Genomic DNA, 57,671 nt, shown 5'->3' with positions numbered 1-57,671 from the left:
CGCTTGCCGTCAAGAAGCTGTTCGGCGAGCATGCCTACGGCATTCCCGTGACAGCGAATAAGTCGATGACGGGACATATGCTGGGGGCGTCCGGCGGAGCTGAAGCGATCGCGCTTGTCAAAAGCTTGCAGGAAGGCATCATACCACCAACGATCAACCTGGAGGAAGCGGATTCGGATTGCGATCTGGACTATGTGCCGAATAAAGCCCGGTATTCCGATGTGCAGATCGGCATATCCAATTCATTTGGTTTTGGCGGGCATAATGCAGTTATCGTCTTGAAAAAATATAACGAATGAGACTCGGTACGGAACGAATGGATGAAAACAGGCTTCTCGCTGATGTAAAGCGAGAAGCCTGTTTTGTTATAAGGGAAGTTTGGCGCTAGGAAGGCCGCCGCGGATAGGCTTTGCTATTTCAGAATGATTCTTGATTTATAATGATTCTAATATTATACTTAATCTAAATATTAAAATGGAGGTGCGACATCATGACGAGAAAAGGACAGCTTACCGTCCAACGTAAAGCAATCTTTGACGTTGTAATGGATAGCCCGGATCATCCAAGCGCCGCCGACATTATCGACCGTTTGAAAGAACGGGGCTACAGCTTTGCTTACGGAACGATCTATAACTCCTTGCGTTACTTGACCGATGCCGGCCTCATTCGCGAATTGAAGCTGGAAGGCGACGCCAGCCGTTACGATGCGCGGGTTGAGGATCATCAGCATATCGTGTGCCGCGTCTGCGGCAAAGTCGAAGAAGTGTTCACGACGCTCTCGCCGGAATGGCTGCGGGCGGTGGCGGAAGAAACCGGTTTTACCGTTGAGGAAGAACATATATTGTTCAAAGGAGTGTGCCCGGCATGCAAAGAACGGAACAAGTAAGTGTTGATTCTGTATCGAGCGACACGCTGCCTTACGGCGAGTTTTGCGAGACGACAAACCGCATCGTCATTGTAAGCCCGTACCCGTCGGCATTGACGGAGTTGATTCAGGAGCTGACCTTGGGCTGCTATGATGTTCTTGTGTTCCGCCATCTTAATTCGCTGTCCTTATCGAAGCTTTCGCCCGATCTGGTCATCTTCGATTTGACAAAAGACCATGGGGCGGCTCTGGACGCGATAGCCGTCCCGCAAGGAGCCCCGTCTTTGTTTCTTGTAGACGGGAACGGCGCCGGAGCGAACCGGGAGCAAACGATGCAGTGGCCGTCACGGCGCGCGCAATTTTTACCGCGTATTCAGTCGATGCTGAGAGCGCAGGCGGGACAACGGACACCGGAGAAGGAAGCCGGCGAATGGAGCTTCAAAGATCTGCGGCTCGATTTGAAGCGATTGACATGCTTCATCGGCTTGAACCGCGTTGACTTGACCAAAACGGAGTTCGATCTGCTGCTCGCGATCATCGAAGCGGAAGGAGCCGTCCTTTCCCGGCAATCTTTGATGGACCGCATTTGGGGAGAAAATTACTTTGGCGGCAGCAACACGATCGACGTTCATATGAAGAGCTTGCGCCATAAATTGAATGACAATCCGAAACAACCGAAATATATCGCGACCGTGCGCGGGATAGGCTACCGCTTAGCCGACGCGTAATCTAGTGCATTTAGATAAACAAACGATATAGCATAGCTTCATGAAATCTTCATTATTCCTTCACTCGGTCTTCATGAACCACTCGGAAGGCCGTGTTATTCTATATTCAGAGTTTAGAACTAGTCTAAATATAAAATAGAAGGAAGGAGCGATGCAGTCTATGTACGATGTAATCATTATCGGGGGTGGTCCTGCAGGCGCTTCAGCCGCGGTGTATACCGCAAGAGGGCAGCTGACCACCTTGGTTCTGGATAAAGCCCCGAACGCCGGCGCGCTTGCTTTGACGCATAAAATCGCGAATTATCCCGGCGTTCGCGAAGAGCTGACCGGAACGCAGCTGCTCGAACGTATCCGTGACCAGGGGCGCAGCTATGGCGCCGAGTTCAAACATACGACCATTACGGCAGTCGACCTTGAAGGGGAGACGAAATACGTCTTTACGGCGGACGGCATGTTCGAAGCCAGAGCGGTTATCGTCGCGACCGGCTCGAAAGGCCGCAACCGGATGCTTCCGGGGGAAGAGCGGCTGCTTGGCAAAGGTGTCAGCACGTGCACGACATGCGACGGCGCGTTTTATGCGGGCAAAGCAGTGGCCGTCATCGGCGACTCGGAGGAGGCGCTGGATGAAGTGCTCGCCTTAAGCCGTATTGTTTCAAAAATTAATTTCATTATTCCGCGTTCCGAACTGCAGGGAGTGCGGACCATTCCGGAGCTGGCGAACTCGGAAGTCCGATTCCGGACGCGGCCTCTGGAAATTATCGGCGAAGACCGGGTGCAAGGATTGCGCATCAAAACGGCTTCAGGCGAAGAAGAAATTGTCGATGTCGACGGCGTATTCATCTTCTTGTCGGGAAGCAAACCGGGAACCGATCTCCTGGAAGGGCAAGTACCGCTGGATTCCGAAGGGTATATGGTACTGGACGAATTGATGCAGTCCGTGGTTCCAGGTGTATTCGGAGCCGGCGAAGTACGCCGCACGCCGGTAAAGCAAGCCGTCGTTGCCGCAGCGGATGGCGCCATAGCCGCGATGGCGGCAGATAAATTCATTCATCGCCGGGAGCATGCGATCCCGCAATATAAATAACGAAGGAGAGCATCCATATGTCTAACGTAAAAACGCAAGCCATCGTTTACTCCAGCACCACGTGCACGTATTGCGCGCAGCTGAAAAAATATTTGACCGAGCAAAATGTAACGTTCGAAGAAAGAAACATCGATACGAACGAAGCGCATGCCGACGAACTGCGCGCTCTCGGAATGAGTTCGGTTCCGGTTACCGTCATCGGCGAAATGACCATTTTGGGCTTGAATCCGACACGCATTAAGAAAGCGTTGGCCGTTTAACTCATATTACATGAATCCAAGGAGGAACATATTATGACAACTACAGCAGCAGCGGAAATCGTAAAGATAGGGCTTCAAGCGCCAAGCTTCAGCTTGCCGTCGACCAAAAACTTGCAGACGTTTGAAGAAAACGTGTCGCTGGAGGATTACCGCGGCCGATGGCTGATTTTATTTTTCTGGCCGTATGACTTTACTTATGTTTGCCCGACAGAGATCATTGCATTCAGCGATCATTACGACGCGTTCCAGGACCTGGACTGCGACATTATAGGCGCGTCTGTGGACAGCGTGTATACGCACCGCGCATGGATCCAAACGCCAAGAGACCAGCAAGGCATCGGTGCCATCCGCTATCCGATCGTTTCCGACTTTAAGAAAGAAACCGCCGCGAAATACGGCATACTGGACGAAGCGACCGGAGCGGCGCACCGCGGACTGTTCATCATCGATCCGGATGGGATCGTACGCTACCAAGTAGTGACCGATATGAACGTCGGCCGCAGTGTGGACGAAACGCTTCGCATTCTTCAAGCGCTGCAAGCGGGCGGATTATGCCCGGCCAACTGGAAACCCGGCGAGAAAACATTAGGCTAATAGGTTTGGAACGGAGAGTCCCTGTATGCTGTATGCAGCGGGGGCTCCTTTTTTTCGCGCGAAGAAGGAAAAAAGCCATGGGTATGGAATATAATTGCGGTAGTTGCTTGATTCTAAATGCAATTGTCAAACCAGAGACTTCACAGGAAAGGACTACAAATATGAATGCGTTTGAAACCAATTTGAGCAAATATGCGGAGCTGCTCATTCGGGTGGGCGTCAATATTCAGCCCGGTCAGGTGCTGTTTATCGAATCGCCGATTGAAACGGTTGCACTTACCCGACTGCTCGTTCAAAAAGCGTATGAAGCCGGAGCCAAATATGTGCAAGTGCAGTGGGACGATGAAGGGGTCACCCGCGCCAGGTATGAATATGCTCCGGGCGATTCTTTTACATATTATCCCGAATGGACGGCTCGAATGATGGAGCAGTTGGCGGAAGAGGGCGGAGCGCTTCTCAATATAAAAGTACCGAATCCGGATTTGTTCCAGGGAATCGATTCGGCCAAAGTGGCGACGGCAACGAAAGCGATGGCTTTGGCAAGGCAAAAGTACCAGGCTTATGTAAGAAACAATAACTTTAGCTGGTGTCTGGTCAAGGCGCCGACTGAAGCGTGGGCGGCGAAAGTATTTCCCGAACTGCCGAAAGAAGAACGCATCGCCACCATGTGGGATACGATTTTTCAGATGAACCGGGTGTATGCAAATGATCCCGTGGCCGCGTGGCGAGACCATATTCGCAAGCTGAAAGACGTTCAGAACGTGTTAAACGGCAAAAAGTATAAACGGCTTCATTATAAAGCGCCGGGTACCGATTTAAGCGTCGAGCTTCCGGAAGGGCATCTATGGCTCGGAGGCGGCGATACGAATGAGCGCGGCGTATACTTTGTGGCGAATATGCCGACCGAAGAAGTGTATACAATGCCGCATCGCGAGGGAGTCAATGGAACGGTGACAAGTACGATGCCGCTCAACCTGAACGGGAGACTCGTCGATAAGTTCTCGCTGACGTTCAGCCAAGGAAGAGTGGTGGATTATACAGCTGAGATTGGAAAAGAGCACTTGAAGTCGTTGCTGGACACCGACGAGGGAGCCAAATATTTGGGAGAGATTGCCCTGGTGCCGCACAATTCGCCGATCTCCAATATGAAGCGCATTTTTTACAATACGGGCGTTGATGAGAATGCTTCCTGCCATTTCGCTGTAGGCAGCGCTTATCCGGTGAATTTGACAAATGGGACAAAGATGAGCAAAGAGCAGCTCGTAGCGCGCGGCGCCAATGTAAGCTTGACACATGCCGACTTCATGGTCGGATCGGCCGAACTGGATATTGACGGAGAGCTGGCGGACGGCACGCTTGAACCGGTATTTCGCAAAGGAAACTGGGCTTTATAGCGGCGAGTTTGTAATGATAACCTGCACTATGCTGAAATAGTTCCCGGTCGGCCGTGGCATACTATAACCGTTCCTCATTCAAACCTTCATACCCTATACACCAGGAGGTCCTTCAAATGGCGAAAGGCAAAAGTATGAAGCAAAAAATGCAGTCGATGGCTGCAGAAGCGAATAACGCGGCCGAAAGCAAGGCATTTACGAGACCGACCTATCATAAAGACAAGCACGAACCGAATCGTCCGTCTATTTAAATCGTTAGTAAGTTCGAATCTAGTTTTTAAACATGGAGCTGTCTCTTATCTCATTACGAGAAGAAGAGGCGGCTTCTAGTTTTGTTATGCTATACTTTTCATAGGTTTGCCTGCGTCGGGAGGGAGTCAATATCGCCCGTAGCGTGATGCATGTAAAAAGATGAAAAGAGGGAGTGTTGCGATTTGAAGCTGTTGTTCATCTATTTGCTTGGAATGAATATGGCGGTATTTTTCCTGATGGGTCACGATAAATCCAAAGCGAGACAGGGAAGACGTAGAGTCCCGGAAAGAAGACTGTTTGGGTTGTCCGCTGCCGGCGGTGCGCTCGGAGCCTGGATCGGTATGCGCGTGTGGCGGCATAAAACGAAACATACATCGTTTCAGCTAGGCATACCGGCGCTTCTGCTATTCAATGCTGCCGCGGTTTATGCGCTCATTAGATACGTGCTGCCGCTTACATAATAGATTTGTAGACAAGGACGCCTTCAATCCACCGATCTAAGGGGAAGAAGGCGTCTTTTTCGTATGGGTTCATGTCTTTTCTTTGTGTCTTCAGCCTATAATCCACATGACGATCAACAGTAAGAAACCGGCGGCGACGGTCAGGTTGTCCCGAAGTTCAAACGAAATCGGCTTTACCGCATACGCAGAGGTTGTTTTAGTCTTATAGCCTCTAGCTTCAAGCGCGAATGCCAAGTCTTCCGCATGCTTCATCATTGAGAGCAGCAGAGGAATGAAGAACAATCGCACATCCCGCAGCCGAATCGTCCCGGGCTTGATATACGCTTTTCCCCGCGCCGTTACAATAAGGGACAGCCGCTCGATTTCCATGTTCAGCATCGTCACAAAACGCATCATAAGCGTGGCGGCGAACGTAACGAGCCTCGCCGGAAACTTAAATCGCTCTAGCGGATGCAAAGCTTGCTCCAAGGCGGTTTGCATCTGCTGCTCGCCTGTCGTCGCCATCAGCAGCAGTCCGAGCGCCATAATGAGCAGGTAACGCAGCAGCAGCTTGACCGTAACGAGTGCGGGACCGGCTTCAAACCCGAGTTGAAGCGGGCTCAGCTCGATACGCAAACCGGATAGCAGGCTGGAGATGACGATAAAAATGACAAAGAATCGTACGGCTTTGCCGCCGATAATCCGGTAGGAGTTGCCGGAAGCCGCCGCGATGATGGCGCATAGCGCTGCGGCCGCAGCGATGCCAGTCCAATGATGCTGCATCAGTACCCCCGCGGACAAGGATATGTAGCAAATCCATTTGGCAATCGGATGCAGCCGGTCGATGAACGATTCGGCACGTTTGTCATCCGTACCCCCCTTGTGGGTGGGTAGTCTTTCCGCTTCGGCGGCCCCGGTCTCGGGCCACGCCGTCGATGCCATGTCCGCGTCGAGTAGTTGGTAAGCCGAAGCCGCCGCGGTTTCCGCTCTTTCCGCAGCACTCGCCGCCGCGGCGGACAAGACAGCATTCGCTGCAGCATGGGGCGATGTGGAGGCAGCGAACGGCACCGCTTCCGCTGAGCGCAGCCGCTCTATGATGGCGGCAGCCGCTTCTTCCGGCGTCAGCGCACAGCTGCCGACGGGAAAGCCATGCGCTCGCAGCGCCGCAGTCAGCCGTACTTGCTCCGGCCAGCCCACCTCGGCGCGGGCCAGCAGCTCCGGCGCATCGCAGCACTGCTGCGGCGTAAGATCCGCGGCCATCGCGCCGGCCTTCAACAAGATGACGCGATCGGCGATCGGCAAGAACGTCTCCAGGTCGTGGCTGGCGACGATAACGCCGCCTCCCGCGGCGCTATGGGCTTGCAGCAGCCGGAGAAGCGGCTGAATGCCCTTCGAGTCCATTCCCGAAGTCGGTTCATCCAGCAGCAGCCATTGCGGCTTGCCGATGACGGTCGCGGCGAAGGCGACTTTTCGCTTGGTGCCCTCCGAAAGCGATAAAACCGGCTCATCCAGAATGGACAGAGGAAGATTCACCGACTGCAGCGCTTCCGCTGTCGCCCGTTCCTTGTCCTGCTTGGACCACCGCAAAGGGCGCAGGGAATAGGCCAGCTCCTTGCGGACATTTTCCGCGAACAGCTGGCGTTCCGGATACTGAAAGGCGATGCCGACGGATGCACAGGCTTGCGGATGAATCCGCTGCTTCTCCGTCCACAGCGGGATATCCCCGTACCGTATGCCGCCTTGTGCCATCGGAATGAGTCCGGCTAAAGTATGAAGTAACGTGCTTTTGCCCGAGCCGCTTCGTCCAGCCAGCAAGGTAATGGTGCCGGCCTCAAAAGACGTGTCGATGCTATGCAGCAGCGGACGATCCGGCGCATGGTGCTGTGGCGGGTACACGGTCACGCCGTCCATACGGATCATCATAATGCGCCCACCGCCTTGCTTAGCTCATCGGGTGAAACCGGGAGCGGCCGGAGGGCATACCCCGATGCCAGCAGCACACGGGCCGTTTGCACCGTGAACGGCGGGACGAAGCCTAATCGATCGCAAGGATTTGGCGCCGATCTATCCCACGAAGCCTCATCGCCATAAAAGAACGACTGCTTGCTCCCGTCGAACACGATGGTCCCTTCTTCCATGCCGATGACTCGGTCGCACCAGGCGAGCTCGTCGAGCAGCTGCGTAATCCAGACGATCGTCCGTCCTTGCCGATGAAGCTCTCGCACAACGTGGAGTACGCTTTGGCGCGATAGCGGGTCAAGCATCGATGTGGATTCGTCGAATACGTACACCGAAGGGTTTAACGCCAAACACCCGGCAATATTCAGCAGCTGCTTTTGTCCACCGGACAGCGTAGCCGTGCGATCGTACTTGCGCCCGTCCAGTCCGACGCGCCGGAGCGCGTCCATAGCGCGCAGCTCGATCCTTTCCTGCGGTATGCCGAAATTTTCCAGACCGAAGCATATATCCTCGTACACCGTTTCGCGTACGATTTGCGTTTCCGGATTTTGAAACACAAGCTGGACAGCCGGGCTGCTTTCCGCATGGCAGATCATATGACCGCTGCTAGGTCGTATCAATCCGGCGATCACCTTTGCAAGCGTGCTCTTGCCGCAACCGTTAGATCCGACGATGGCAATCCATTCCCCTGATTCAATGGATAAACGAATGGAGAGAAGCGCCGATTTCGTTTGATCTTCCGCCCCGTACGTAACCGCAATGTCGTTTAAATCGATCATGGGATCACAAAATGAGTTCATTTGAAATATACTCTTTTCTAAATCAGGTTCGTTGTGATAAAATGTCAACTGCCGATGACGATATTAGGTTAACAAATAAAAGGAGTAATTGCAATGAAAACAAAAATCACGGTTAAGGGCATTGTTTTTAGTGCCTTGTTTGCCGCACTGCTTATCGTTTCCAGCTATTTAAACATTCATTTGGGTTTTTCGCCGATTCCGATTTCGCTGCAAAACTTTGTCATTATGATTACCGGCGTACTTTTGGGGCCGCTTTACGGATTCATCGCCATCGCGCTCGTCATCGTACTGACCGCTCTCGGACTACCGCTGCTGCACGGAAGCGGGGGATTGCCGCTCGTACTCGGACCGACCGGCGGGTTCATTTGGATGTATCCGTTCGCCGCTTTGCTCATCGGTCTCGTCTCGAAGCGGATTAAGGGCAGCGGTCCGGTCGCTGTCGTGCTGTTGTTTTTAACACTGGAGCTGTTCGGATCGCTGCTGCTGTACGTCACCGGGGTGCCTTGGTTCGCACATACTTCCGGGATGCCGCTGCAGAAAGCTTTTGCCCTTAGCTGCACTCCGTTTTTGCCGGGAGACGCGGTGAAAGCCGCCGTAGCCGCGCTCGTAACCATTCCGATTCGCCGCGTATTTCCGCTCTCCCGCATTACCGGTTAGAGATGGCGCACGCCAGAAGCAAAGCGGCAGCATAACCGGAGGTATGGAGCGTTGCCGCTCCTATCCTGCAAACAAACCAGCTCCGTCCGAATGATTCTCGCCAATCGGGAAACGATAAGGCATAAACGGAGGAGGGATGAATATGCCAAATCAACAGCAGAGCAAAGAACCGAACGGCAACGAGGATACGCAGGCACATGAACGCCATGGATTGCGGGTAAACGATGACGATCATACGCACGTCGATTTGACGGAGGACGGCGCCATCCAGGAAACCGAAGGACAAAATATGTGGGGATAAGCGGTACTAGACGCGCATAACACGAGCATGACAAGCGCACGAAACCGATGATTACGGGAAATTATAGAAACGATGGGATGAACTCGAATGGAACCGAGAGAAGTCGAAGAAAAACTGGCCGAATTGTTGTCCGAAGGCGAGATGGAGACGGTGCCCAAAGAGCAGGCGGTGAAAAAAAAGCTGCCGTTCAAAACCGAAATCCGTATCCGGACAGCGTTTGATCCAATCGCGGTAGAGACGAAGGCGTACCGCCGCATGGCGAAAGAAATCGACGGCCGATACGACCGTTACGAAGATTAGCAATTGTATAGGAGTCGGTTTGTAGCTGGGCGTCTTGCTCAGCCCGGAACTGGAAACAAGGCGTGTTTTTCCGGTGTTCGCTGAAAAAGGAAACGAGGGATGCTTGCCCTCGTTTTTTTCGTCTCCGCAGCGCTTTCTTTACTTCACAATGTATGATACCCTGTTCCATAGCAGTGGACAAGGAGTGCAGCGCATGGAAAGAGTGCTTGTCACGGGATACAAAGCGAGTGAGCTTGGCATTTTCTCGTTGAAGCATCCGGGAATCGGCATTATCAAAAAAGCGATCAAGAAGAAGCTTGTCGCCATGCTGGACGACGGCTTGGAATGGGTCATTGTGAGCGGACAATGGGGCGTCGAGCTGTGGGCGGCGGAAGCGGCGTTGGAGCTGAAGGAAACGTACGGACAGCTCCGTCTGGCGGTCATTACGCCTTTTCTTGAGCAGGACGAGCAGTGGAGCGAAGAGAAGCAGACGTACTATCGGCAAATCATACAGCGCGCGGACTATGTAAACAGCGTAACGAAGAGCAAATATGTAGGCCCGTGGCAGTTTAAAGAAAAAAATAAATTTTTACTGCGCAATTCGGATGCGCTGCTGCTGTTGTACGACGATGAAAAGGAAGGCTCGCCGAAATTTATAAGGGAACTCGCGCTGCAGCAGGCAGGTTCGCAATCGTATCCCATCGTCAGTATTACCGCCTTCGACCTTCAGGAGCTTGCGGACGATGAAAGGCAGGCGGAGGATAGCGGCTTCGATGAACACGGGTATAGTTAACCCGATGGGTCGGCGCTGAGAGGCGGTCAAACATATGTCCTGGGGCGGCATTTTCTTGCCAGCTGGATTGGGAGCCCCGTCGTGGGAAACGCACAGCGCCTTGCACCTTCGTTCAGGTGGGGCGCTTTTTGTTTTTGAATAAATAAGCGAGGGCATTAATTTCCCCGCACAATATAATGGTAAACGCCGACAAATAGCACCAGGTAAGCAGGACAATGACGCCGCCGATACTTCCGTAGGTAGCGTTGTAATTGCCCCAGTGGTTAACATAGTAGGAAAAGCCCAGTGAAGTCAACTGCCAGCCGAGGGCGGCCAGAAGCGCTCCGGGGAGTACTTCCTTGCATGTCAGGCAAGTGTTGGGCGCGATAAAATAAAGTCCGAGAAACACGATGAACAAGATGACAAAATTAATGATCCAGCTCACCACGTTCCACAGCACTATTTTATCTAGAGGAATCAAGGAATGTGCGGCAAGCCAGTCGCCGATAAAGTGGCCGAATACGCTTAACAGAAAAGCGGAAAATACGACGACGAGCATGCCCAGAGTCAGCAAGATGGCGAGAAGCCGGGAGTGAATGATGCTTTTCCGTTCGGGTAGTCCGTATGCTTTATTGACCGACACCACAATCGCGTTCATGGCCGCGCTTGCACTGATAAGAGATAGGATCAGACCGAATGACAATGTGCCGCTCCGCTTAATATCGAGAATTTCCCGGAATTCGTGCTCCAGTCCCGAGGTTACGCCCTGCGGCAGATATTGCTTGATGTAGAGCAGCATGTCCTCCGTGGAGATCGGCAAAAATCCGAACAGGCTGACGACGAAAATAAGAAATGGAAACAATGCCAACAAAAAGTAATAAGCGCACTGCGCTGCCAGACCGAAGGCATCGTCCGCGATCGTTTGCTTATACAGCTCTTTAAGGAATGATTTCTTCATGAGGACATGGCTCCCTTCGCTGTTACTACCACATTATTACCACGATCTGGCTGAAGTAAGCAGCTTGTACGGAAAAAGGGTTTATTCGCTATCCTATGACCGTTCGTTTATTATAGAAGTATTGTTTTATATAACGGCTGCGAAAGGCGGTACATATCATGGCAACGAATGCGCAATGGACAACGATCGGTTTCATCGGCATAGGCGTTATGGGGAAAAGCATGGCATCTCATCTGCAGCGGGCGGGCTATGTGCTGCACGTATACAGCCGTACCCGGTCGAAAGCGGAGGAATTAATCGAGAGCGGGGCCGTATGGCATGATGCCCCCGGAACACTGGCGGAAGCTTGTGATGCCGTCATTACGATGGTAGGCTATCCGCAGGATGTGGAGGAGATCTACCTGGGCCCGGATGGCCTTGTCAATCGTGCCCGTCCGGGCAGCTGCTTGATCGATATGACGACGTCAAGTCCGGTGCTTGCCAAACGGATCGCGGAGGCGGCTGCGGCCCGCGACCTGCATGCGCTGGACGCGCCGGTGTCCGGCGGCGATGTCGGCGCGCGGGAGGCGAGGCTCTCGATCATGGTCGGCGGGCAGCGTGAGGCGTTCGACGCGGCGCTCCCTCTGCTCGAGAAGATGGGGACGAACATCGTGCACCAGGGAGCCGCAGGAGCGGGGCAGTACACGAAGATGTGCAACCAGATCGCCATCGCCTCCAATATGATGGGCGTTTGCGAGGCGCTTGTATATGCGGAACATGCCGGATTGGATCCGTCCACCGTGCTCAAGAGCATCGAATCCGGCGCGGCCGGAAGCTGGTCGCTCAGCAATTTGGCCCCGAGGATCATAGGCGGCAACTTTGCACCGGGCTTCTACGTCAAGCATTTCATCAAAGATATGCGCATCGCTCTGGACTCGGCTCAAGAAATGCAGCTGGCGCTTCCCGGCCTTGCGCTGGCCTGCTCGCTGTACGAGAAGCTTGCCGGGATGGGTGAAGCGGACAGCGGCACGCAGGCGCTGTATAAGGTGATCGGCGGGCAGCGGTAAAGACGAATTGCTGCAAACTCCAAAACGTTTGAAACGGCTGGCTTGTAGGTCTTTGCTACAGGCCGGCTTTTTGTGCTTCTTTTCGACGGTGCTGCAACGGCCACGGCAATTCTCGTCGACGTCGCTTATCAATAATGATACGATCGGCCCCTAAAAATAATGCAAACGGCATATTATTCGACATATATCTACTTTTAAATCAATTGCATTCTTGTATAATGGAAAAAGTTATGCATTTGTAAGAATAAGTGTAAATTTCTTCCTTGCTGTGAAATTTACTTTAGGTCCGGCACATACATAACAGTATCCATAGCGAGAAAGGAAGTAGACCCATTGAAATTTAATCCGTTGAAAACGGTAACGGCTCTATGCGTCTTTACGCTGCTTGGCGGGATGGGCGGTGTAACGGCACAGAGCCGCAATGAGGGACAGACAACCAGAACTGTCCATTGGCAGATCGAGGAGTTGAACGGCGAGGCGTACGTCAAGGCATCGGACGTGGTTCGCACGCTCGGAGGCAGCGGCACGTATCGATCGGAAGCGGGCGAGTACATTTACAGTGCGTCTTCCCCGATTTCGGAAGTGGTCAAGAGCGTCTCCCCCTCCATCGTCGGAATCATCGGCAAACAGGGGGATACGGACGGGAAGGCGTCGGATAACCGCTTCAACCTGGCGCACGGTACCGGCATTATCGTCGATTCCGAAGGATTGATCGTTACGAATGCGCACGTGGTGAAGGATCTGAAGCAAATGATCGTCGTAACATCCGACGGCAAGCAGTATGCCGGTAAATTGTCGCACACCGACGAAGAGAGCGATCTGGCGCTCGTGACGATCGACGCGACCGGCTTGCAGGCGGCAACGTTTGCCGAAACCGCACAGGTGGAAGTCGGCGAGACGGTAGTCGCGATCGGCACCCCGATCTCCTTTGCGCTCCGCAACTCCGTCACTGTCGGCGTCGTCAGCGGGATGGATCGCTCATTGCATTCCACCTACCGGTTGATTCAGACGGACGCGGCGATCAATCCCGGAAACAGCGGCGGTGCGCTTGTCAATTTGAAGGGCGAAGTGATCGGCATCAATTCGCTCAAGCTGGCCGCCGCCGGGATCGACGGGCTGGGGTTCGCTATTCCGGCAGATACCGTGCAATACGTTCTGCATCACTTTGAAGCGTACGGCAAAGTAAAGCATCCTTCTTTGGGGGTCGATTTGGAGGAAAGCTGGGCCGCCATCGTCGGACTGCCGACGGAGGAGCCGCTCAAGGTCGCTCGCTTACATAACGGATCGCCTGCAGCCGATGCCGGCATTCGTGAAGGAGACGTGCTGTTCTCGATCGATAATTACAATATGAAATCGTTAATCGATTTGAACGAGCGGTTGAAGCGGTATTTGCCCGGAGACAAGGTTACGCTGACGATCCAATCGAACGGTGACATCGTACAAAAAGAAATTACATTAATCGAAGCGAAACAATAATAATGGAGCGTGTCCTATGCCGAACCTGCGAAAAGTTTGCATCCCCGCTATCATCCTGTGCGCCGCTTTGCTGCCGTTATCCGCTTTTGCGGATGAGGCGCCTGCAGGTAAAACCGTCAACGTTCAGTTGAAGCTGGGGGAAGACAAAATCATCATCAACGAGCAAGCTGTCGTTGTGGAAAAGCCTTATATTACGAACGGCGCTACGCTTGTGCCGCTTCGCGTCATTACCTCTGCGTTCGGTGCCGCGCTCAGCTGGGATTCGGAAACGCAGACGGTTGGACTCAAGAGCGGAACGACGACTATTTCTCTCCAAATCGGCAGTACGACGGCAACCGTGAACGGAAAGACCGAACAACTGGAAGCGGCAGCCGAGCTGGCCAACGGCACGACTATGGTGCCGCTGCGGTTTATTGCCGAAAAATTCGGTGCGAAAGTGACATTCGACGAGAAAACGTCGAGTGTGAACATATCCGGTACGCAGTCCGCTTCTTCATCCGATAACGCCGGTATCGACTCCGATGTCGGGAAAACGCAAATCGGCAACAGCTTTCACGGCTGGTCGATGAAATACCCTTCCGGTCTCATTAAAGATTATCAAAGTTTTACCGAAGACTATGTTTCGTTCGAGGATGCCAACGGCGAATTCACTTTGGACATTTCCGTCGATTCGGATATGGCCGAGAACTTGTCTCAGGATGCATTGATTAATTTGCTGGCCGATCAGGTGGAAGAGACGATACTCGAGAAAACGTATGTGACGGAAGGTGGCCGTTCTTACGCTCGCATACTGACCAAAGGCGGCGGCGAAATGTACGAATACCGCGCTTACCAGAACGGGGACAAAGTATATTACCTTTACTTCACGATAACCAAAGCGGAGAACTATAAAAATCCTGTTAAGTACAGCGCTTATAAAGACCTGATGGACAGCTTCAAAACGTCCTTCCCGGCCAGTGACAAATCGTTAAAGGACTTATCTATGGTTAAGGATGGCCAGCGCACCTATACCGACGAAACGTACGGGTTTACGCTAAAGCTGCCTGCGGATTGGAAGAAAGGGTCGACAAAGGGAGAGACGATCACGTTTACCGATGCGAAAGGCGTAAACAGTGTCGGCTTCCGCATTACTTCCAAGAAGGACGGAGATTCTGTCCAGACGTGGGCGGAAAGAAACAATAAAATATTTACAGACCTCTGGGTTCCCGAATACCGAAAAGTAGAACCGGAGCGTACGTTAACAATAGACGGCACGCAGGCTCTTGCTAGACGTACCCATAATACATTTGACCTCAAGTCATGGGATGCGACGGAAAATGTATATATCATTAAGGGCGATTATAAGTACTTTATGTATTTTCAATTCGAGAAGCAGGATACGTTGTCCGAAAGCTTCATTCAATCGACCTTGGAATCCGTCAAAATCGGCAAGTCGTCCGCTTCGATTGGGACAATCAAAGATTTAGGAGAAAGCTACGACCGGACCTTGAAAAGCGTGGTCAAAAACAAAACATATAATTATTCGATCAACATACCGACCTATTGGAAAGCGGAGTCGTCCAAAGCATCGTCCGACCTTCTTAAATACACTTACGAGTTCGGCGCCTTTTTGGTAGGGGTCAAAGAGAGCGACACGCTGTCTCCATCGGATTTGGTGGCCACAATGAAACAGGGAATGCAGGCCGACAGCAAGTCCATTCAAATCAAAGAGGTCGAAAATCGAACGGAGACGATTGCCGGCGCCAAGGCGCAATGGGTCGTTTGGGATGTTCAGGAATACGTTTCAACCGTATGTGCGTTTCAAAAGAACGGAATGACATTTTTTGTATATGCAAGCCATCCGAAGGCAGTTAACACGGAGTTTATGAAAAACTTGATCGGCGACACGATCAAATCGATTCAGGTCACGAACTAAAAGGGTAAGATATTGGATATCGCTCCGTTTCGTAAAGGGTCGCAAGTTAACCGGCTACAGAGTGGGGCGATTTTCAATTTTACTTTATAGGAGGCTTGCATGATGCTGCACGTATACGAAGATCAATTAAGCGGGTTTGAGCTTAAGGGAAACTTGAAAGAGGACGTGTACCGGTTTCTCGTTCATGGCAAATGTCCCAAAACGGCGGAGCATTGCATGAAGGTCGGGGAGGAAGCGGGAAGACTCGCGCGCATAGTTGGAACCGATCCGGCCGCAGCGGAGGCGGCAGGTTACCTGCATGACGTTAGCGCTGTATATCCGAACGACCGGCGCATTCCGATCGCCATTCAATTAGGAATCGATGTGCTGCCGGAAGAGGAAGTTTTTCCGCTCATTGTTCACCAGAAGATATCCAAAGCGATGGCTGAGCATATATTTGGAATCAAAGACGTTTCCATTCTGAACGCTGTCGGCTGCCACACCACTTTGAAAGCGCATTCCTCGCTGCTGGACAAAGTGCTGTTCGTCGCGGATAAGATCGAATGGGATCAGCAGGGGACACCGCCGTATATTACGGAGCTGCTGGCGCAGCTGGACATATCGCTGGATCATGCGGCGTTCGCTTATATCGATTATTTGTGTCAGCGGAAAGAGACGTTAAAGGTGGTGCATCCTTGGCTGCGCGATGCGCATGAGGAGCTCAAGCGGCAGCTTTTTTAAGGAGCAATAGCTTGTGTTACCGCGGTACCTCTCACCACGTTTTGAATTCATGGAGAAGACTCAACAATAATTTTGCTGAAAAAATTTTTGCAATGCGACAGGAATTTTAAAAATGCCGTAGAATTGATTCTTATAACTTAATTTTTCTAATGGAAAAAGTAACTTTATAAATGGGGAATCCGACCTTGGCAAGAAAGAAAGATGTGATACGCACCGGAAATCATCAACTCATTAAAGAAATCAATCAAGTGCTTATTTTCAATGCGATCCGGGAAAGGGGTCCGATCTCGCGTTCGCAGCTGGCGAAAGAGCTTTCTTTAAGCCCGACCACCGTTACCGTGATCGTAGACTATTTTAAGGAGAACGGGTTCTTGGTCGAAATCGGCAAAGGCGATTCCAGCGGGGGGAGAAAGCCGATTCTCGTCAAACTGGCGCCGAACGCGGGAATCGTCATCGCTGTCGACTTGGAGCAAAACCGGGCGGCCGTGCTGAACATGGAAGCGGAAATATTATTTTTGAAGCATTTACAGTCGCCGGAGAAAACCGGGTGGGTTCCTTCATTAATTCAGGCGATCGACGAGCTGATTCGGGAATACCGGGATGTTCATAATTTGCGGCTGCTCGGCATCGGTATTGCCGTACCGGGCATTATCGATTTGGAAAAAGGCAAAGTGATCACGGCGGCCAATATGAATATCAACCATTTGTCGTTGAAAGAGGAGCTGCAAAAGCATTTTCAAGTGCCGATCTTGCTGGAGAACGATGCGAACGCGGCGGCGTACGGCGAATATTTGTACGGTCGCGGTCTGATGGTGCAGGATTTCCTGTACATTCATGCCGGCCGAGGCGTCGGCAGCGGGCTGTTCCTTTCCGGGAACTTGTTTACGGGAGGCGCCGGCGGCGCCGGGGAGTTCGGTCATGTTACGGTCGACGAGAATGGACCGATGTGCCACTGCGGCAATATCGGCTGTGTCGGCCATATGATCAGCGAAGCGGCGCTGCTTGCAAAGTGGAAGGAATGGACGGATGAACAGACGCAGGAACCGACGCTAAGGGAGTTAGTGGAGCTCAGCAACAGTGGGAACGAAACCGCTTTGAGACTGATGGACTTTGCCGGCGAATTGCTTGGCCGGGGCGTCATTACCTTGGTGCATTTATTTAATCCGACGTTGATCATATTGGGAGGTGAGCTGGCACTAGACAATACGAGACTGATACAGCAGGTTAAGCGGCAGATCGAACGCCGTACGATGAAGATGTTTTCCCAGCATGTCCGTATCGAGGAAAGCTTCAAAAGGCTGGATGCCGGGATCGTCGGAGCGGGATCGCTCGCGCTGCATCATTTTTTTGAAAATTTAAATATGGAACTCATTACAAGCAAGCCTATGCTTACGAAGTAGGCATTGCAAGCGCAGTGCCAAGCGTATGCTTACGAAGTCAGCATTGCTAACACAATGCTCAGTCGATGCTTACGAAGTAGGCATTGCAAGTGCAATGCCAAGCGTATGCTTACGAAGTCAGCATTGCTAACACAATGCTCTAAGGAGGATATTTCATGTTCAGAATAGGATTGGTCGGAGCCGGCACGATGGGGAATACGCACAGCCGGGCATACCGCCAAATCGAAGATGCCGCCATCGTCGCCGTGTGCGATATCGATGAAGGCAAGGCGAATAAGCTTGCAGCATCCTGGAATGCGGCGGTGTACAGCTCGCTCGAAGAGATGCTCAAGAACGGCGATTTCGACGCGGTCGATATTTGCTTGCCGACGGATTTGCACCGCGAAGCGGCCGAGCTTGCGGCTGCATACGGCAAACACGTGTTTTGCGAGAAGCCGATCGCGCTCACGGAAGAAGACGCCTCGGCCATTATCGCCGCATGCAAGAAGGCGGGCGTGAAGCTAATGGTCGGACATGTGGTCCGGTTCTTCCCCGAATACCGTTCGGCCAGAGACCAAGTCCGGTCGGGACGGCTCGGCAACTTGGGCGTCGTCCGTACGGTCCGCTCCGGAGCGTTCCCGCTCTGGTCGGAATGGTTCAAGGACGACAGCCGCAGCGGCGGCCCGCTGCTCGATCTGGCGATTCACGACTTCGACTACTTGCAATGGACCTTCGGTCCGGTGAAGCGCGTATTCAGCCGGGTATTGCCGGTGCAGCCGGACGGGCCGGCGCATACGCTGACCGTGCTCCGCTTCGAAAGCGGCGTCATGGCTCACGTGGAAGCGAGCTGGGGGTACCCGCAAGGTTCGCCGTTCTTGACGTCCATCGAGATTACCGGCTCGAAAGGGATGGTGCAGTTCGACAAAGACAAATCGAACTCGATCGTTCAATACGGCGGCTCGCAGAAGCCTTCCGGCGTGCCGGACAGCCCGCTGGCGAAAAGCCCGTATGCGCTGGAGCTGGAGCATTTTATCGACTGCGTGAAGAACAACAAGGAACCTCTGACGTCCGGCGAGGAAGCGCTGGCGTCGCTTCGCATCGGCCTAGCGGCCCGCCGTTCCGCCGAAACGAAGCAGCCTGTTGAATTGGAGGGTGTGCACCAATGAAAACGATCCGCATTGGAATGATCAGTCTTGCCCATAAAGGACACGCATACGGTTATGCGGGCGGGCTTCTTAAAGTGCCGGGCGTGGAAATCGTCGGCATTTACGATGAAGAAGCCGAACGCGGGCAAGCGGGAGCGAATCAGTTTAAAACGAAGTTTTATGAGGATTATAACGAGCTGCTGAAAGAAGTGGACGGCGTCATCATTTCTTCGGACAACAGCAGGCATCATCAATACGCGATAGCCGCAGCGAACGCGGGCGTACATATATTGGTGGAAAAACCGATCACGACGGTCGGAGAAGACGCGCGCGAGCTCATAGACCTGTGCAACGAGAAAGGTCTCGTGCTGCAAACGGCATTCCCGGTCCGGCTGAACACATCGGTGCATAAGGTGAAGCAGCAAATCGACAAAGGCGAACTCGGCGACATTGTGGCGATTGCCGCAACCAACCATGGCAAAATGCCGGGCGGCTGGTTCGTCGATCCTGCATTGTCCGGCGGCGGCGCCGTTCTTGATCACACGGTACATGTTGTGGATATTATGAGATGGCTGCTAAGCAGCGAAGTGAAGGAAGTATACGCCGAGATGGACACGCGGCTTCACGATATCCCGGTCGACGACTGCGGTCTGCTATCGATGGAATTCGATAACGGAGTCGTCGCGACGTTGGACACAAGCTGGTCGAGACCGACATCGTTCTCGTTCTGGGGCGACGTGACGATGCGCATCGTCGGAACGAAAGGCGTCATTCATCTGGACTGTTACGCCCAGACGGGAGAACTGTGGGAGAACGGAGCGGCGCTCACGCACCGGTACTTGTCGTGGGGCGACAATACGAATCAAGCGCTCGTCGCCGAATTCGTCGCCGCCGTCCGTGAAGGACGCCCGTCGTTCATCACCGGTCTGGACGGACTGCGCGCCGCCGAGACGGCTTGGGCCGCCTATGAATCCGCGAAGGCGGGCAAGCCAGTTGCCGTAACGCACTACTAAGAAGCAAGTTTAATCCGCAGCAGCAAACATACCTCGTCAGTCAAACGCAGCACTTCCATACAACAAGATCGGAAAGGCGAACCGGCGGTTCTCCTCTCCGATCTTCCATAAAGCTACCTTTGCAAAGTTACGAATGCCTATTTCATTGTAAAGCTTTGATCGCAATTTTTTTGTCACCTTGAACACCATGAATGGAGGTGAACGCCATTGGATCAAGTTTCTTTGAACGAACGGAAGGTTCAGGCACGTCCGCAGCAAAAGCATAAGAGGAATGTGTTCATGCCGTTTCTTCGTAACTGGGAGCTCTATGTCATTATTTCTCCCGTTCTTGCTTACTACCTCATCTTTGAATATTTTCCGATGTATGGCGTACAGATCGCATTCAAAAATTTCGTCGCAACCAAAGGCATCTGGGGAAGTCCCTGGGTCGGCTTTCGGCATTTCGAACGGTTTTTCGACAGCTATTATTTTTGGCGGCTGATCAAAAATACGCTCGGCATCAGCTTGTTCCAGCTGGCCGTCGGTTTTCCTGTACCCATATTACTCGCGCTGATGATTAACGAAGCGAAGTCCAAATGGTTCAAAAAAACGGTGCAGACCGTTACGTACGCTCCGCATTTTTTGTCGACCGTCGTTCTTGTCGGCATGGTCGTCATCTTTCTGTCGCCGCAAAGCGGCATCTTTAACCAGATCATCGTCCTGTTCGGAGGCGAGCCGATTTCGTTTATGACCGAGCCGTCGTGGTTCAAGACGATCTATGTCACTTCCGGCGTATGGCAGCAGATGGGCTGGGGCTCGATCATTTACCTTGCGGCGCTGGCCGGCATCGATCCGCAGCTGCACGAAGCGGCCAAAGTCGACGGGGCCACGAGGCTGCAGCGTATTTGGCACGTCAATCTACCCGGCATTATGCCGACGATCGTCATTTTGTTAATTTTGAATATGGGTTCGATCATGGGGGTCGGCTTCGAAAAAATTTATTTGATGCAAAACGATCTTACGCTCGAAAGCTCCGAAGTCATCTCGACCTATGTATACAAAAGCGGCATCATTCAATCGCAGTACAGCTTCTCCGCCGCTGTAGGACTGTTTAATTCCGTCATTAATATGATTTTGCTTGTAACGGTGAATTATATTGCCAGACGTATGAACGAAACGAGCCTGTGGTAGGAGGGGACCAGCGAATGGACCGAAGCCGGGAAGACCGAATGTTCGACAGGATCAACGTATTGCTGCTCGTCTTGATTACGATTATCGTCTTGTATCCGCTGCTGTTTGTGCTCAGCGCTTCCGTCAGCGACCCTTCCGTCGTTGTCAAAGGGCAGCTGTGGCTTTGGCCCAAAGGGTTCAATCTGGCCGGATATGAACGCGTGTTTCAGAACAACGACATCGTCACAGGTTACGGAAATACGATCCTGTATACGGTGGTCGGCACCGCCATCAATGTCGTCTTGACGATCTGCGCCGCATATCCGCTGTCCCGCAAAGATTTTCGCGGCCGCCATGTCATCACCGCTTTAATTACCTTCACGCTATTTTTCAGCGGAGGATTGATTCCGACGTACCTGCTTGTCAAAAAGCTGGGCATGCTCGGCACGATCTGGGCGCTGGTCATCCCCAATGCGGTTGCCGTATGGAATATCATTATCATGCGGACCTTCTTTCAAACGAGTATCCCTTACGAAGTACAGGAATCCGCTGCCATCGACGGATGCAGCAACTTTCGGATATTGCTGAGTATCGTCCTTCCGCTATCGATGCCGATCATCGCCGTGATGGTGCTCTTTTATGCGGTCGGCCACTGGAACGCGTTCTTTAACGCGCTGATTTACCTTAACGATCGGAGTCAATACCCGCTGCAGCTCATCCTTCGGGAGATACTGCTACAGGGTCAAATGCAAGCCATGATTGATATGGCGGATGACTCGCTAGCCAAAAAATTAATGGAGGTGGAAGGAATCAAGTACGCGGTCGTCGTGATCGCCAATTTGCCCGTATTGGTGCTGTATCCGTTTTTGCAGAAGTACTTTGTAAAAGGCATGATGATTGGGGCGCTCAAGGGGTAAGGAGAGAAAATGACTTTCAGGGAGGATCAGCGTATGAACAAATCGATCAAATGGACGTCTCTCGTATTGACCGCTGCCGTGACGGCAGGCATGGTGTCCGGTTGCAGCGGGGATAAAGGAACGCCGTCCGGGGGCAAGGATGCTCCGAAAGCGGGCGAAGCGGCTATCAACGGGACCGGTTTTCCGATTGTAAAAGATCCGCTTAAAATGACCTTTTTGACGGCAAAGGCGCCGACGACGGCGAACAACTGGAACGAAACGATGCTGTGGCAGGAATACGCCAAAATGACAAACATGAACATCGATTTTCAATTGGTGCCGTTCGACGCATTTACCGAGAAGCGCAACCTCGCGCTCGCGAGCGGCGATTACCCGGATGTGATCTACCTGGCCCGCATGTCGACGGACGATTTGATGAAGTACGGAAGCCAGGGCGTGCTCATCAAGCTGAACGATCTGATCGACAAGTACGCGCCGAATTTCAAAAAGCTGATGGATCAGTACCCGGAGGTCAAGAAAGCAATCACGATGCCGGACGGCAACATCTACAGCTTCCCGAACATGCTCGCTCCCGAATTTACGTCCGTGCGGATGGGAGCAAAGCTGTGGATCAAGAAAGAATGGCTCGACGCGCTGAACATGAAGGAACCGACGACGACCGAGGAGTTTTACAACTATTTGAAGGCAGTCAAAAATACCGACTTGAACAAAAACGGCAAGCCCGATGAAGTTCCGCTCGGCGGCACGAAGCTCAAGGACATTATAGGCCACTTTAAAGGCTTCTTCGGGCTGATGAACCGCGGAACGAGCCACCCGAACGTCGACGTCGACGCGAGCGGCAAGCTTCGTTTCATTCCGATCGACGACCGGTACAAGGAATTGCTCCAATACATGAATAAGCTGTATGCGGAAGGCTTGATCGACAAAGACATTTTGCCTAATGAGAAGGACGCGAACAAGTTTTACGCCAAAGGGGCGGAAGGCGTGTACGGCGCGGTCAAAATCACAAGCCCGTTCACCTTGATGAAGCAATCCGGGTATGTCGGACTCGGCGCGCTGCAAGGACCGAAAGGCGACAAGCTGTATTCCGAATTCCGCCCGGCGGTCAACGGGGCAGGCGCATTCGTCATTACAGACAAGAACAAAAATGCGGCGGCGACCGTGCGCTGGATGGATTACTTCTACGGCGAGGAAGGCAACAAAATGTTCTTCATGGGCTTCAAGGATAAGAGCTATATCGAGAAGCCGGACGGCACCCTGGCGTATACGGACGAAATTACGAAAAACCCGCAGGGCCTCACACTGGAGCAAGCGCTTGTCAAATATGTCACTTGGCCGGGCGGCGGTTATCCGGGAATCGTCAGGCAAAAGTATTTCAGCGGAGCCGAAAGCTTGCCGGAATCGATCGATGCGGCGAAGAAGGCCGAGCCGAATTTGCCGAAGGAAGTGTGGCCGGCTTTCAGCTATACGGATAAAGAAAGCGAACAGATGATTGCGATGAATACGGACCTCACCAACTACATCGACGAAATGACCACCAAATTCGTTACCGGTACAACGCCGTTCTCCGAATGGGATAAATATGTAGCCGCCATCAAAAAGATGAAGCTGGACGACTACATGAAAATGTATCAAGCGGCTTACGACCGCTACAAAAAATAATAAAACGGTTCTAAAATGGACTGCTTCTAACAATGTATGAAGTGAGGGATGGCTTTGAATGAGGGTAAGCGCTTAATCTATTTTCGCTGCTTTCTGATCAACGTAATCGTGCTTCTGCTGCTGACCCCTATGTACAGTGCTGTCGCCTCCTCAGCCCCCGGCTCGTCCGGGGGAGGGGGAGATGCGGTTCAGCCCCCGCTTAAGCTGAAGGCGATGTCTTATCAGATCAACAGCGGCAAAGGGACGGATAACGTGGTCGATCTGGACCGGATCGCAGATGTCATTCGCAGCTCGGGCGCAGACGTGATCGGTTTGCAGGCGGTCGATAAACATTATTCCAGCCGGAGCAATTATGAGGACCAAGCCAAACGAATCGCAGACGCGCTTGGCATGCATTATGTCTACGGGCCTACGGTGGATCTTGCGCCGGAGCAAGGCAGAACCGAGAGGCGGCAGTTCGGCATGGCGATCTTGAGCAAATACCCGATCGAGAATGCGGTGTTGAATCCGATTTCCAACTCGGGAACCGAAAAGCGCGCGCTGTTCGAGGCCCGGATCAATGTGAACGGTACGGCAATCCATTTTTATACAACCCATATGGATACGACCGCTGCCGTGAGGGTCAAGCAAGCGGATGAAATCATCTCGATCGTAGGCCGGCAAACCGGACCGAAGATCGTCGCCGTGTATGCCAATGCCGTTGACACGAGCGCCGAAGTGAAGCGGCTGCTGACCTCGTTCAGCGACGCCTTTTTTGACCAAACGAATGCGTACACGAATCCGGCTTATTTGCCTACCAAACGGATTAGCTACCTATTGCCTTCTTATGATTGGGAGCTGGGGGAAGCGCGGGCCATACCTTCCTTGGCGTCGATTCACCTTCCGATTGTTAGCGAGCTGATATTAAACCCGGATGCGCATGCGAACCCGGCGCTCAAAGCGCTGGCGTTCACGGACAAAGCTTTATCGGAAATGGCGGGAAATGTAATGAAAGTGAAATTGAACGCTTATTACACCAACGGAACCGTACGCGATGCGACTTATAGCGCAGGTTACGTGAGCAGCCACCCCGAAGTTGCGGATGTTCCTTCGCCGGGGCTAATCCGGGCCAAGTCCGCAGGGAAGACGGTCGTTACCGCCACCTATGGGCCGCTGTCCGCGGATTTGCCGGTTTCCGTATATTTGACAAAGAATGCAGATTTGGCTTCGATCCGGATCGACGGCGTTCCAGTGGAATCGTTTGCGCCTGACCGATTGTTCTACCGGATTACCGTACCGCGCGATTCGACGAAGGTGCCAGCCATCTCCGCGCAGTCTGCCGATGCGAATGCGAGCGTCACGGTCTTTGCCCCAACAACGCTTCCAGGCATTGCGTATCTTGTCGTGACGGCCGATGACGGTGCGACGACCAAAGAATACCGGGTACAGTTCACCGGGGAGAAGACGGATCTGGATATGCCGCTCAAGGTGATGTCCTTCAACATTCATCACGGCGCAGACTCCGATGAGAATTACGATCTGGAGAAAACGGCGGACGTGATCCGGCAGTCAGGCGCGGAAGTGATCGGGCTTCAGGAGGTGGACCGGTACTATTCGAGCCGCAGTAACCTGGAGGACACGATCGGCCGTTTGGCGGAGATGCTCGGCATGCATTACGCATACGGTGCCAATCTGGATCGGGCTCCGCAGCAACCGGGACTGCCGAACAGCCAATACGGGACGGCGGTTTTGAGCAAATATCCGATTTTGGAGCAGCGTAATTACGCTTTGACGAGCTACGGACAAGAGCAAAGAGGCCTGCTTGAGACGCGGATTGATATGAACGCAATCCCGTTGTATTTTTATTCGACTCATTTGGGGCTGGATGCCGTGCAGCAGCAAACGCAGACGGATGAAATTTTGGCGATTGCCGGGGAAAAAGACGGCCCCAAGATCATCGTCGGCGATTTCAATGCCAGGCCGTATTCGCCGGATATGAGACGGATCGCAGCGGCATTTCAAGAGCCTTTTGCCAGCCAACCGAATGCTTATACGATCGACTCCAAAAGGCCATACGCCAAAATCGATTACATCTGGGCAAGCGACAAGCTGCTGCTTGGCGATGCAGAACGTGCGCAAGTCATTCAGACCCAGGTGTCGGACCATCTCCCGATCGTCGGCGACTTGTATGTGAAGCGCGAGCTGAACGAACTGAATTTTAGCGTGAACGAATGGAAGACAGCGGTTGGCAGCAGCATGGAGCTTAAGGCGACCGGCCTGTACAGCGGAGGATATTCGAAGGATGTGACGGCGGAAGCGCAGTATGCAAGCTCGAACGAAGCGGCTGTCCGCGTAGAGAAAAGCGGCGCCATTACGGCGATTGCACCAGGCACTGCGCAAATTACGGCTCGTTTGGGCGAGCAGGTTGCGACGATGTCCGTGTACGTGATGGGCAACCGGTCCGACCTCGCTTCCATCTCGGTAAACGGGCTGCCGCTGCAGCCGTTTCTTGCGGATCGGCTGGATTATACCGTCTACTTGCCCGAAGGCGCGACGATGCCGCAGACCGTAACGGCACAAGCATATGACGCCAAAGCGATTGTGACGGTAGAACAAGCGCAAGGCGTGCCCGGCGAAGCCGTGATCACGGTCACAGCCGAAGACGGCATTCAGCAGACAGTGTACCGCGTCCATTTCGAACAAAATACGCCGGTTTCCCTAGTTCTGAATCCGGCGGAATGGCATGCGGCTCCCGGGGAAGAAATGACGCTGAAAGCGAGCCTGCGCTACAAGGACGGCTCGTTGCGGGATATGGACGATAAAGTCCGCTTCTCGCACAGCAACGGCTCCGTCGCTTCCGTCAATGCCCATGGCAGAGTCAAAGCGCATCGCAGCGGATCGGCCGTCATTAACGCATCGGTCGACGGATTTCAGGCGGAGATGACGGTTCAGGTCGAAGACGAGGGAAATGAACCGCCAGGTAAGCCGTAACATTAGACCTTGTGCAGGTACAGGGAGGCGGCTTCCGCCTCCCATTGTACCGGGGGAAGATGTTCATAACAAAGCCAGGGAGCCTTGTGTCATTACGAAAAAAAAGTGGCGGGTTGTCTTTCGCTGCGTATGGAAACGTTATCAAGGCGAGGGTGCGAAGGATGCAATGAATTCCGGTCGGCGAAAGGCTCTAAGTGCAGCACATGGATTCACGCTTTTCGTTCGTATGTACCTTAGGGAGCGGGGAGAAGAAATGAGAAGAATCATTGGATCAGGCGCTGCTGCGCTGCTGATTGCTCTGGTTGCGCCGGGTTGTTCGCCGTCGCAAGGGACCGCCGTGCAGGAAAAACCGGCCGGTACGGCAATCGTGGATCAAAAGCCCGTGACGGTCACGGTCGGAATCAATACCGGAGGATATTTGAATGAGGAGGAATTCAAACGGTATATAACCGATCCAGTACATAAAAAATATCCGTGGATTACGATCGAGCGGGTATTGTATGATAAAGGTAGAAGCACGCGCGAGCTTGTCGCCATCGGGGAGACGCCCGATATTACGATCACGAACAATATTAACGGTATGCAAGGTCTCGTCGATCTGAAAATATTCGCTCCGATGGACGATTTGATCAAAAAACATAATATCGATCTGAACCGGATCGAGCCCGAGGCGCTTGAAGCGATCAAATCGGCGATGCAAACGACGGATCTGGTTGCGCTTCCTTACACAAGGCATTTTGCGGCGCTGTACTATAACAAAGACATCTTTGACAAGTTCGGCGTGCCGTATCCGAAAGACGGCATGACTTGGGACGACGTGTATGAGCTCGCCAGGAAGGTGACGCGAAACGAGGACAACGTGCAGTATCGCGGGCTTGAGCCAAACTACATCGAACGGCCGGCTTCCCAGCTGTCATTGCCTTATGTCGATCCGAAAACCAATAAATCGCTGCTCAATACCGAACCTTGGAAGCGCGTGCTCAGCTTCATGGAGAAAGTTCACCGGATTCCCGGCAACAGCCAAATCATTTACGGCGGCGACGCGAATAACCTGTTTGCCAAAAACAAGACGTTAGCGATGCTGGCGTCAAACAACATTATATTCGACGGCAATTTGTACAAAACGCCCGATTTGAATTGGGATATGGTGTCTTATCCGACATGGCCCGAGGCGCCGGGATTGTCGCTGCGCATTGACGAGCACGTCCTTGCGATTACAAGCACCAGCAAAAACCGAGATGCTGCGATGCTGGCGATCAATGCCGTTCTTTCCGACGAAGTGCAGATGGATATGTCGAGACAGGGACGATTCAGCATCTTGAAGGACGCCAAGATCAAGGCGTCTTACGGGGCCGATATGCCCTTTATGAACGGGAAAAATATCGGTGCCGTCAGCAAGACGACGCCGGCAAAGTCGTTTGTCACCTCGAAGTACGATAATATCGCCGCAACCGCCATGAACAACGCGCTGAAGGATATCATCAACAACGGCAAAGACGTAAATACGGCGCTGCGGACAGCGGATGAAACCGTCAATCAGCAAATTAAAACGGCGGAAGCGGGTCAGTAATGAAAGCGTATGCGCGCCGGGAGTCCGGTAATCAACGAATCAACGAATCGAGACGAAAAGAGGAATTTCATCGTGACCATTCAAGCAATGACGTTAAACCTGCGCTACAATGAACCGAAGGACGGCGAGAATGCATGGCCGAACCGGATCGACAAGGTGGTGAGCATCATTCAAGCGAATGGGCCGGACGTGATGGGAACCCAGGAAGGACAATATCCGATGCTGGTCGAACTGCAGGAACGCCTGGCCGGCTACCGTTGGATCGGGAAGCCGAGAGACGACGGGGCGCGAAGCGAGCATTGCGCGGTATTTTATCGCGAGGAGCGGCTTGAGCCGTTGGAAGAAGGGCACTTCTGGCTGTCGGAGGCGCCGGAAGTGCCGGCATCGAAGAGCTGGGATACGAGCATTACGCGGATTTGTACGTGGGTTCGATTTCGCGACAAGCAGACGGGGGAATCATTCGCCATATTTAATACCCATCTGGACCACAGGGGAGAAGAAGCAAGAAGAAACGGGGCGGCGCTCATCTATGAACGGATGTCCGCATACCGGGCGAAGCACGGAATTCCGCTGCTTCTGATGGGCGATATGAACTGCACGCCTGACTCGGATGCAATCCGGTTTTTCCGTGGCGAGCTGGAGATCGGAGCGGTAACGTCGGATTTGCAGGATGTGTTCGATCATGTGGAGAAGCCCCTCGGCAAAACGTTCAACGGGTTCAAGGGCCAGGTAGAAGGGGAGCCGATCGATTATATTTTTACGACAAAGGACTGGGCGGTGACTCACGCCAAAATCGACCGTTCGCAATACGACGGCAGTTATCCGTCGGATCATTATCCGGTGACAGCTACGCTTGAAACGAAGTAAAAATGTATCTCTGCCATTAGATTAACATGTACATAACACATAGCAGTCACAGCCCGGGCCAGCGTTCCGGGCTGTTTGCCGTTCCTTCGATTATAATCGAAACACGATGATTTTTAATAACATACGATACATAAATATTTGAAAAGTATAAAAAGTATTGACAAATCGATCCTGTGGAAATTATATTTTAACAATAACAGGAAAGCTTATAGCAATAAGTACGAAATGCAATAACATGAATGCCTTTAGGAGGATTGTATGCCGCACAAAACAACGAACCGCAAGATGGTTACGCTTGGACTGCTGGCCGCTTTATTTGTCGGCGCGCTGGACGTAACCGTCGTAAGTACCGCTATGCCGCATATCATTAACGATCTCAGCGGCCTCAGCCTCGTTAGCTGGGTATTCTCGATTTATACGCTGACCACATGCGTAGCGACGCCGATCTTCGGCAAATTGACCGATCTGTTCGGAAGGCGATCGGTGTTCACGATCGGTCTCATCCTGTTTGTTCTCGGCTCGATTCTGTGCGGCGCCGCGCAGTCGATGACCGCTCTGATCTGGTACCGCGCGCTGCAGGGCATTGGGGCGGGGGCGCTGAATCCGGTGACGTTCACGATTATCGGCGATTTGTATCCCGGCGAGCAGCGCGGGAAAATGCAGGGAGTGTTCGCGTCGGTCTGGTCGGTAGCCGGTCTGCTGGGGCCGCTTGTCGGAGGCTATTTTGTCGACTACGTGAACTGGCGCTGGATCTTTTATATGAACGTGCCGATCGGCATCGTTTCGTTTTTCCTCGTATTCGGCTTTTTGCATGAGCAGTTTGAGAAGAAGGCGAAAAGCATCGACTATTTGGGCGCGTTGACCTTTACCGTTGGGATATCGGCATTGCTGTACGCGCTGCTGAGCGGTGGGGAGAGCTATCCGTGGAATTCGCCCGTTATCATGGCGCTGTTCGCGGTTGCCGTCGCAGCGCTCGTGCTTTTCGTCTTTATCGAGAAAAGGGCGGCGGAGCCGATGATCCCTCTGTCGATCTTCCAGAACCGCGTCATGAACGTATCCAATATTAGCGGATTTTTGGCATTCAGCGTATCCACCGGAACTTCGATCTACGCGCCGATGTGGATTCAGACTCTTCTCGGATACAGTGCCACCACCTCCGGGTTGATGGTCATGCCGATGTCGATCGCCTGGCCGATCGCCGCGAATTTGGCGGGGCGGTATATGTACCGGGTAGGCGCGAAGAAGATCGTTATCTTCGGGGCGCTTGTCGTGCTGCTCGGCGGACTATGGCTGACGGCGCTGACGCTGCAGTCGCCATACTGGTATCTTGTCGGCATATTAACCGTCGTCGGATTCGGTATGGGCTGCGTATCCACACCCGCTACCGTACTCGTTCAATCGGTCGTCGGCTGGCAGCAGCGGGGCGTCGCCACCGCCGCCAATTCGCTTATGCGCTCGCTGGGCCAGACCGTCGGCGTCGCCGTATTCGGCACGTTGTTCAACAGCTATCTCGTACAGCACACGAATGCGGAAATTGCAGGCGGCATTCACGCCGTGTTCGTGGCGATCTTTATCATTACGGTGCTGAACGCCATTTCGGTGTTTTTCCTGCCGCCGCAGCGGAAAATTGCCGAAATGCAAAAAGCGAATTGATTCGGAGGCGATAAAAAGCACACCGATTCATTGATATGCTCCCCTTAAAGCAGACAGACAGGTGAAATCAATGAAAGCCTGCTGCTGTGAGGGGAGCTTTTCGTTGCAACCGACCAGGTCGGTCTTGTGGCTGCTGTAACAAGGTAATCAACATTGGCGTGTTGGCGGCATCGCTATGAGGTAACCGGATCCCGACATCCGGCTTCCACCGAAACGAGGCTGGTTCGCCGGATGGATCCTGCCTTGCCAACGTATTGAATAAATCATTTTGATCCGGGCATGAAAAGAAAAAAATAAGATGGAGGGTATGAAAAGAGGTTGAAGAAACGGACGGGATGCATTATATTTTAATTAATCAAATTGATTTATAAACTAAATCCGGAGGTGAGATTTATAACAGATACTTGTACTTATTTATTTTATTGAAAGCGATTACAGCTGCGTTTTTTACATGGATCATTCGTTGAGAGAGGTGAACTGATAATGATCGTGTCACGAATCGCCAAATGGCGTCGAAGCTTTGCAATGATTGTAAGTATATCTTCGCTGATGCTGCCTTATCAATTCTCGGCAGCTTCCGACGCTTCTTCGGCTTGGCAAACGACCGAGGAGTTCCGGTATGAGGTTTCGCCGGGCGTCACGCACACGACCCGCACATTGGCGGGCAGCGGACTGCGCGAATCGGTGCAGCTGCTGGAAGTGGATCCGCACAATCCGTATGTCCGATTGGAGGCCGTTTCTTCGCACGGCGAAGTATCGGGCCCAGAGACGGTATATCACATGCTGCAGCAGCTGGAAGGCGCGGGGAAACGTCCGGTCGCGGGGGTCAATGGGGATTTTTTCAGTACGGTAGGCGTGCCTTCCGGTCTCATGATCTCAAACGGCGAATTGGTAAGCTCTCCTTCCACAAGCAAGATTGCGATGGCCATCATGCCGGATCATACGATCAAAATGGAAGAAAACGTGACGATGACTTCCAAACTGACCAAGGACAACGGGGAGTCGCTGACGCTGACCATGATCAACAGGACGCGTGTCGAATCGCACACGAACCACGCGTTTCTTTACAATTGGAGGTTCGGCGCAAGCACCCGTACGCCGTCCGGCGGCGTGGAGGTTGTCGTGAAAGCGGACGACACCGCTTACAAACTCATTCCCGGACAGCCGGTCAGCGGTACCGTATTGTCAGTCAACGAAGCGTCGGACACGCCGATCGAAGACGGAACTTACGTACTGTCGGCGACGGGAAGCAAGGCGGACTGGATTCGGCAGAAGCTGTCCGTGGGTACGAGGCTTCGGTTGGATATTGCATTTGGCAAAGGCTTCGGCGGGGCGGAGCAGGTCATTTCGGGAAATTCTACGCTCGGATATGTGCTGCTTAAAAACGGAGCGGTTCCAACCGCTTTGCTCGACGTGACGGACCCGAATATGACGGACCGCCATCCGCGCACGATGGTTGCGACCAAGCAAGGGAAGCTCTATTTGGTCACCGTCGACGGGCGCCAGCCGGGCTACTCCGACGGCATTACGCTGGCGGAAGGGGCTTATTATTTGCAAGGTCTCGGAATGGAGAACGCCCTCAATCTCGACGGAGGGGGTTCTACGACATACTATGTCCGAGAACCGGGGGATTCGGGCGTAAACTTGCAGAACCGTCCTTCGGACGGGCACGACCGGGCGGTCGGCAACGCGTTGGCCGTCCTGTCAACGGCACCGTCGTCCCCGCTTCATCAGCTTGTTGTCATCCCGGATTCTCCGGTGCAAGTGCTCGCGAACAGCCAGCTGCCGTTTCACGTAAAGGGGCAGGACGCGTATTTGAACGGGATTCCAGTCCGGGCGGAAGATTTAAGCTGGTCGGTACAAGGCGCGATCGGTACAGTAAGTGCCTCCGGCGTACTCACGGCAGCCGGTAGCCCAGGCTCCGGCAAAGTCGTCGTACGAAGCGGCAATGTCGTGAAAGACGTGGAAATCCAGGTCACCGATCACGTAAATACGTTGTCGCTGACGCCAAATCCGGCGGTCATCGAGCCGGGGGCATCCTTGCGTTTCGAAGCCAAAGCGGCTGACTCCGAGGGCCGTCAAGTGCGGGTATCCCCGGACCGGATCGAATGGACCATAGAAGGCGCGATCGGCACGATGCGGCCGGACGGTACGCTCGAAGCCGTAAGCGGATCCGCAGACGGTAAAGTGATTGCGCGGATCGGCAGTGTCGTTGCGGAAGCGAAAGTTCAAGTAGGCAAGCCGCCGCAGATGATGGAACCTTTCGAGGATATGAGCGGCATGCAGGTCAGCAGCTCCAACGCGGTAACGGGTTCCGTCACGATGACCGCCGTTGCCAGGCCCAATCCGGTCCGGTACGGGACGAAGTCATTAAGGCTAACATACGATTTCACCGGAAAAAAAGGCAGCTCGAACGCCTATGTCAACTTCTTGGATCAAACCGGCACGGCCGGCCGCGAAATCGAAGGCAAGCCTTACCGAATCGGCTTATGGGTATATGGGGATTCGAAAAATCATATGCTGCGATTGGGCGTTGCCGACGGCGCCGGAACGAACCGGATTTTCAACATGACCGAGCCCGGCGGGCTGAATTGGACCGGTTGGAAATATGTTGCCGCCGACGTGCCGGCAAACACGATATACCCGCTAAAGGTGCGTTATGTCGTCGTGAATGAAACCGACGAAACGAATAAAGGCAGCGGTGTTGTTTATTACGATAATTTGCGGGCCGAATATATGGATTTAGGCGAGGATGTGGACGGACCGTCGTTCGATCATCCGGTTCCGGCGCCGGACACGGAAGTGCGTTCGCTTCGCCCGGTCATCTCCGTCGGAGTGAAGGATGCAGGAAGCGGTGTCGATCCCGCCTCCATTCATGTCACCGTTGACGGTACGGCACTGGAGCACACCTTCGATGCGTCCGCTGGCATTATTCGTGCCGTTCCTGCATCGGATTTGGCGGAAGGGCAGCACACCGTGAAAGTGGAAGCGGCCGATCTTGCAGGAACGTATGCTGTTCCTCCGGCCGCGTGGAACTTCCGCGTTAAAGCTCCGGATACGGAGCCGCCGAGCTGGCCCGGCGGGACCGGGCTTTCCGTTACGGAAGCGACGTATCATTCGCTTCAGCTGAGTTGGAATGCAGCAGCGGACAACGAAGGCGTACAGCAGTACCGCATTTTCCAGAACGGGGTTTCCGTCGGAACGGTTACCGCTTCCGCGTATGCCCCGCTCGTCTGGAAGGCGGAAGGTTTGATCGGTAACACCGTGTACCGGTACCAGATCGAAGCTTCCGACGCTGCAGGCAACACGGCGCGTACCGAGCTGCTTGAAGCGGTAACGGCCAAAGATGCTGCCGCGCCGGCCATGCCTTCCGACATACGCGTCACTGCGCTGAGCGGTCACGAGCTCTTGATTTCGTTTACCCCGCCGGGGGATCCGGATTATACTGGCATGCGGATCAACGTCGTGCGCTACGGCAGTGCGGGCGGCAAGGATGGAGCGGGACAGGCGCTGTTCGCGCCGGCAGGTACGGCAGCGGTTCGTACGGGAGTGCTGATGCACGGCCAATACGAGGTCATTTTGCAGGCTCAGGATACGAGCGGTAACGTTTCAGCTCCCGTCACGTTGAATGTGAAGCTGAACGAGGGGGAAGGACGGTAGGCCCTTTTCTGCCGCTTCAGATCTTTTGGGAGTCCGCCGTATCTTCCGGATTTCCCGAAGCATTAACCGCATGCATCTTTTTACAATAACGAACTAGGAAAAACAAAACGGCCTTAGTCCAATGCAATTCAGGACCAAGGCCGCTTTATTTTTTGTACTGTCCGCTTGACGAGGTTCAGTTCACATCGTCTTGGAACAGGTGCGCATTTTCGTTTTCGCGATTATGGCTCGTCGATATATTCGTCTTGGTCGGCGAACGCATCGGCCGGCGCATCGATTTGCCCGAGATCCGCAACGGCACAGTTGTCGTTTGTCAGTGCGTTTTCTTCCTGCTTCGATGTTTCCGCGTGCTCGTCATTATATTTGGCCATGGAAGCACCTCCTTTCGAAAGGTTAGTTTTCCCAAGGCGCGTTATTTTTATTTCAGCCCCGGAACACCTAAATATTCACGTATAAATACTTTAGTGGCCGAAGAGAGCAGCCGGTTTTTCAAAAATGCAATGCCGATTTTGCGGGCGGGAATCGGTTCGGCCAGACGGATTTCCTTCAGCTTGCCGGTATCGAGCTCGCTTTGCACGAATTGCCGTGTCACAAACGAAATGCCAAGTCCGGCTTTGGCGAATTCGACGAGCAGATCGACGCTGGCCAGCTCAATTTCCGGCTCGAGCAGAACGCCGTGGGACCTGGCCATGTCCTCGACAAATTTGCGGGAGCTGCTTGTTTTCGTGAACAGGATGAGCGGATGGGAGACAAGTTCGGAGAGCTTCAGCACGTTATCGGTCAAATGAAAAAAACGCGGACCCGCAACGAAACGGTCCTGCACTTCGATCGTTTCCATGACGACCAGCGCGGGGTCTTCGACCGGCATTCGGACGATGCCGAAATCGATGCGGTCTTCTTTGATCAAACGAATGATTTCGGGCGTTGTCCCGTGCGCAACATCGATCCGCAGCCGCGGGTGCTCGCTGCAAAAACGGCCTAGATGCGGCAGCAAGTAATGTTTGCATAACGAATCGCTGCTGCCTAGACGCAGCTCGCCGCGCATGAGCTGATGCATTTCCGCGATATGCCGTTCCGCCGATTCGATGGAACGGAACGCTTTGTCCACCTGCAGCATCAGCAGACTCCCTTCCTCCGTCAGCTTGACCCCTTTTGAACCGCGGTGAAATAACGCAACGCCGAGCTCCGTTTCCAGCTGTTTAATCGCGTGGCTGACGCTGGGCTGGGTAATGAACAGCCGTTCCGCCGCGCGTGATAAGTTGAGTTCTTTTGCCGTCCAGTAAAAGACTCGGTACAATTCCAGGTTGTTGATCATGCTATTACCTCCATCTATATCAGCTATGCAAAATATCGATTTCATAAATAGCAGCTTCGTCTATTATAATCGGTTGTAAAGCAAATGAACATCTATAAGCAATGGGATTGAAGGAGGAGGATTTGCATGGTTATTCAAAACAACAAATCGATTGATGAATTGTCGGTTCAAACGATCCGCATGCTCGCCGTCGACGCGGTCAATCGCGCCGGCTCCGGGCATCCCGGCATGCCCATGGGCGCAGCGCCGATGGCTTATACGTTGTGGTCCCGGTACATGACGCACAGCCCGAGTCATCCGGACTGGATCAACCGCGACCGTTTCGTCCTGTCCGCCGGTCACGGGTCCATGCTGCTGTACAGCCTGCTGCACTTGTTCGGATATGATTTGCCGCTTGACGAACTGAAGCGGTTTCGCCAGTGGGGGAGCAGAACGCCGGGCCATCCGGAATTCGGCCATACGCCGGGCGTGGACGCGACAACCGGTCCGCTCGGGCAAGGCTTCGGCATGGCGGTCGGGATGGCGATGGCCGAGGCGCATATGGCGGCTGTGTACAACCGGGATCATTACCCGGTGATCGATCATTTCACGTATGCGATTTGCGGCGACGGCGATATGATGGAAGGCGTAACCGGGGAATCCGCTTCGCTCGCCGGGCATTTAAAGCTCGGCAAGCTGATTGTGCTGTACGATTCGAATGACATTTCGCTCGATGGCGACCTGAACGTGTCCTTTTCGGAAAATGTGCTGATGCGGTTTGCCAGTTACGGCTGGCATACGCTGCGAGTGGAGGACGGCAACGATCTTGAAACGATCGGCCAAGCTTTGTCCGAAGCGCAAGCGGACCCGCGTCCTACGCTTATTGAAGTGAAGACGGTCATCGGCTACGGCAGTCCGAACAAGAGCGGCAAAGCGGGAGAGCATGGGTCGCACGGCGTTCCACTCGGTCATGAGGAGACATTGTTGACGAAACGGTTTTTCGACTGGCCGGCCGAGCCGGAATTTTTCGTTCCCGAGGAAGCGAAGCCTCATTTTGCCGCATTGAAGCTAGCGGGCGACCACAAGGAAACGGCATGGCGCAAGATGATGCAAAGCTACCGCGAGGCGTATCCGGAGCTTGCCGCGCAGTTCGATACGGCGGCCGCCGGCCAATTGCCCGAAGGCTGGGATTCGGCGCTGCCGTTATACGGCCCCAGCGATCCGCCTGTGGCGACGAGATCAGTGTCGGAACGTGCGATCAATGCCATTGCCGGGACGGTGCCGTTCCTGATCGGCGGCGCGGCGGATTTGGAGACGTCTGTAAAAACGAACATCAAGGCATCGCATCGGTTTGCGGCTCCGGATTACAGCGGGCGCAATGTGTTTTTCGGCGTACGGGAATTCGCGATGGGCGCGGCCTTGAACGGCATGCTGCTCCATCGAGGAGTCCGTCCGTTTTGCGCTACGTTCTTCGTGTTTTCCGATTATTTGCGCCCGGCGATCCGCCTTGCCTCGCTGATGCGGCTTCCAGCCGTCTACGTGTTCACGCATGACAGCATCGCCGTTGGGGAGGACGGCCCTACGCATGAGCCGGTGGAGCAGCTGGCTGCGCTCCGCGCCATTCCGGGCATCACGGTGCTCCGTCCGGCGGATGCCAATGAGACGATAGCCGCATGGAAGTTCGCGGTAGCGCAAAGCGACGGGCCATGCGCTCTTATTTTAACGCGGCAGGCGCTGCCGATATTGCTGGGCACGGCGGAGCTGGCGCCGGCAGGCATCGCGCAAGGCGCTTATGTTTTGTCAGAGGGGGAGCGGTCCGTTCCGGATGCGCTGGTCATTGCCACCGGTTCGGAGGTGCAGCTGGCTTTGGAAGCGCAGCAAAGGCTGCGCGAACGCGGCATTCACGTACGTGTCATTAGCATGCCCAGTTGGGAGCGGTTCGAGAAGCAGCCCGAGGCGTACAAGCGCGCGGTTCTTCCGCCGGAGGTGCCGATCCGGCTTACGTTGGAGATGGGGTCGACGCAAGGATGGCGGGAATATGCAGGCGATCGGGGAGCGATGATGGGGATCGATCGGTTCGGCGCTTCGGCCCCGGCTTCCGTATTGATCAAGGAATACGGCTTCACAGCAGAAGAAGTCGTACGTCGGGTCGAGCTTTTGTTGAAATGATGCGGCCCTAGGCCTGACGCTTCATGAACTTTCAGCGAGACTTTCATCCGTGTCATGTGAAAAAAAGAATAATATGGACAGCTCGCTCATATTCATAGAGTAACAGCGACTACATTGAAAATGAGAGATACCCTATGGAGCGAAATATGTTTTCCGAGCTGCTTCACGATTTGTTTAAAATCTTCCTATTCCAACTGTATATCATAGTGTTCAAGCATGCCCCGTGGATACATCTGCCGATGGTCAAGGAGATCATGTTTGTATATTCTTTGATTTTTTTCGGCGTCTTTTTTGTATCACTTTATTCTCCTGTCCGGAAAGCGGAGGAAGCAAATTCCGGTGTCAGTCAGGAAGCAGCTTGATGGGGGAATGCGTTACCGTCCGATCCAAACAAGAAAGACAGCCACATTTTTGTGGCTGTCTTTCTTGTTTGATTCATTATACTGCGGCAGGCTGTTGCTCGCTTGCTTGTTCCTGAAGCCATTGGGACATCACCTTCAGCGAATCGCGCAATTCGATCAGCTGCCGTTCGGATGCTTGACGCATCGTCGATTGCAATTGCTGCGAAAGCTCTTCCCCTAAAATATCGGTTAAATTGTTTTGCATTTCCACTGTTGAAATGGTTTCGTAACGTTTGTTCATCATCTACCGCCTCCTCGAATGATGTTCAAGATGATGCAGCCGGAAAGTTGATACTAGCGTGACTCTCCTATACGCGAAAGGAAGGCATAGACATACGGGCCTATATCTTTCGGCAGCTGGCTGACATTGTGCAATGACACTGTAGTCCCTTTAGCTTTGCGTCCCTGACTTTCATCAGGTTTGCCGTTTATCGAGATAACCGTAACGTGACCCCATTATACCACAAGACCCATCAAAAATCGAGTTTATTAGACAGTGTAGTTCTAATTACATAGGCATTAAGTACTTATTTCCGGAGCGGCTTCAGCGGCTCTATCGGTGGAAGCATTCAACAGCCGAACGATGTCGCTTAGCGTCTTGATCGAATAGTAAGGCTGCACGCTAAGGGAAGAGATATCCATCTCGCGATGATTGACCCATACCCCTTTGATTCCCAACGCTTGAGGCGCCTCGATTTCCCATTTGAAGTTATCTCCGATTATCCATGTTTCGCTTGGGTGCACCCCCAATCGACTCATGGCCATGTGATAAATCCCGGGTTCCGGTTTGCCGATACCGCATTCTTCTTCGATGAAAATATCGTCGAAGTAGGGGGACAGCTGGAATCGATCGATTTTGCTTCGTTGGCCATGCGAGCTCCCATTCGTAATGAGCGCCAGTTTCATCCCGAGCGCACGTATGTATTCCAGTGTCTCGACCGCGCCCGGAAACAGCGTAATCGCCGCATCGCGCGAACGGCCGTACTCGTCAGCAATTCGATGAAGAAGAGATGCTTCTTCTTGAACAGGAAGACCGGCATCGGTCAGAGCCGTCTCGACAATATGCCTCCTTGTTTCATTCATCTGCAGCCGCCCCGTACGGTGCCTGTCCGCATCGCTCCAGTACCACTGCGCTTGCTTTTTGATCGCCTTAACCGCATCGTCTATAGCTGCTTCCGACCACGCAGGAAAGTGATTCATACATGCGTTTTTCCAGCAAACATCCAGATCGACGCCGTAATCAAATGAAATAATCGTATCGTCCAGGTCCAGTAATATCGCTTTGGGCAGCAAGACTGTCCACCTCCGGAGATGAATTCACAGGTTCTTCCATTATTATAAACGAACCGGACCGCTACGTCTGTATATTGCCAAAACACGTTATGATATAATGTGAGACAGCGATTCCAAGTTGAAGCAAGCAGGTGACCTTATGAAGGATGGAAAGGCAATGACATGTCCCCTCTGCGGACGCGATAACGATTGCGGCAATGTTGCAGGCAAACCGCACGGAACATGCTGGTGCAGCAAACAAAATTTCCCGAAATCAATATTCGAGCTCGTGAAGCCGGAGCAGTTGGGGAAATCCTGCATATGCAAGACGTGTCTCGAGCGTTTTAAGGATAGAAACGGGGTTGCGACCGGCGACAGTGGGGGGAGCCGATGAGTAATTTACATCGAATTTTATGGATCGACGGACAAATCCGCTCGCTGCGCTATCCGAACGTCAAAGCGATTGCCGAGCGATTCGAAATCTCGATCCGCCAAGCGTCCCGGGATTTGAGCTATTTGCGGGATACGCTGGGCGCTCCGCTTCAATACTCTCACAAGCATCAAGGCTACCGCTACGACCAACCCACCTATGCGCTGCCTTCCGTTTTCCTGACGGAAGAGCAGAAACAATCCCTGGTTTACTTATCGATGCAATACAAGCAATCCGGTGAAAAGCATGAAGCTCACATCGCGGAAATATTATCAAGACTGGCATTAGACGAACAACGAAGCAGCTCTGTGCAAGCGGTGCTCCCGTATCCGCGAAAAATTCGGTTTACCGCCGAAGCGGCGCAGCTGTACAAAAAGCTGCATGAGGCGGCGGAACGATATAACAAGGTGCGCATTAGTGATAAGGAGCCGGATATGCTGCCGCTACTGCTGAGCCCGTACAAGCTGTTCGCGTATAAGGGAACCGACTATGTTCTCGGCTATGTTGAGCCGCATCATGAAATTCGCCTGTTTCCGCTCGAGCAGTTGCAGGACGCTGTAGTCACCGATCAGACGTTTGAATACAAGCCGCTGCTGAGCGGGACTTGGTTTGTTCAATCGCTGCTGCGCGCGACGAAAACGGCGGTTGTCCGATTCTACATTCCCGAATATGCGGCAAAGCTGCATTTGCCTTGGATGCCGCTCGACCATAATACGTTCCGGATCGAGTTCGACGATGTGCACTATTTTTTTTCGCGACTGCTGTCCTGTCCGTCCGATTTTCAAATCCTGTCACCGCAATGGTGCGTCAACCGGTTTAAAGCTCATTTGGTGAAAATATTACGCAATCATACGAAGGTATGACATTATACGGCAGACCCGTTCGCTACAATGAGGATGATTTGATCCTAAAAGGAGGAGCTGCCATGACAACAGCAACAGTATTGGAACGTCTGCACTGGAAACCGATGTGGGTATCGCATCTCGGAAGCGTCAAAGGATGTCTCGATTATTTGAATATTCCGGTTTCGGAAGCGTGGTTGATGGGCGCGACGGGACACGCGTTCCTGATCAACGTCGATTCCCGCGTGACGGCGGTAGGGCCTACCGCGTGGAATACGGAAATGCTGATGAACCTCGCAAGCAATGTCGGCTGTGTCATACATGCCGTTCACGGATGGAAATCGGAGCCGGATTTTCAAGCCAAGCAAAAGCTCGCCTGGGACAATACGAAGCGCGCGATCGATCAAGGACTACCGTGCTACGGGTGGGAGCTCGGGATGCTCGAATATTATGCCGTATGCGGATACAACGAGCACGGGTACTATTATTCCGGGATCGGCACGGCGGACTTTCGGGCGGAGATCGACTCTAGATTCAAGGCGGATTTGACGCAGGGCAGCATATCCGGCGATTTGCAAGCGGAGCTGAAGCAAATCGGCATTGCCGTGTCTCCCCAAACCGATGTCCGCCAGCGATTCGGCTGTTTCGTGTTCACGGACGACAAGACGGGCAAGCTGCATTCCGTTCTGGAAGCGGCCGACGGAAGACTGCTTGTCCACGACGATTATGACCGGAGCGGCGGCTATAAGCCATGGCGGGAGCTTGGCGTATCGCGGGTCGGTTTTATGGAAATGTGCTGGGTAGAGCCGGGTTATACATCAGGCGATGTGGAGACGGTGAAGGAAGCGCTGGAGTTCGCGCTGGACATTGCGGGGGGCAAATCGCAGTGGATTTTTCCGGGCTTCAAGCCCGGGCCGGACGGCTTCGACCATTGGATTCTCGCGGTAGAAAGCCGTACGGCGGACGCATTCGGGCTTGCCTACAATGCGGCGGTGTGGGGCGAATGCAGATACTTTGCCGCACGTTTTTTGCAGGAGGCCAAGGAACGTCTCTCCGGACCGCTGAACGGCCTGTTCGACGAAGGCGCCGATCTGTATGCGCACGTTCATCATCATCTCCAATGCGTTGCGGAGCTGTTCCCGTTCCACCAGCGGCAAGCGAATCACGGAAAAGACAACGAGCGTCTGGAAAAGGCTCTGCGTCACTTGCAGGAAGCGAGGCACTATGAGGTGCGGGCTCTCGGGGCGCTCCGAACCATTTACCGGAAACTGGACGAAGTTATTTCCGTTTAGGCTCCTGCAGTGGACAAAAAAAATTTCCGATTCGGATAAAAATGAAAGAATAGTCCAATCCCCGGTCCGCTGCCGATCATACTATGCATAAGCTTCGAACGGAAGGAGGAGTCTTCATGGGAAACATCGGTTTTGGCGGAAGCTGCGCAGGCGTTTTTACTAGCACAGGCGTGATCCTTGTTCTCTTCATTCTGTTGGTAATCGTTTCTTGTGCATGGTGCATCTAATCTCGTGACCACGGAGCGCCCGGCTTTCGGCCGGGCTTTTTTCGCGTCGAAACGCCTTTTTTGCGGAGAAAAGAAGATATTCCACTTTGTTTGGCGAACGCTGACTACCTTTGTCAACGCTGCAGGGGAATGCGTTTTGCGTACCGAATACGTTATCAAAGGAAAAGCGGGAGGGTGATCAGGATGATGTATTCGACGAAGGAAGCGGCCCATGTGCTGCAAGTCAGCCCGACGACAATCAAGCGCTGGGCGTCCCATTTTCAGAACCGGTTTTCGAAAGACGAACTGGGACATTACGTATTCGAGGAAGGCGACATGGAAAATCTCGCAATCATCAAAAAACAGCTGGAGATGAAGCTCAGCCTAAGCCAAATTGTTTTGCCGGACGCAGATCCGGTTCCCCAGCAATCAAAAGCCGAACCGGTTTATGCCGGACAGGCTTCCGGCAGTCGTGTTGCTCCGGTCACCCAAATGACGGCACCGTATGGTGAAATCGAAAAAAGGCTAAGGTATGTAGAGAGCAAGCTTTCCGAAAAAGCAGACGATATCGTTTGTCTGCAGCTTCTGGAACACCGGAGAGAGCTCGAGGAATTGTCCAGAACCGTCAAGCAGCTGACGCAGCACATGGAAGAAGTCGCCTGCTCCTTGTCCGACCTGAATAAGCAATCGGAGGCGCTCGCCTATCAACATAAACCGGCAAAACGCAGAAGGCTGCTCGCCAGCTTGTTTCAATTTTAATAAAGAATGAGGACACGTTTGTCGATCAGCTGAACGACGCCAACGAGTCCTCATTCGTTTTTTATGCTTACTACGGATAATGCCGGATGGCATTATTTTGTGAATATGCTTTTTAATCCGTTGTACAACGGGCTATCGGGAGTCAATACAACCGTCCCTATGATCGGCAGATGGTCGGAAGCGACAGGGTTCGACGTAATGACGCTTTTATTGGTCAGACTGACGTTATCCGAGGTGAAAATATAATCAATCCGCGCATTCGGCGCGTTGGAAGGGGCGGTGTATGCGTTGTTTTGATCGGCAAAGCCGTCTTTGTACACGGTTTTCATCGTTTGAATCGGAGCGCTCGTCGGGACGGAATTAAAGTCGCCGGTTATAATTTTCGTGCCGGTGCGGGCGCTTGTAATGTTCAAAATTTCATTCACCTGCGTGAGACGCTGCTCCACCGTGCCGAGATGGGTCGTGTAGAAATAAACGGTAGCGCCGTTCACGCTGATTTTCGTCTCCAGTAATCCGCGCTGTTCCAGGCCAAAGCTGCTAAGGTAATAATTGTGGGACTCCAGTATCGGATACTTGCTCAGAACGGCCGTTCCGTATTGGCGGCGGGGAGCTCCCGGTTCCAACGGATCCTGGTCCAGATTCGCCCCGAATACATAATGCATGTCAAGCATCTCCGCCAAACGCTGCGCCTGATCCTCAAAATTGCTTCGTGCCCGAAAATGCACATCCACTTCCTGAAGCCCGACGAGCTCTGCCCCGGAATTGCGAATGACGGAAGCTGTGCGGTTCAAATCGAGAACGCCGTCCGTTCCGGCGCCATGAAGAATGTTAAACGACATCACCCGTACGGGTACTTCCGCGATTCTCGGCAGCTCGGGCGGTCCTTGTTCCGCTCGCGACTTGCTTGCAGGAACAAACGTAGTTAGAAACAATGCGGCAATCAAGGTGAAATTGAACATTTGACGAAGCATCCCCATCTTATTTCCTCCTCCATACGATCGTTGTCGAAATCGTTTTCAGTATAAAGGCCTGCAGGGCAAAAAGGGATACCTGTTTTTACGATTTTTGTACTTGATTTGACGTAAATTGAACGGGAAGCGATGATCCGTTATCCGTCTTTGCAAAAGTGTGTTCATTATTTCACAAATACTACAAGATTGGGTAAAAATTGCGGCTTCATCATGGCGTAAAATATAAGGGATGGGACATTATGGGATTTCCCAAAAGGAGTGATCTTTGCAATGTTTAGAAGATGGAGATCAAAGAAAAGCCCCCCATACCATGCACCCGAGGCGGAAACGGCGCTTCCAAAGGAGCAAGCCGCAGCAGATACCGCAACGAATAAGGAACGCGCGAATCACGAACAGGCAAGCGCGGACGACTTGCAAGACGGCGACTCGATAGAGGCGGCTCCGGTTCCACCGAAATTTCGAAAATACGGTGCGGATTGGATGGATGAAGTCATGCAGGATCAGATGGAGAAAGGCAATCTGGATCATTTGCCCGGCGAAGGGAAGCCGCTCTTTCTGACCGGCGAGTCTTCGATAGAACGCCATGTTAACAGCGTGCTCAAGACGGCAAACTACTTGCCACGCTGGGTCGAACTTCAGCAAGAGATCAAACACGATCTAGAACGCATATTAAAGAAGAAAAACGGCGGCGATCCGTCTTGCAGCGATATTCAGGCCGACATTAGCGAGGTCAACCAAAAAATTCGCAAATTTAATGATACTTGTCCGATACCCCTGCTGCAAAAAACTTCGATTACGGAAGAAAATATAGCGGTGCAGTATGAGAAATGGAAATAACGTGTCAAGACAAAAAGGATAGAGAAGCAGGCGTTGTCCCGCGATCTATCCTTTTTTGTATGGTAATCCCTCTTCGGCTTCCTGTACGAGATCACGGGCGAGTATAAAATCGCTTATTATTCGGCCGGCAGCTGCTGATGCTTTTTCCGGAAATCCCTGGGCGTTGCGCCCGTTAGCGTCTTGAACGTTTGACCGAAGTACGAGAAACTGTTGAATCCGGTTTTACCGGCGATTTCGGAAATCGACATGTCCGTATGCATCAGCATCCGTCTGGCGTGATGGATGCGGGTTTGCAGTATAAACTCCGTAATCGTGATCCCCAGCGTCTTTTTAAAAAGATGGCACAAATAATACTGGTTGAGGAACAGCTCCTGAGCAATCAGATCCAGCGTCAAGTTTTCCGCAAAATGATTGGATATATATTTAACCGCATGTTCCACCTTCGGATTGACATTGCGCCGGTCGACGGCCTGCTGCTCCATTACCGACTCGCTGAACCAGCAGCGGCGCAGTTCGAGAAGGAGCTCGCTCATGTAGATGCGTATCGCCATTAAGTGGTCGCCCGATCGCGTGGTGTAATCTTCGTGGAGCCGGTCCAGCAAATAATGGAAGCGTGTCAGCCGTTCCTCGCTTAACCGCAGATGTCGTTGTCCAAGGCTAAGACTGAATATTTCGAGCAAATACTCCCGTGACCTGTCGTCCAGCAGTTCAGGCAAAAAATGAAGTACGCTGCGCGTACTCGGCAGCTCCAGCTTCGGCGAGCTTTTATGAGACTCATGCGGGCTGATTAATATTAAATCCCGGCCTTCCAGCGGATAAAGCTGATCATCAATCAAGAAGTAGCCGCTGCCTTCCTGGAAAAAGTAAATTTCGTAGCCTTCATGCGAATGAAAGTCCATATAAAAGTGCGTCTCGGTTTCTTTATATTTCATCGAGAGCGGCAATTCCTGAAGCTGATGATTGACGAATTCGTCGGTTCGTTTCACCGGTGCCGGCTGCAGCATGTGCTCAAACCTCCCCTTATAAAGCGCTTACAGCTAATGTACTTCAATTTGCGTCAAAAAACAATCCTCTTATAATTTTGCCGAGCACTACCATGATAAAAGAAAGCAGCGATGGATCAACGATCCCAGAATTACAGCAACATTATTATATTTTTGAACAATGGAGAGAGAGATGGCGGTCATGTAAAGTTTTATAATAAAATTGCAGATTTGAAATCGTTTGCCGGAAAATGACCGGGGGAATGGAGGAGCAGTAAATGATATCGAACCATCAAAACATCACCTCGGCGCAGGTGGCACAAGCAAAGGCAGTGTTACGGAAAGTATATGCATATATGACTTCATCCGATTCCGACGCATGGGGAATGGACATTGACCGCTGGGATTGGACGCCGGGGGTCGGATTGATCTCGATTCTTCACAGCTATGAAGCTACGCAGGAGGCCGGCACGCTGCACTATTTGGAGCGATGGGTCGAGCGGAATCAGGAGAAGGCTGCTTTGGCGAAAGTCATTAATTCGATGGCGCCATATGCGGTGTTCCCCGAGTTGTATCGGAGCACGCAGCGCCGTTTCTTTCTGGAGGAAGCGGTAAAAATCGGCGATTGGATGCTGCATGAGGCTCCGCGGACGAGGGAGGGCGCCTTCGAGCATACCGTCACGGAAAAAGCGAATTTCCCGGAGCAAGTATGGGCCGATACGATATTTATGGCGGTGCTGTTTTTGGCCAGACTGGCGGCGCTTACCGGCAGAGCGGATTACGCCAAAGAAGCGCTCGAACAGGTCGCGGTTCATTTCCGGCTGCTGCAGGACCGGGATTCGGGGGTAATGTATCACGGCTGGAACTGTCTGCAGGGCGACCATATGTCGGCGGCCAAGTGGACTCGCGCCAACGCTTGGGTCGTCATCGGGTTTCCGCTCATCGCGAAGGAGCTGCAGCCGATGATGCCGATTCCGGGAGAACTGCTCGACCGGTACCGTGAGATGGTCGACGGGCTGCTGGGTTACCGGGGCGAGAACGGGTTATGGCATACGGTGATGGACCGTGAAGATTTTTACCAAGAGACGTCGGGCAGCGCCGGGATTGCCGCAGGGATTATATGTTCGGTGCGCCATGGATTGTTGGACCGTTCCTACTTGGACAAGGCGGCTCCAACCTTTGCGGAGGTGCTGAATCGCATCGACGAGGAAGGTCAAGTGCTCGGGGTGTCCGGCGGTACGCCGATTATGAAGACGATTGAGGACTATAACCGCATTCCGGTCATCCCTACGCTGTACGGGCAAGGGCTGGCGTTGATGCTGCTGGCCGAAATGGCCCGGCTTGAAGTATAGGATTGATTGCTGCAACGGAGACAGCTGCTTAATAGGCGCAATCTCGGTACGTTTATCGTTTTTCAAGAATCGTGTTCAAAGCACAAATAGATATCAAGAGGAGGCCAGTGCGCGGTGCGTATTGGCCTTCGGGCAGCCGTTGGTGAAACGAGCCGGTATAGTGGAGCATTGAAGCATTACGGGCGATTGATGAAACTTGCGCGCCTGGCACATGGGGACGGTGCTGCTCATGCATGTTCCGGACACGATAAGCGAAACGAGCGCGCATTGAAAGGGACGCGTGCACACAGTATATTGTAATCAATAAGCTTGAAAAGGGGAGAACGAGGTTGGCACTGGATGAATGGGGCATTCGCACCGAGCTGAAGCCTACGATGGAAGTGCGGCGGTTTTTGGGAAAAGCGCTGGAGGAGCTACAGGACAGCCGGACAAGCGGCGCCGAAAGCGCGCTTCTTCGTTTGAAGCTTTTGACGGAGGCGTGGAGTACGGACTTGGCGCTGGAGCAAGGCAAGCCGGTTGGATCATTCCCTACTGCGCATTCGGGAGGTTCGATCCGGCAAACGCTGCGAAGCTGTTTTTTCTCGCAAGGCTTCTACTTTCAATTGTTAAACCAGCTTAAGCGGTCTGGCGCAGTGGATGCGGAACTGAATAAAGCAGCGGCTTCTTTGGCTCAAGATGTATTAACACCGGCGGAGCGGGACGCGAATAATCGCTCGTTCTTTTTCGCCATCGCGCAGGCGCTTGCCTCCCGGTTGTTTCCGAACCTTCCTGAGGCCGGGACCTGGAATCTGTATGCGGAAGCCGTATGGAGCGATTGGTACGACCCGGGCGATTGCTATGAGCCCGGTTATGTGGCGCATAATATCAAGCAGGTGATCGAGCTCGGCCTTATTCTGGGCAAAGAAGCCGAGCTGCGCAGCGATAAAGCGGTCGCCGCATTCCGGCGTTACCGTGAACATATCAGCCCGTCGGGGCTTGCCGTTCAGCCGGGCGACGGGGGGAGTCAGACAGCTTACGTCGACGCGCTTGCGTTGATGGCGGAAATCACGGGCGACGGCACTTTTCTGTGGGCGGCGCAGCAAGCGTTTCTTGCGGGCGGATACGGCGGCTACTACAATGCCGAAGGCGGACGCTTGCCTGCGGCTGAGTCGGAGCAGGCGTGCCGGCGCAAGTTCGAGAAGCTTCGCGCGCTTGGAATCGAGCCGGCAATGCCACCCTTGGCCGGTGGAATCCAGCATATGTACCCTCGCACGTATCGTATTGCCGATCGGCTGATCATGAATGCCTCCATGGAGAAAGGGAAGCCGTATGCGGCGTTCTATTTGAACGACCGGGCGGAAACGCTGCATCATGCGCATGAGGACAACCGCGGAGATCTGTATCATTACGAAGTCGATGGCGTCATGTATTTGTACCGGTCCGGGTGGCACAAGTGGGCGGGGCAGGCCAATACGTTCGTCGTAGAGGACGCCGCAGCGGAGTTTCCGTTCTGCTATTCGTCCGGGCTGCAGCGAAATCGCTGGTATAAGGCGTCCTCCAACATGCGAATGCTCCGAGACTATATGGGGTCGGAACGGTACGAGCAGCTGTACGCTTCCCCGGAATCGTTCCGGCATACAGGAGCGCCCGTTCGGGGCGACGCGTCGATGAAGCCGCTGCCGCATTTTTTCAAGGACAGGCAAAGCCCGTATGGGGTGTTTCTCAGCAACCCGGAAGGGATGGCGGGTAAAAATGAGGTGCTGACCATCCAGGACGTCACGATTTCCGTCAATACGTTTATTCGCGGAGGGGAGCACCGTTTCCCGAGCAGTATCCCGTGGTATCGGGAATATCGCGAAGCGGCCCCTGCCGACGGACCGGTGGAACTGCTGCTGACCCGTATTCATGTGGGCGGGCCGAAAGGCTTGCATCACTTGATAAACCTCGAAACGTTCCCCGAAGGGATCGAAGTCGTCTTCTACGAGGACGGAAAAAAAGGAACGCCGGAGGAACGGCGGACGCTGTCGCCCGAGGAAATAAGCGGGCTCATATCGATAGTCCACGATGAGCGGACGGGAACGAAGGCACTGAAAGTCGTTTGTCCGCCAGGGCGAATCGATTTGACCTGGACCAGGCTTGATCATACGGTGCATTTGACGGAGGAGTATCAGCGGATCGGATTCGATTACTTGTATTTGAGCGACGTAAGAGCGTTTCTGCGCACGCCGATTCGGATCATGGTCAACGGCATGACGTGCCGCAGCCTGTACACCGATCATCAGCAGGGAGGCATTTTACGCGAATCCGTCTCGCAGACGCAAGGGCAGGACAGCTTCGGCTCCATGCGCTATGAAGGCGTGTATACGCACGATTCGCATTGGATGCGGCAGACGCTGCTGACAGAGGAAGGTTATCTTCTGGTCGTTGACAGGTTCATGCCCGGACCCGAAGCGGACGGCATGGCAGGGGGGCCGGTATGGCAGCTGCCCCGCCTGGACGAGCAAGGATTGTTCTGGTTCGACATGACGGCCGATGCGAAGCGCGACCGGAAGCTGATGGTTTACTTTCATCCGCAGCGCGGGCGTCAGTACGGCGTGCAGTTCCAGCCGAAGCTGTGGCAGGACAAGGCTTATGCCGTATACGATAAAGCGTTGTTCGAGGCGGGGCGCGAGGAAACGTTCGTCTCGGTCATAGTTCCGCATGATGCGGACGTATCCGGCGTTGCCGTCAGCGGGAAAAGCCACTTTCATTCCCGCCTGGTCGGTCCGGGCGAAGAGAGCAAGGGAATCGTTACCGGCGTTCGGCCGGACGGCACCGTCACGGTGCGGCTTGTTTCGTCGGCGGAATGGAACGTGGTCCCGATCGCGATGGAGCTGCAAAAGGATGGCGGTTGGCGCGTCATTCGGGAAAGCTAGCCGCAATAGTCGACTCCAGTGCGCTCGGCCGTATCAGACTCGTTCTATTGACTTCCGATAGATTAGGCACGACCGATTTGAATACGGCGATGAGGCAAGCGGATGAACAGATCGCAAGTGAGCTGCTCCGGCGGCAGCAGGAGCAGAAGAAGTAACATTGCGGCCGTTGGGAAGACAGTAGGGACGTACCGTTCCGGTTTAACAAACAAGCAGGGAGCTTGGCTGATGCCAGGCTCCCTTAATTGTAGAGGCATGTATTACTTTTGCGCTTCGGCTATCGCTTTGTTAATCAGCTCTTCCGTCTCCCTCAATATCGTATTGACATCCGCATGTGTCAATACCATTTTTTTGAACTGGGAACGAACGATCGAGTAGGCGGAAGCGTCGTATTTCGTAATCGACGGAGAAGGAGGCGCCGGTTTGTTGCGAACGAAACCGAGGCGGTTCCGATCCTTCAAGATTTCGATGTCTTTGCCGAATTCCTCCAAAATTTTCGGATCGTTAAGCACGGCCGTGTTTCCGTTGCGTGCCGTCCATACCTGGGCTTCATCGGACAACATCGCCGACAAGGCTAGGAAAGCCTGATCTTTATGTTTGCTCGTGCTCGATACGATCCGGATGCCGCCGTCCACCTGCGTCGTAATCCCGGGAGCTTCCGAGAATGAAGGGAGCGTCACCATGTCGAAGTTTAGGCCGTCCTTGAGCGCATCCGGCAGTTTGGAGAATATGGAGCTGGTGACATACATGGCGATCGTCTTGTCTTTGAGGAACTGGTTTTGGTGGCCGCCGTACGTTTTGTCGTCAACCTCGTTGCCGGGAATTGTGAAGAAGCGAGCGTAATTTTCAAACAGCTTCCGCCATTTGTCATTGTTGACCGCCGCCTTGTTCGTTTTGGAATCGACGATGGGCAAAGACAACTGGTTCGCTGTGAACTGGAACACGTCCTGGAAGTGGAATCCGCGATATTGAACGCCGCCATCGGTTTTGGTCATTTTTTTGGCGAGTTCGTACGTTTCATCCCATGTCATGCCGTCTTTTGGGTACGGCACCCCGAACCGGTCGAAAGTATCTTTGTTGTAATACATCATGACAACGTTTCCAGAGATCGGCAGGCCGGAAAGCTTTCCGTCGCTGGACGCTTTGCGCACCGTATCGAGCACGACCGGGCTGATGCGCCCGAGGTCCAGGTTAAACGCTTTCACGAATGGCGTTAAATCTTCTGCCAACTTCAGTTCCTCGTATTTCGGGATGGAGGCGATGCTGTCGGTAATAATGTCCGGAACGTTGTCACTGGCGATCAAATCCGGTATTTTTTTATCTGTCCCGACCATTGTCAGGCTGATATGCGGATATTTCATCTTGACGGGCTGCACGACGAGCTTCTGGAACACTTCCTCCGACATACTAGCCCATACGGTCAAGTTCACAGGCTCGGTGTTGATTTTTTGCGCTTCTCCCGCAGCCGGATTTCCTTTCGGATTGGAGGCGGAGTTTCCTTGCGAACAGCCCTGCAGCGCCAGGGAGGCCGTCAAAAGAACGGCCGCGCCTGCGATACAGCTTTTTTTCGTTGATACCATACGAATCGAATCCTCCCTCGTAACGTAACTTCGCCTTGGTTTACTCTGTGTACGTGATGTGCAAGGTTGCCGGCTCCCCGCCGGTCAGCGTAAGATGGCGGTAATTCGGTCCGCGCCCGGAAGGCGCGATGACGGCCGTTCCTTCCGCTGCCACCGATTTCACCGGCGCTGGGAACTGCAGCTCGACGGACTGCGAGCGGTCGGCGGTTAATGTCACTACCGAATTGCGCCGTTCCATATCCCACTGCAGCGACACCGTAATGCCGCCACGGCAGCGGAAATGGCGGAAACGGCCCCGAACCCATCGCTTCGGCCTCGCCGGAAGCAGCTTGATCATCCCGCGGGCGGAAAAGAGCAGCATCTCCTGCATCGCTGCCGTCCAGCCGAGGTTGGCGTCGATCTGGAACGGCGCTCTGCCCATCTTGAGCGAGATACCCTGGTTGCGCCAATCGTTATGATAGGTGAACAGGTTGTCGCCCAGGCAGGAGCGGCTTAATATTTCGAGACACTCCAGCGCGCGATCGCCGTCACCGAGCCGTGCATAAATGCCGGCCATATGCGAAAGCGACCAGCCGGTTTGCTGCTTCAGCCCGATGACGAGCCGTTTCTCCACGGCGATCCGGCATGCCTCGAACAGCTCGGGATGCGTTTCTTCCGTAATTTCGAAGCCCGGAAACAGCGGATAAATATGCGATTGGTGGCGATGGTGATAATTGTCTTCAAAGTCGGGATGCATCCATTCGCGCAGCGCCCCGTCCCGATTGACTTGGTACCCCGGAATTTTGCCGAGCATCGCACGCCAGCGCGTCAGATCCTCTTGATGCAGCCCCGTTTCTTCGCATGCTTCGCACAGGTTGGTCAACACTTCCTTCGCTACGGCGAAATCCATCGTCGCGTTGATGCATACCGATACTTTTCCGCTGCCGGGGAAGCTGCCGTTGGCCCAGTTTTCCGGCGAATTGGACGGGTAGGAGATCCATTTGCCGTCCTCGCCTTCCACCATGAAATCCTCGTAGAATGCGGCGCATTCTTTCAGGAACGGAATGACGCGGCGCTTCAGAAACTCGCTATCCCCGGTAAACAGCCAGTAATCGTAATAATGCTGCGCCAGCCAGCCGGCTCCCGCGCTCCAATAGACGACATGGGGCTGCAGGTTTTTCTTGAGTCCGGATTCCGGCGAAGCGAACAGCGGGCTCAAGATGCCGCGACTGCCGTAAAACGACTGCGCATTGCGCCGCATATCGGGCAGCAGCGAGTCGAAGAAATCGTAGAACGGCTCAGCGGCTTCCGCCATATTGCCCGCAAGCGCCTGCCAGTAATTCATCTGGATGTTCTCGTTGTTAAAGAAAGCTCCGCTCCACGCAGGCAGGTAATCCCCGTTCCAGACGCCTTGCAGATTGGCCGGAAGCCCGCCGGGCCGGGAGCTGGACATGAGCAAATAACGGCCGTAATCGTACATGCGTTCCATCAGCGCGGTCGGCACGTCGCCCGTGTACGCGTCGAGCAGCAGCCGTTCGTTCGCCGTGTCCCTGTCACCGTCCGCTTCCAGATCGATACCGGCGCTTAAAAATAACGGGCGGTGCTCGGCGATATGGCGCTGCAGCAGCGTTTCGTAATCGTCCTGGAAGGCGTTGAGCTCGCGCTTCAATTGTTCCTGCTGCGCGGGGCTGCCGTCTTTGGCCGCCACTTTGACCAGCACCGTGATTTCGTCGGCATCACTCGCGATCAGGCAGCCGTTCTGGACGCTTGCTGCGCCTCCGCGTGCGATCACCCGGGCGGCGGCGCAATAACCGGTTTCCGCATTCGAATGCTTGCCCGAAGCAAGCAGATGAGCGGCTTCCGCCGAAGCCTCGTGCGTGAAGGCGTGCTTCTCCGCTTCGGCAGGCTGATGAATTTGCAGGCCGAACGCAGCTTGCGAGACAGGCGCGCCATCGAAGCGAACGGACATGACGATCACTTGGTCCGGGCGAGAGACAAACAAGCGTTTACGTTTGCGAACGCCGTTGTCGGTCCAGGCAACCGTAATTTCGCCGGTTTCCATATCGAGCGTCCGGGTGTAGTCCCGGAAGGCGCCGTCCGTATCGAGCGTCACTTTCAATTCAAAGCCCGGCTGGAACCTGGACGTATGCGTCTGGTATCCGGCCGCGCGCATGAGATCGGGGAAAAAACGATTCGCTTCTTCGTATTTGCCCGCGTCCAGAAGCGCTCGCAGCTCCGGCAAATGAACGGACAAATCGGGAGGTGGTTTCGTAATGCCGCCGTACCACAGCTCTTCGTGATTAATGACGATCGTATCTTCTTCGATATTGCCGTAGACGAGGGCGCCCATCGTCCCGTTACCGCTCGGCAGCGCATCTTGCCAGCGCACTGCCGGCTTTGCCATCGCGAACCGGTGGCTGCGAGCGGAGGAGGACATCTTTTCTGCTATAACTTGCTGTTCAAGGTTCAAAAATGACCCATCCTTTCATCTAAAGTCAGGTGTGTGCAATGTCTGAGGAATCGGACATCATTGAAACGTTTCAGAAATATACCAGACCAATACCATCATACAATGATTTCGCTTTCAGGTGCAAGAACAATTTGACAATATTCTCCCGGCTTTATATAACTAAAGCAGCAGATCTAATGAGGAAGTGAACCCAATGTCGAAACTTGATGAAGTGGCCAAGCTGGCCGGCGTTTCCAAGTCGACGGTGTCCCGCGTAATTAATCATAGCGACACCGTTTCCGCCCAATCGAAGCAAAAAGTGCTTGAGGCGATGCAAAGCCTCCAATTTCAGGCGCAGGAACTCAAGCGCAGTTCGGATAACAGCGGCATGATCGGCGTCGTTCTGCCGTTCGGGAAGCAAATCATGAGCCAATCGTTCGGAATCGATCTTTTGGCTGGAGCCGAAGAGAAAGCGTTCGAGAACGATTATATGATTTTGATCGGCAACTCTGTTGGCGGAAGGGAGCAGATGCTCACGGCCAAAATGATGCAGCGTGGCGCGGAAGGGCTCATCATGCTCATCGGCGGCGGAAGGCCCGGGCAGAAGGAACATTTGAAAAGCATCCAGGCGCAGGGCATGCCGGTCGTCCTCGTCGACCAGAAAGTGGAGGGCATCGATACGCATCTGGTTCGCGGGGACAATTTCATGGGTGCCGTCACGCTGATGGAGCATCTGTTCGGCCTCGGGCACGAGCGGATTGGCATCGTGTCGCCGAACAAGCATTTTACGCATAAAGAACGGATCAAAGGATACCGCTACGCCTTATTGGATAAAAGTTTGCGGATGCCGGATCGTTTCGAGCTGCTCGTGGAGGGGGAAGGGGCTAACGTCGAGGAACCGCTCGAACGGATGCTGGTAGACGCGGATCGTCCGAGCGCGTTGTTTGTCACGAGTCCGGGCCTGTTGATGGGCGTAATGAGCGTGCTGAACCGGTTGGAGCTTCGCGTACCGGACCATATCAGCATCGTTACGTTTGACGAGGTGTACGGCAATTTTCCGGAGGAACACCAGGACATGTTCACCGCGATTAACCAATCCGGCAAGCAAATGGGCGGTATGGCGGTGGAATTATTGTTTCAACACTCGCGCAATCCGGAGCAGGAGTATCAGGAAATCGTGCTCCCGGGCAAGTTTACGATACGCCGTTCCACCGGACCCGTTCAGGGATGACGCGTAAAGGGATTGGTCAAGCCATTGAAAATGACCGCACTGCGGAGGGAGACGACGATCGGTTCATCCGGGCGGCGGCAAAGGGGAGAGCCTATGGAGGACGTATTCATTATGTCCAGATTGGTCAAGCTCGATGTGAAGTGGACAGGGCTGCATAAAGCGGACAACAAGTTCAATCATTGGGGCCATTCGAATCCGTATTATGAGCTCATCATGGTCATCGACGGACCGGTTTATCTTCAAGTGGAAGAAGAACGGCTGGTGCTTCAATCCGGCGAATGTTTACTGCTCACGCCGTGGCAGCAGCATAAAGGCTGGAGAACGCCAGAACCGGCCACGAGCTTTTTCTGGGCGCAGTTCACGGCGGACCCGGCGCCGATTCATTCGGAAGCGGCCGGAAGCCTGAAGCAGAGCTTGCAGCTGTTTCGCCGCCACCATCAGGATTTGCGGACGGCGGAAGATGTGGACGAGGAGCCGATTCTAGTGCTGCGGCGATATTTGCCGGAAAGGCGCTTCGAAATTTTGATATGGTTTGAGAAGCTTGTCGCCGAAATGAAACAGCCGACCGGAAATTTTCGGTTCCGCTCGACCATTCTGATGCTGCAAATCGTACAGGCGCTGTCCGACAACCTTCTGAAAAGACATCAGTGGGACACGCCGCTGCCTGCGACTTATTTAACTTACCGCGAGCTGGTGAACTACTTGAACGAGCACTATACGCTGACGATCACGAGGCATATGCTGGAGTATCGATTCCAGCGCAAATACGAATATTTGTGCCAGCTGTTCAACAAGTATTCCGCCAGCACGTTCACGCGGTATCTCCAGCAATTGCGCATTCAACGGGCGCAATATTTGTTGCGCCGCCACCCGGAGGCAACGATCGAAACTGTTGCCCAGGAAGTCGGCATTCAGGACCCGTTTTATTTCAGCAAAGTGTTCAAACAGATTACCGGCACAAGCCCATCGCAGTTCAGAAACAGGGCAGAGGGCGAGCAGAGGCGGGAGCTCACCGATTAAAATGCGATTGCGTTTCTGCCTCCCATTGCGGATCTGCAAAACATATTCTAACGGGCCGGATTTTCCTCGATAAGCTTGTTCGTCTTCTCGGCGGCCGTCTTCAAAGCCGTATTGACATCGGATTTATGATTCATGACGTCTTTCATCGCCTGCTCGATCGGCGGATACATCGCCTGGACGTCGTACGGGCTGTAGTTCCACAGCGGAGCCATCTTCGTATCGAACACCGCCTTCGTATTTTTATCTTTCACGCTCGCATAATTGGCGCCGAACTGCTTCTGGGCCTCGCTGCTCTGTATCGCGGGGATTCGCCCGGTTTTGGCGGCGGCTACCTGAACGGCCTCCGACGAGGTCAAGAAGCCGACGACCGCCATAGCCTCATACTTCTGCTTGCTTTGCGCCGTTACCATAAGCATATGAACGTCGACTTTGCTGCCGATCCCCGGTTTTTCCGTAAAATAAGGCAATCGCATCATATCCCAGCTGAGCGGGTTGCCGGATTTATGCGCGTCTTCGAACAAATAGAGCACGTCGGTCAACCAGTTGACGTACATCGCAAACTGCCGGCTTTTGAAAAAGCCGTCTTTGCCGTTCAGCGTAGTCAGCATCCCCGGGATAAGGTAAATCGACTGGTACAGCTCGAATACTTTTCGGTAGCCCGGGTCGGATTCGAAAATGACCTTGTTGCTTTTCGGATCGACGAAATCCAGGGACAACTGGCTGCGCTGCTGCGTCCAGTTACCGGGATAAATGCCCTGATAAGATGTGCCGTCCATCTCCCGCGTCAGCTTGCGGGCCAGCACGACTGCTTCATCCCAGCTGAGCGTTTCTTTCGGGTAAGGAACCGCGAACCGGTCGAATACGTCCTTGTTGTAGAAGAGCAGTACCGTGTTGAAGGAGAACGGAAGCGCGTACAATTTTTTTTCCGGGCTGAACGCTTCGATGCCGGCAGCTACCGGAGCCGCTCAAATTTTGCCCAGTCCATGTGAGGGGAGGCCCGCCGGGATATGCGGACAGCTGGAACTGGTCGGCCCCGATCGTGCCGGCGGCGTAGTATACGGTATCCAATTTGATTTCATCGGGCAAAACGACGGTGCCTTCGGCATAAAACCGGATCTTGTCGCCGGCCCGAAGCTGATGACCGGCGGAGGTTACCGAGCTGCTTGACGTCGTGATTGCGGTTACGGTCTTCTCCTCACCCTGGATGCGAATGCCGGTGGCTCCGCTG

General features: G+C 53.5%; 53 protein-coding genes and 1 riboswitch (2 of these 54 only partly in view). Of the genes, 40 read left to right on the top strand and 13 right to left on the bottom strand.

Annotation, left to right across the window (positions count from 1 at the left end):
* The 9 genes from fabF to ACFQI7_RS03595 form a co-directional block, all read left to right on the top strand.
* On the top strand, window positions 1-299 hold the 3' portion of the coding sequence (gene fabF, locus ACFQI7_RS03635) for a beta-ketoacyl-ACP synthase II (protein WP_218097432.1). The gene continues 940 nt to the left of window position 1, outside the view; only the last 299 of its 1,239 coding nucleotides appear in the window; its start codon lies beyond the left edge, outside the window; its stop codon occupies window positions 297-299.
* Window positions 300-490: 191 nt separating this feature from the next.
* The gene (locus tag ACFQI7_RS03630) at window positions 491-886 is read left to right on the top strand and encodes a Fur family transcriptional regulator (protein ID WP_218097433.1); all 396 of its coding nucleotides are present in this window, start codon (window positions 491-493) and stop codon (window positions 884-886) included.
* A complete protein-coding gene (locus ACFQI7_RS03625; RefSeq protein WP_218097434.1) occupies window positions 865-1,593 on the top strand; it encodes a winged helix-turn-helix transcriptional regulator in 729 nt (242 codons plus the stop codon). The genes ACFQI7_RS03630 and ACFQI7_RS03625 overlap by 22 nt, the downstream gene beginning before the upstream one ends.
* Before the next feature lie 151 nt (window positions 1,594-1,744).
* Window positions 1,745-2,677: an NAD(P)/FAD-dependent oxidoreductase gene (locus ACFQI7_RS03620; protein WP_377516622.1), complete on the top strand. Its 933-nt coding sequence runs from the start codon at window positions 1,745-1,747 to the stop codon at window positions 2,675-2,677.
* Window positions 2,678-2,694: 17 nt separating this feature from the next.
* On the top strand, window positions 2,695-2,937 hold the full coding sequence (locus ACFQI7_RS03615) for a glutaredoxin family protein (protein ID WP_218097436.1): 243 nt from the start codon (window positions 2,695-2,697) through the stop codon (window positions 2,935-2,937).
* Between the two features lie 33 nt (window positions 2,938-2,970).
* Window positions 2,971-3,531: a peroxiredoxin gene (locus ACFQI7_RS03610; RefSeq protein WP_218097437.1), complete on the top strand. Its 561-nt coding sequence runs from the start codon at window positions 2,971-2,973 to the stop codon at window positions 3,529-3,531.
* Window positions 3,532-3,692: 161 nt separating this feature from the next.
* Window positions 3,693-4,925, top strand: coding sequence for an aminopeptidase (locus ACFQI7_RS03605; RefSeq protein WP_218097438.1), 1,233 nt, complete (start codon window positions 3,693-3,695; stop codon window positions 4,923-4,925).
* Window positions 4,926-5,041: 116 nt separating this feature from the next.
* On the top strand, window positions 5,042-5,176 hold the full coding sequence (locus tag ACFQI7_RS03600; protein ID WP_268966807.1) for a hypothetical protein: 135 nt from the start codon (window positions 5,042-5,044) through the stop codon (window positions 5,174-5,176).
* Window positions 5,177-5,359: 183 nt separating this feature from the next.
* Complete coding sequence (locus ACFQI7_RS03595; RefSeq protein ID WP_218097439.1) at window positions 5,360-5,638, top strand: DUF1294 domain-containing protein; 279 nt, start codon at window positions 5,360-5,362, stop codon at window positions 5,636-5,638.
* A 90-nt stretch (window positions 5,639-5,728) separates the two neighbouring features.
* Here the strand turns inward: ACFQI7_RS03595 and ACFQI7_RS03590 are convergent, their stop codons facing one another.
* Entirely contained in the window at window positions 5,729-7,540 is a 1,812-nt protein-coding gene (locus tag ACFQI7_RS03590; RefSeq protein WP_218097440.1) for an ATP-binding cassette domain-containing protein, read from the bottom strand.
* On the bottom strand, window positions 7,537-8,376 hold the full coding sequence (locus ACFQI7_RS03585; protein WP_218097441.1) for an energy-coupling factor ABC transporter ATP-binding protein: 840 nt from the start codon (window positions 8,374-8,376) through the stop codon (window positions 7,537-7,539). The genes ACFQI7_RS03590 and ACFQI7_RS03585 overlap by 4 nt, the downstream gene beginning before the upstream one ends.
* Window positions 8,377-8,469: 93 nt before the next feature.
* Here ACFQI7_RS03585 and ACFQI7_RS03580 point away from each other — a divergent pair, with 93 nt between their 5' ends.
* The 4 genes from ACFQI7_RS03580 to ACFQI7_RS03565 all read left to right on the top strand — a co-directional run bounded on the left by ACFQI7_RS03580 (window position 8,470) and on the right by ACFQI7_RS03565 (window position 10,406).
* Window positions 8,470-9,033, top strand: a complete 564-nt coding sequence (locus ACFQI7_RS03580; protein WP_218097442.1) for a biotin transporter BioY — start codon at window positions 8,470-8,472, stop codon at window positions 9,031-9,033.
* A 142-nt stretch (window positions 9,034-9,175) separates the two neighbouring features.
* Window positions 9,176-9,334 (top strand): hypothetical protein, encoded by a 159-nt coding sequence (locus tag ACFQI7_RS03575; protein WP_218097443.1) that lies wholly within the window; start codon window positions 9,176-9,178, stop codon window positions 9,332-9,334.
* Between the two features lie 87 nt (window positions 9,335-9,421).
* On the top strand, window positions 9,422-9,634 hold the full coding sequence (locus tag ACFQI7_RS03570) for a hypothetical protein (protein WP_218097444.1): 213 nt from the start codon (window positions 9,422-9,424) through the stop codon (window positions 9,632-9,634).
* 193 nt (window positions 9,635-9,827) lie between these two features.
* Window positions 9,828-10,406, top strand: a complete 579-nt coding sequence (locus tag ACFQI7_RS03565) for a DUF1273 domain-containing protein (protein ID WP_218097445.1) — start codon at window positions 9,828-9,830, stop codon at window positions 10,404-10,406.
* A gap of 112 nt (window positions 10,407-10,518) precedes the next feature.
* On the opposite strand, the gene ACFQI7_RS03560 is transcribed toward ACFQI7_RS03565, so the two are convergent.
* A complete protein-coding gene (locus ACFQI7_RS03560; RefSeq protein WP_218097446.1) occupies window positions 10,519-11,343 on the bottom strand; it encodes a YihY/virulence factor BrkB family protein in 825 nt (274 codons plus the stop codon).
* 158 nt (window positions 11,344-11,501) lie between these two features.
* Between ACFQI7_RS03560 and ACFQI7_RS03555 the strand changes: the two genes are divergently transcribed.
* The 15 genes from ACFQI7_RS03555 to ACFQI7_RS03485 all read left to right on the top strand — a co-directional run bounded on the left by ACFQI7_RS03555 (window position 11,502) and on the right by ACFQI7_RS03485 (window position 34,485).
* Window positions 11,502-12,389, top strand: coding sequence for an NAD(P)-dependent oxidoreductase (locus ACFQI7_RS03555; RefSeq protein ID WP_218097447.1), 888 nt, complete (start codon window positions 11,502-11,504; stop codon window positions 12,387-12,389).
* A 333-nt stretch (window positions 12,390-12,722) separates the two neighbouring features.
* Window positions 12,723-13,865, top strand: a complete 1,143-nt coding sequence (locus tag ACFQI7_RS03550) for a S1C family serine protease (RefSeq protein WP_230414648.1) — start codon at window positions 12,723-12,725, stop codon at window positions 13,863-13,865.
* Window positions 13,866-13,881: 16 nt separating this feature from the next.
* The gene (locus tag ACFQI7_RS03545; protein ID WP_218097448.1) at window positions 13,882-15,780 is read left to right on the top strand and encodes a copper amine oxidase N-terminal domain-containing protein; all 1,899 of its coding nucleotides are present in this window, start codon (window positions 13,882-13,884) and stop codon (window positions 15,778-15,780) included.
* 102 nt (window positions 15,781-15,882) lie between these two features.
* Entirely contained in the window at window positions 15,883-16,500 is a 618-nt protein-coding gene (gene yqeK / locus ACFQI7_RS03540; protein ID WP_218097535.1) for a bis(5'-nucleosyl)-tetraphosphatase (symmetrical) YqeK, read from the top strand.
* A gap of 185 nt (window positions 16,501-16,685) precedes the next feature.
* Window positions 16,686-17,900 (top strand): ROK family transcriptional regulator, encoded by a 1,215-nt coding sequence (locus ACFQI7_RS03535; RefSeq protein ID WP_218097449.1) that lies wholly within the window; start codon window positions 16,686-16,688, stop codon window positions 17,898-17,900.
* Window positions 17,901-18,055: 155 nt separating this feature from the next.
* Entirely contained in the window at window positions 18,056-19,045 is a 990-nt protein-coding gene (locus ACFQI7_RS03530; protein ID WP_218097450.1) for a Gfo/Idh/MocA family protein, read from the top strand.
* Entirely contained in the window at window positions 19,042-20,037 is a 996-nt protein-coding gene (locus ACFQI7_RS03525; protein WP_329958203.1) for a Gfo/Idh/MocA family protein, read from the top strand. Before ACFQI7_RS03530 ends, ACFQI7_RS03525 begins: the two co-directional genes overlap by 4 nt.
* A 279-nt stretch (window positions 20,038-20,316) precedes the next feature.
* Window positions 20,317-21,207: an ABC transporter permease gene (locus ACFQI7_RS03520; RefSeq protein ID WP_218097537.1), complete on the top strand. Its 891-nt coding sequence runs from the start codon at window positions 20,317-20,319 to the stop codon at window positions 21,205-21,207.
* A 14-nt stretch (window positions 21,208-21,221) separates the two neighbouring features.
* Entirely contained in the window at window positions 21,222-22,103 is an 882-nt protein-coding gene (locus ACFQI7_RS03515; protein ID WP_218097451.1) for a carbohydrate ABC transporter permease, read from the top strand.
* A gap of 33 nt (window positions 22,104-22,136) precedes the next feature.
* Window positions 22,137-23,765, top strand: coding sequence for a type 2 periplasmic-binding domain-containing protein (locus tag ACFQI7_RS03510; protein WP_218097452.1), 1,629 nt, complete (start codon window positions 22,137-22,139; stop codon window positions 23,763-23,765).
* A gap of 54 nt (window positions 23,766-23,819) precedes the next feature.
* A complete protein-coding gene (locus ACFQI7_RS03505) occupies window positions 23,820-26,735 on the top strand; it encodes an endonuclease/exonuclease/phosphatase family protein (RefSeq protein ID WP_218097453.1) in 2,916 nt (971 codons plus the stop codon).
* A gap of 253 nt (window positions 26,736-26,988) precedes the next feature.
* Window positions 26,989-28,305, top strand: coding sequence for an ABC transporter substrate-binding protein (locus tag ACFQI7_RS03500; protein WP_218097454.1), 1,317 nt, complete (start codon window positions 26,989-26,991; stop codon window positions 28,303-28,305).
* Window positions 28,306-28,377: 72 nt separating this feature from the next.
* The gene (locus ACFQI7_RS03495) at window positions 28,378-29,172 is read left to right on the top strand and encodes an endonuclease/exonuclease/phosphatase family protein (RefSeq protein WP_218097455.1); all 795 of its coding nucleotides are present in this window, start codon (window positions 28,378-28,380) and stop codon (window positions 29,170-29,172) included.
* A gap of 258 nt (window positions 29,173-29,430) precedes the next feature.
* Complete coding sequence (locus ACFQI7_RS03490; RefSeq protein ID WP_218097456.1) at window positions 29,431-30,825, top strand: MDR family MFS transporter; 1,395 nt, start codon at window positions 29,431-29,433, stop codon at window positions 30,823-30,825.
* A gap of 483 nt (window positions 30,826-31,308) precedes the next feature.
* Entirely contained in the window at window positions 31,309-34,485 is a 3,177-nt protein-coding gene (locus ACFQI7_RS03485; RefSeq protein WP_218097457.1) for a phosphodiester glycosidase family protein, read from the top strand.
* 221 nt (window positions 34,486-34,706) lie between these two features.
* On the opposite strand, the gene ACFQI7_RS03480 is transcribed toward ACFQI7_RS03485, so the two are convergent.
* Together ACFQI7_RS03480 and ACFQI7_RS03475 are read right to left on the bottom strand one after the other, a co-directional pair.
* Window positions 34,707-34,856: a hypothetical protein gene (locus tag ACFQI7_RS03480; RefSeq protein ID WP_218097458.1), complete on the bottom strand. Its 150-nt coding sequence runs from the start codon at window positions 34,854-34,856 to the stop codon at window positions 34,707-34,709.
* 47 nt (window positions 34,857-34,903) lie between these two features.
* On the bottom strand, window positions 34,904-35,800 hold the full coding sequence (locus tag ACFQI7_RS03475) for a LysR family transcriptional regulator (RefSeq protein WP_218097459.1): 897 nt from the start codon (window positions 35,798-35,800) through the stop codon (window positions 34,904-34,906).
* A 126-nt stretch (window positions 35,801-35,926) separates the two neighbouring features.
* On the opposite strand from ACFQI7_RS03475, the gene tkt reads away from it, so the two are divergent.
* Window positions 35,927-37,948 carry a transketolase gene (gene tkt / locus ACFQI7_RS03470; RefSeq protein WP_218097460.1) on the top strand — a complete coding sequence of 674 codons (2,022 nt, stop codon included), beginning with the start codon at window positions 35,927-35,929 and terminating at the stop codon, window positions 37,946-37,948.
* A gap of 438 nt (window positions 37,949-38,386) precedes the next feature.
* Here tkt and ACFQI7_RS03465 read toward each other — a convergent pair whose 3' ends face one another.
* Window positions 38,387-38,593 (bottom strand): hypothetical protein, encoded by a 207-nt coding sequence (locus ACFQI7_RS03465; protein ID WP_218097461.1) that lies wholly within the window; start codon window positions 38,591-38,593, stop codon window positions 38,387-38,389.
* A 105-nt stretch (window positions 38,594-38,698) separates the two neighbouring features.
* Window positions 38,699-38,785: riboswitch (cyclic di-GMP riboswitch) on the bottom strand.
* A gap of 83 nt (window positions 38,786-38,868) precedes the next feature.
* Window positions 38,869-39,642 (bottom strand): HAD family hydrolase, encoded by a 774-nt coding sequence (locus ACFQI7_RS03460; RefSeq protein WP_218097462.1) that lies wholly within the window; start codon window positions 39,640-39,642, stop codon window positions 38,869-38,871.
* A gap of 139 nt (window positions 39,643-39,781) precedes the next feature.
* On the opposite strand from ACFQI7_RS03460, the gene ACFQI7_RS03455 reads away from it, so the two are divergent.
* From ACFQI7_RS03455 to ACFQI7_RS03435, 5 genes are all read left to right on the top strand, one after another.
* On the top strand, window positions 39,782-40,015 hold the full coding sequence (locus tag ACFQI7_RS03455; RefSeq protein ID WP_218097463.1) for a cysteine-rich CWC family protein: 234 nt from the start codon (window positions 39,782-39,784) through the stop codon (window positions 40,013-40,015).
* Entirely contained in the window at window positions 40,012-40,914 is a 903-nt protein-coding gene (locus tag ACFQI7_RS03450; protein ID WP_218097464.1) for a helix-turn-helix transcriptional regulator, read from the top strand. The genes ACFQI7_RS03455 and ACFQI7_RS03450 overlap by 4 nt, the downstream gene beginning before the upstream one ends.
* Window positions 40,915-40,976: 62 nt before the next feature.
* Window positions 40,977-42,185: a hypothetical protein gene (locus tag ACFQI7_RS03445; protein WP_218097465.1), complete on the top strand. Its 1,209-nt coding sequence runs from the start codon at window positions 40,977-40,979 to the stop codon at window positions 42,183-42,185.
* Between the two features lie 116 nt (window positions 42,186-42,301).
* Window positions 42,302-42,412, top strand: coding sequence for a sporulation protein YjcZ (locus ACFQI7_RS03440; protein WP_218097466.1), 111 nt, complete (start codon window positions 42,302-42,304; stop codon window positions 42,410-42,412).
* A 183-nt stretch (window positions 42,413-42,595) separates the two neighbouring features.
* A complete protein-coding gene (locus tag ACFQI7_RS03435; protein WP_218097467.1) occupies window positions 42,596-43,150 on the top strand; it encodes a MerR family transcriptional regulator in 555 nt (184 codons plus the stop codon).
* A gap of 92 nt (window positions 43,151-43,242) precedes the next feature.
* Here ACFQI7_RS03435 and ACFQI7_RS03430 read toward each other — a convergent pair whose 3' ends face one another.
* Window positions 43,243-44,127 (bottom strand): endonuclease/exonuclease/phosphatase family protein, encoded by an 885-nt coding sequence (locus ACFQI7_RS03430; protein WP_230414649.1) that lies wholly within the window; start codon window positions 44,125-44,127, stop codon window positions 43,243-43,245.
* A gap of 264 nt (window positions 44,128-44,391) precedes the next feature.
* Here ACFQI7_RS03430 and ACFQI7_RS03425 point away from each other — a divergent pair, with 264 nt between their 5' ends.
* On the top strand, window positions 44,392-44,958 hold the full coding sequence (locus ACFQI7_RS03425) for a DnaJ family domain-containing protein (RefSeq protein ID WP_218097468.1): 567 nt from the start codon (window positions 44,392-44,394) through the stop codon (window positions 44,956-44,958).
* 116 nt (window positions 44,959-45,074) lie between these two features.
* Here ACFQI7_RS03425 and ACFQI7_RS03420 read toward each other — a convergent pair whose 3' ends face one another.
* On the bottom strand, window positions 45,075-45,962 hold the full coding sequence (locus ACFQI7_RS03420; protein WP_218097469.1) for a helix-turn-helix transcriptional regulator: 888 nt from the start codon (window positions 45,960-45,962) through the stop codon (window positions 45,075-45,077).
* Between the two features lie 257 nt (window positions 45,963-46,219).
* Here ACFQI7_RS03420 and ACFQI7_RS03415 point away from each other — a divergent pair, with 257 nt between their 5' ends.
* The 3 genes from ACFQI7_RS03415 to ACFQI7_RS03405 all read left to right on the top strand — a co-directional run bounded on the left by ACFQI7_RS03415 (window position 46,220) and on the right by ACFQI7_RS03405 (window position 50,342).
* Window positions 46,220-47,293, top strand: a complete 1,074-nt coding sequence (locus tag ACFQI7_RS03415) for a glycoside hydrolase family 88/105 protein (RefSeq protein WP_218097470.1) — start codon at window positions 46,220-46,222, stop codon at window positions 47,291-47,293.
* 329 nt (window positions 47,294-47,622) lie between these two features.
* Complete coding sequence (locus ACFQI7_RS03410; RefSeq protein WP_218097471.1) at window positions 47,623-50,187, top strand: hypothetical protein; 2,565 nt, start codon at window positions 47,623-47,625, stop codon at window positions 50,185-50,187.
* Window positions 50,163-50,342 (top strand): hypothetical protein, encoded by a 180-nt coding sequence (locus ACFQI7_RS03405; RefSeq protein WP_218097472.1) that lies wholly within the window; start codon window positions 50,163-50,165, stop codon window positions 50,340-50,342. The genes ACFQI7_RS03410 and ACFQI7_RS03405 overlap by 25 nt, the downstream gene beginning before the upstream one ends.
* 102 nt (window positions 50,343-50,444) lie before the next feature.
* Here ACFQI7_RS03405 and ACFQI7_RS03400 read toward each other — a convergent pair whose 3' ends face one another.
* Together ACFQI7_RS03400 and ACFQI7_RS03395 are read right to left on the bottom strand one after the other, a co-directional pair.
* Window positions 50,445-51,764, bottom strand: coding sequence for an ABC transporter substrate-binding protein (locus tag ACFQI7_RS03400; RefSeq protein ID WP_218097473.1), 1,320 nt, complete (start codon window positions 51,762-51,764; stop codon window positions 50,445-50,447).
* 40 nt (window positions 51,765-51,804) lie between these two features.
* Window positions 51,805-54,213 (bottom strand): glycoside hydrolase family 95 protein, encoded by a 2,409-nt coding sequence (locus ACFQI7_RS03395; protein ID WP_218097474.1) that lies wholly within the window; start codon window positions 54,211-54,213, stop codon window positions 51,805-51,807.
* 193 nt (window positions 54,214-54,406) lie between these two features.
* On the opposite strand from ACFQI7_RS03395, the gene ACFQI7_RS03390 reads away from it, so the two are divergent.
* The gene (locus ACFQI7_RS03390) at window positions 54,407-55,423 is read left to right on the top strand and encodes a LacI family DNA-binding transcriptional regulator (protein WP_218097475.1); all 1,017 of its coding nucleotides are present in this window, start codon (window positions 54,407-54,409) and stop codon (window positions 55,421-55,423) included.
* Window positions 55,424-55,435: 12 nt separating this feature from the next.
* Window positions 55,436-56,443, top strand: coding sequence for an AraC family transcriptional regulator (locus ACFQI7_RS03385; RefSeq protein WP_218097476.1), 1,008 nt, complete (start codon window positions 55,436-55,438; stop codon window positions 56,441-56,443).
* A gap of 47 nt (window positions 56,444-56,490) precedes the next feature.
* On the opposite strand, the gene ACFQI7_RS03380 is transcribed toward ACFQI7_RS03385, so the two are convergent.
* Both ACFQI7_RS03380 and ACFQI7_RS03375 read right to left on the bottom strand, forming a co-directional pair.
* Window positions 56,491-57,360, bottom strand: coding sequence for an extracellular solute-binding protein (locus ACFQI7_RS03380; RefSeq protein ID WP_218097477.1), 870 nt, complete (start codon window positions 57,358-57,360; stop codon window positions 56,491-56,493).
* Window positions 57,254-57,671 carry the end of a right-handed parallel beta-helix repeat-containing protein gene (locus tag ACFQI7_RS03375; protein WP_218097478.1) on the bottom strand. The gene runs 656 nt beyond the window's last position, so the window shows 418 of its 1,074 coding nt (coding positions 657-1,074); its start codon lies off the right edge, out of view — the gene reads right to left on this strand; its stop codon occupies window positions 57,254-57,256. Before ACFQI7_RS03375 ends, ACFQI7_RS03380 begins: the two co-directional genes overlap by 107 nt.

Origin of the sequence: Paenibacillus allorhizosphaerae (assembly GCF_042659105.1) — a bacterium.
Classification (GTDB): Bacteria; Bacillota; Bacilli; order Paenibacillales; family NBRC-103111; genus Paenibacillus_G; species Paenibacillus_G allorhizosphaerae.
The sequence above is the reverse complement of the archived record's forward strand: the minus strand, read 5'-3'. Positions and strand labels throughout refer to the sequence as shown.

Excerpts from the sequence above, each read along its gene's own strand:
- ACFQI7_RS03630 (WP_218097433.1), top strand. The coding sequence starts at position 491 with ATGACGAGAAAAGGACAGCTTACCGTCCAACGTAAAGCAATCTTTGAC.
- ACFQI7_RS03625 (WP_218097434.1), top strand. The coding sequence starts at position 865 with ATGCAAAGAACGGAACAAGTAAGTGTTGATTCTGTATCGAGCGACACG.
- ACFQI7_RS03620 (WP_377516622.1), top strand. The coding sequence starts at position 1,745 with ATGCAGTCTATGTACGATGTAATCATTATCGGGGGTGGTCCTGCAGGC.
- ACFQI7_RS03615 (WP_218097436.1), top strand. The coding sequence starts at position 2,695 with ATGTCTAACGTAAAAACGCAAGCCATCGTTTACTCCAGCACCACGTGC.
- ACFQI7_RS03610 (WP_218097437.1), top strand. The coding sequence starts at position 2,971 with ATGACAACTACAGCAGCAGCGGAAATCGTAAAGATAGGGCTTCAAGCG.
- ACFQI7_RS03605 (WP_218097438.1), top strand. The coding sequence starts at position 3,693 with ATGAATGCGTTTGAAACCAATTTGAGCAAATATGCGGAGCTGCTCATT.
- ACFQI7_RS03600 (WP_268966807.1), top strand. The coding sequence starts at position 5,042 with ATGGCGAAAGGCAAAAGTATGAAGCAAAAAATGCAGTCGATGGCTGCA.
- ACFQI7_RS03590 (WP_218097440.1), bottom strand. The coding sequence starts at position 7,540 with ATGATGATCCGTATGGACGGCGTGACCGTGTACCCGCCACAGCACCAT.
- ACFQI7_RS03585 (WP_218097441.1), bottom strand. The coding sequence starts at position 8,376 with ATGAACTCATTTTGTGATCCCATGATCGATTTAAACGACATTGCGGTT.
- ACFQI7_RS03580 (WP_218097442.1), top strand. The coding sequence starts at position 8,470 with ATGAAAACAAAAATCACGGTTAAGGGCATTGTTTTTAGTGCCTTGTTT.
- ACFQI7_RS03575 (WP_218097443.1), top strand. The coding sequence starts at position 9,176 with ATGCCAAATCAACAGCAGAGCAAAGAACCGAACGGCAACGAGGATACG.
- ACFQI7_RS03570 (WP_218097444.1), top strand. The coding sequence starts at position 9,422 with ATGGAACCGAGAGAAGTCGAAGAAAAACTGGCCGAATTGTTGTCCGAA.
- ACFQI7_RS03565 (WP_218097445.1), top strand. The coding sequence starts at position 9,828 with ATGGAAAGAGTGCTTGTCACGGGATACAAAGCGAGTGAGCTTGGCATT.
- ACFQI7_RS03560 (WP_218097446.1), bottom strand. The coding sequence starts at position 11,343 with ATGAAGAAATCATTCCTTAAAGAGCTGTATAAGCAAACGATCGCGGAC.
- ACFQI7_RS03555 (WP_218097447.1), top strand. The coding sequence starts at position 11,502 with ATGGCAACGAATGCGCAATGGACAACGATCGGTTTCATCGGCATAGGC.
- ACFQI7_RS03545 (WP_218097448.1), top strand. The coding sequence starts at position 13,882 with ATGCCGAACCTGCGAAAAGTTTGCATCCCCGCTATCATCCTGTGCGCC.
- yqeK (WP_218097535.1), top strand. The coding sequence starts at position 15,883 with ATGCTGCACGTATACGAAGATCAATTAAGCGGGTTTGAGCTTAAGGGA.
- ACFQI7_RS03530 (WP_218097450.1), top strand. The coding sequence starts at position 18,056 with ATGTTCAGAATAGGATTGGTCGGAGCCGGCACGATGGGGAATACGCAC.
- ACFQI7_RS03525 (WP_329958203.1), top strand. The coding sequence starts at position 19,042 with ATGAAAACGATCCGCATTGGAATGATCAGTCTTGCCCATAAAGGACAC.
- ACFQI7_RS03520 (WP_218097537.1), top strand. The coding sequence starts at position 20,317 with ATGCCGTTTCTTCGTAACTGGGAGCTCTATGTCATTATTTCTCCCGTT.
- ACFQI7_RS03515 (WP_218097451.1), top strand. The coding sequence starts at position 21,222 with ATGGACCGAAGCCGGGAAGACCGAATGTTCGACAGGATCAACGTATTG.
- ACFQI7_RS03510 (WP_218097452.1), top strand. The coding sequence starts at position 22,137 with ATGAACAAATCGATCAAATGGACGTCTCTCGTATTGACCGCTGCCGTG.
- ACFQI7_RS03500 (WP_218097454.1), top strand. The coding sequence starts at position 26,989 with ATGAGAAGAATCATTGGATCAGGCGCTGCTGCGCTGCTGATTGCTCTG.
- ACFQI7_RS03490 (WP_218097456.1), top strand. The coding sequence starts at position 29,431 with ATGCCGCACAAAACAACGAACCGCAAGATGGTTACGCTTGGACTGCTG.
- ACFQI7_RS03485 (WP_218097457.1), top strand. The coding sequence starts at position 31,309 with ATGATCGTGTCACGAATCGCCAAATGGCGTCGAAGCTTTGCAATGATT.
- ACFQI7_RS03480 (WP_218097458.1), bottom strand. The coding sequence starts at position 34,856 with ATGGCCAAATATAATGACGAGCACGCGGAAACATCGAAGCAGGAAGAA.
- ACFQI7_RS03475 (WP_218097459.1), bottom strand. The coding sequence starts at position 35,800 with ATGATCAACAACCTGGAATTGTACCGAGTCTTTTACTGGACGGCAAAA.
- tkt (WP_218097460.1), top strand. The coding sequence starts at position 35,927 with ATGGTTATTCAAAACAACAAATCGATTGATGAATTGTCGGTTCAAACG.
- ACFQI7_RS03465 (WP_218097461.1), bottom strand. The coding sequence starts at position 38,593 with ATGATGAACAAACGTTACGAAACCATTTCAACAGTGGAAATGCAAAAC.
- ACFQI7_RS03455 (WP_218097463.1), top strand. The coding sequence starts at position 39,782 with ATGAAGGATGGAAAGGCAATGACATGTCCCCTCTGCGGACGCGATAAC.
- ACFQI7_RS03450 (WP_218097464.1), top strand. The coding sequence starts at position 40,012 with ATGAGTAATTTACATCGAATTTTATGGATCGACGGACAAATCCGCTCG.
- ACFQI7_RS03445 (WP_218097465.1), top strand. The coding sequence starts at position 40,977 with ATGACAACAGCAACAGTATTGGAACGTCTGCACTGGAAACCGATGTGG.
- ACFQI7_RS03440 (WP_218097466.1), top strand. The coding sequence starts at position 42,302 with ATGGGAAACATCGGTTTTGGCGGAAGCTGCGCAGGCGTTTTTACTAGC.
- ACFQI7_RS03435 (WP_218097467.1), top strand. The coding sequence starts at position 42,596 with ATGATGTATTCGACGAAGGAAGCGGCCCATGTGCTGCAAGTCAGCCCG.
- ACFQI7_RS03430 (WP_230414649.1), bottom strand. The coding sequence starts at position 44,127 with ATGGGGATGCTTCGTCAAATGTTCAATTTCACCTTGATTGCCGCATTG.
- ACFQI7_RS03425 (WP_218097468.1), top strand. The coding sequence starts at position 44,392 with ATGTTTAGAAGATGGAGATCAAAGAAAAGCCCCCCATACCATGCACCC.
- ACFQI7_RS03420 (WP_218097469.1), bottom strand. The coding sequence starts at position 45,962 with ATGCTGCAGCCGGCACCGGTGAAACGAACCGACGAATTCGTCAATCAT.
- ACFQI7_RS03415 (WP_218097470.1), top strand. The coding sequence starts at position 46,220 with ATGATATCGAACCATCAAAACATCACCTCGGCGCAGGTGGCACAAGCA.
- ACFQI7_RS03400 (WP_218097473.1), bottom strand. The coding sequence starts at position 51,764 with ATGGTATCAACGAAAAAAAGCTGTATCGCAGGCGCGGCCGTTCTTTTG.
- ACFQI7_RS03390 (WP_218097475.1), top strand. The coding sequence starts at position 54,407 with ATGTCGAAACTTGATGAAGTGGCCAAGCTGGCCGGCGTTTCCAAGTCG.